The sequence below is a fragment of the Arthrobacter cavernae genome, from assembly GCF_017368795.1.
Lineage (GTDB): Bacteria > Actinomycetota > Actinomycetes > Actinomycetales > Micrococcaceae > Arthrobacter > Arthrobacter cavernae.
In genome coordinates, this window is sequence record NZ_JAFNLL010000014.1 from 1 (window position 1) to 56249 (window position 56249).

Annotated in this window: 53 protein-coding genes, 1 tRNA gene, 2 pseudogenes and 2 riboswitches (1 of these 58 running past the window's edge); of the genes and pseudogenes, 27 read left to right on the forward strand and 29 right to left on the reverse strand. The window is 67.6% G+C overall.

The window, feature by feature from the left end; genetic code table 11:
• Nucleotides 1-364 precede the first annotated feature (364 nt).
• The gene (locus J1902_RS19885; RefSeq protein ID WP_207615643.1) at nucleotides 365-631 is read left to right on the forward strand and encodes a transposase; all 267 of its coding nucleotides are present in this window, start codon (nucleotides 365-367) and stop codon (nucleotides 629-631) included.
• A gap of 141 nt (nucleotides 632-772) precedes the next feature.
• On the opposite strand, the gene J1902_RS07585 is transcribed toward J1902_RS19885, so the two are convergent.
• Complete coding sequence (locus tag J1902_RS07585) at nucleotides 773-1726, reverse strand: D-2-hydroxyacid dehydrogenase family protein (RefSeq protein ID WP_207615644.1); 954 nt, start codon at nucleotides 1724-1726, stop codon at nucleotides 773-775.
• A gap of 113 nt (nucleotides 1727-1839) precedes the next feature.
• Nucleotides 1840-2835, reverse strand: coding sequence for an ABC transporter substrate-binding protein (locus J1902_RS07590; protein WP_207615645.1), 996 nt, complete (start codon nucleotides 2833-2835; stop codon nucleotides 1840-1842).
• Nucleotides 2836-3109: 274 nt separating this feature from the next.
• Between J1902_RS07590 and J1902_RS07595 the strand changes: the two genes are divergently transcribed.
• Both J1902_RS07595 and J1902_RS07600 read left to right on the forward strand, forming a co-directional pair.
• On the forward strand, nucleotides 3110-4099 hold the full coding sequence (locus J1902_RS07595; protein WP_207615646.1) for an LLM class flavin-dependent oxidoreductase: 990 nt from the start codon (nucleotides 3110-3112) through the stop codon (nucleotides 4097-4099).
• Between the two features lie 143 nt (nucleotides 4100-4242).
• Nucleotides 4243-6882: a trehalase-like domain-containing protein gene (locus J1902_RS07600; RefSeq protein ID WP_207615647.1), complete on the forward strand. Its 2640-nt coding sequence runs from the start codon at nucleotides 4243-4245 to the stop codon at nucleotides 6880-6882.
• Nucleotides 6883-6886: 4 nt separating this feature from the next.
• On the opposite strand, the gene J1902_RS07605 is transcribed toward J1902_RS07600, so the two are convergent.
• The 4 genes from J1902_RS07605 to J1902_RS07620 form a co-directional block, all read right to left on the reverse strand.
• Entirely contained in the window at nucleotides 6887-7813 is a 927-nt protein-coding gene (locus J1902_RS07605) for an AEC family transporter (protein WP_207615648.1), read from the reverse strand.
• Nucleotides 7814-7992: 179 nt separating this feature from the next.
• On the reverse strand, nucleotides 7993-8730 hold the full coding sequence (locus J1902_RS07610) for a VOC family protein (RefSeq protein WP_207615649.1): 738 nt from the start codon (nucleotides 8728-8730) through the stop codon (nucleotides 7993-7995).
• 47 nt (nucleotides 8731-8777) lie between these two features.
• Nucleotides 8778-9203 (reverse strand): aspartate 1-decarboxylase, encoded by a 426-nt coding sequence (gene panD / locus J1902_RS07615; protein ID WP_207615650.1) that lies wholly within the window; start codon nucleotides 9201-9203, stop codon nucleotides 8778-8780.
• Between the two features lie 109 nt (nucleotides 9204-9312).
• Nucleotides 9313-10167 (reverse strand): LysR substrate-binding domain-containing protein, encoded by an 855-nt coding sequence (locus tag J1902_RS07620; protein WP_207615651.1) that lies wholly within the window; start codon nucleotides 10165-10167, stop codon nucleotides 9313-9315.
• Between the two features lie 132 nt (nucleotides 10168-10299).
• On the opposite strand from J1902_RS07620, the gene J1902_RS07625 reads away from it, so the two are divergent.
• Entirely contained in the window at nucleotides 10300-11703 is a 1404-nt protein-coding gene (locus J1902_RS07625; protein WP_207615652.1) for an MFS transporter, read from the forward strand.
• Nucleotides 11704-11730: 27 nt separating this feature from the next.
• Here J1902_RS07625 and J1902_RS07630 read toward each other — a convergent pair whose 3' ends face one another.
• Entirely contained in the window at nucleotides 11731-12195 is a 465-nt protein-coding gene (locus J1902_RS07630; protein ID WP_207615653.1) for a nuclear transport factor 2 family protein, read from the reverse strand.
• Between the two features lie 134 nt (nucleotides 12196-12329).
• Nucleotides 12330-12403, reverse strand: a tRNA-Gly gene (locus J1902_RS07635).
• Nucleotides 12404-12641: 238 nt separating this feature from the next.
• On the opposite strand from J1902_RS07635, the gene J1902_RS07640 reads away from it, so the two are divergent.
• On the forward strand, nucleotides 12642-13088 hold the full coding sequence (locus J1902_RS07640) for an SRPBCC family protein (RefSeq protein ID WP_207615654.1): 447 nt from the start codon (nucleotides 12642-12644) through the stop codon (nucleotides 13086-13088).
• Between the two features lie 66 nt (nucleotides 13089-13154).
• On the opposite strand, the gene J1902_RS07645 is transcribed toward J1902_RS07640, so the two are convergent.
• Nucleotides 13155-14849 carry a CAP domain-containing protein gene (locus tag J1902_RS07645; RefSeq protein WP_207615655.1) on the reverse strand — a complete coding sequence of 565 codons (1695 nt, stop codon included), beginning with the start codon at nucleotides 14847-14849 and terminating at the stop codon, nucleotides 13155-13157.
• Between the two features lie 148 nt (nucleotides 14850-14997).
• On the opposite strand from J1902_RS07645, the gene dcd reads away from it, so the two are divergent.
• Together dcd and J1902_RS07655 are read left to right on the forward strand one after the other, a co-directional pair.
• Complete coding sequence (gene dcd, locus J1902_RS07650) at nucleotides 14998-15573, forward strand: dCTP deaminase (protein ID WP_207615656.1); 576 nt, start codon at nucleotides 14998-15000, stop codon at nucleotides 15571-15573.
• A gap of 195 nt (nucleotides 15574-15768) precedes the next feature.
• Nucleotides 15769-16734 (forward strand): endonuclease domain-containing protein, encoded by a 966-nt coding sequence (locus J1902_RS07655; RefSeq protein ID WP_207615657.1) that lies wholly within the window; start codon nucleotides 15769-15771, stop codon nucleotides 16732-16734.
• A gap of 83 nt (nucleotides 16735-16817) precedes the next feature.
• Here the strand turns inward: J1902_RS07655 and J1902_RS07660 are convergent, their stop codons facing one another.
• Genes J1902_RS07660 through J1902_RS07670 form a run of 3 tightly spaced genes read right to left on the reverse strand, consistent with a single transcriptional unit; the run spans nucleotide 16818 to nucleotide 19930 of the window.
• Nucleotides 16818-18017: a cation:proton antiporter gene (locus J1902_RS07660; protein ID WP_207615658.1), complete on the reverse strand. Its 1200-nt coding sequence runs from the start codon at nucleotides 18015-18017 to the stop codon at nucleotides 16818-16820.
• 5 nt (nucleotides 18018-18022) lie between these two features.
• Nucleotides 18023-18505: a cation:proton antiporter regulatory subunit gene (locus J1902_RS07665; RefSeq protein ID WP_207615659.1), complete on the reverse strand. Its 483-nt coding sequence runs from the start codon at nucleotides 18503-18505 to the stop codon at nucleotides 18023-18025.
• A 21-nt stretch (nucleotides 18506-18526) separates the two neighbouring features.
• Nucleotides 18527-19930 carry an MFS transporter gene (locus J1902_RS07670; RefSeq protein WP_207615660.1) on the reverse strand — a complete coding sequence of 468 codons (1404 nt, stop codon included), beginning with the start codon at nucleotides 19928-19930 and terminating at the stop codon, nucleotides 18527-18529.
• Nucleotides 19931-20133: 203 nt separating this feature from the next.
• Here J1902_RS07670 and J1902_RS07675 point away from each other — a divergent pair, with 203 nt between their 5' ends.
• The 6 genes from J1902_RS07675 to mnhG are packed head-to-tail and all read left to right on the forward strand — an operon-like array spanning nucleotide 20134 to nucleotide 26511.
• The gene (locus tag J1902_RS07675) at nucleotides 20134-23166 is read left to right on the forward strand and encodes a Na+/H+ antiporter subunit A (protein WP_207615661.1); all 3033 of its coding nucleotides are present in this window, start codon (nucleotides 20134-20136) and stop codon (nucleotides 23164-23166) included.
• Nucleotides 23163-23645: a Na(+)/H(+) antiporter subunit C gene (locus J1902_RS07680; RefSeq protein ID WP_207615662.1), complete on the forward strand. Its 483-nt coding sequence runs from the start codon at nucleotides 23163-23165 to the stop codon at nucleotides 23643-23645. Before J1902_RS07675 ends, J1902_RS07680 begins: the two co-directional genes overlap by 4 nt.
• Nucleotides 23642-25264, forward strand: coding sequence for a Na+/H+ antiporter subunit D (locus J1902_RS07685; RefSeq protein ID WP_207615663.1), 1623 nt, complete (start codon nucleotides 23642-23644; stop codon nucleotides 25262-25264). Before J1902_RS07680 ends, J1902_RS07685 begins: the two co-directional genes overlap by 4 nt.
• Nucleotides 25261-25827: a Na+/H+ antiporter subunit E gene (locus J1902_RS07690; protein WP_207615664.1), complete on the forward strand. Its 567-nt coding sequence runs from the start codon at nucleotides 25261-25263 to the stop codon at nucleotides 25825-25827. Before J1902_RS07685 ends, J1902_RS07690 begins: the two co-directional genes overlap by 4 nt.
• Nucleotides 25824-26102 carry an MrpF/PhaF family protein gene (locus J1902_RS07695; protein WP_207615665.1) on the forward strand — a complete coding sequence of 93 codons (279 nt, stop codon included), beginning with the start codon at nucleotides 25824-25826 and terminating at the stop codon, nucleotides 26100-26102. Before J1902_RS07690 ends, J1902_RS07695 begins: the two co-directional genes overlap by 4 nt.
• On the forward strand, nucleotides 26092-26511 hold the full coding sequence (gene mnhG, locus J1902_RS07700) for a monovalent cation/H(+) antiporter subunit G (protein WP_207615666.1): 420 nt from the start codon (nucleotides 26092-26094) through the stop codon (nucleotides 26509-26511). The genes J1902_RS07695 and mnhG overlap by 11 nt, the downstream gene beginning before the upstream one ends.
• Here mnhG and J1902_RS07705 read toward each other — a convergent pair.
• Complete coding sequence (locus J1902_RS07705) at nucleotides 26508-26768, reverse strand: DUF4235 domain-containing protein (protein WP_207615667.1); 261 nt, start codon at nucleotides 26766-26768, stop codon at nucleotides 26508-26510. The two genes, mnhG and J1902_RS07705, sit on opposite strands and share 4 nt — an antisense overlap.
• A gap of 73 nt (nucleotides 26769-26841) precedes the next feature.
• Nucleotides 26842-27540, reverse strand: a complete 699-nt coding sequence (locus J1902_RS07710) for an NUDIX hydrolase (RefSeq protein ID WP_207615668.1) — start codon at nucleotides 27538-27540, stop codon at nucleotides 26842-26844.
• Nucleotides 27541-27763: 223 nt separating this feature from the next.
• Nucleotides 27764-27900: riboswitch (TPP riboswitch) on the forward strand.
• 74 nt (nucleotides 27901-27974) lie between these two features.
• On the opposite strand from J1902_RS07710, the gene J1902_RS07715 reads away from it, so the two are divergent.
• The 6 genes from J1902_RS07715 to J1902_RS07740 all read left to right on the forward strand — a co-directional run bounded on the left by J1902_RS07715 (nucleotide 27975) and on the right by J1902_RS07740 (nucleotide 34434).
• The gene (locus tag J1902_RS07715; protein ID WP_207615669.1) at nucleotides 27975-28595 is read left to right on the forward strand and encodes an ECF transporter S component; all 621 of its coding nucleotides are present in this window, start codon (nucleotides 27975-27977) and stop codon (nucleotides 28593-28595) included.
• Entirely contained in the window at nucleotides 28595-30181 is a 1587-nt protein-coding gene (locus J1902_RS07720) for an ABC transporter ATP-binding protein (RefSeq protein ID WP_207615670.1), read from the forward strand. The genes J1902_RS07715 and J1902_RS07720 overlap by 1 nt, the downstream gene beginning before the upstream one ends.
• The gene (locus J1902_RS07725) at nucleotides 30178-30969 is read left to right on the forward strand and encodes an energy-coupling factor transporter transmembrane component T family protein (RefSeq protein WP_207615671.1); all 792 of its coding nucleotides are present in this window, start codon (nucleotides 30178-30180) and stop codon (nucleotides 30967-30969) included. The genes J1902_RS07720 and J1902_RS07725 overlap by 4 nt, the downstream gene beginning before the upstream one ends.
• A gap of 108 nt (nucleotides 30970-31077) precedes the next feature.
• Entirely contained in the window at nucleotides 31078-31671 is a 594-nt protein-coding gene (locus J1902_RS07730) for an RNA polymerase sigma factor (protein WP_307794393.1), read from the forward strand.
• Complete coding sequence (locus J1902_RS07735) at nucleotides 31664-32683, forward strand: CU044_5270 family protein (RefSeq protein ID WP_278253609.1); 1020 nt, start codon at nucleotides 31664-31666, stop codon at nucleotides 32681-32683. The genes J1902_RS07730 and J1902_RS07735 overlap by 8 nt, the downstream gene beginning before the upstream one ends.
• 227 nt (nucleotides 32684-32910) lie before the next feature.
• On the forward strand, nucleotides 32911-34434 hold the full coding sequence (locus tag J1902_RS07740; protein ID WP_207615673.1) for a UDP-N-acetylglucosamine 1-carboxyvinyltransferase: 1524 nt from the start codon (nucleotides 32911-32913) through the stop codon (nucleotides 34432-34434).
• Between the two features lie 38 nt (nucleotides 34435-34472).
• Here J1902_RS07740 and J1902_RS19805 read toward each other — a convergent pair whose 3' ends face one another.
• Nucleotides 34473-35390, reverse strand: a complete 918-nt coding sequence (locus J1902_RS19805) for an endonuclease domain-containing protein (RefSeq protein WP_207615674.1) — start codon at nucleotides 35388-35390, stop codon at nucleotides 34473-34475.
• Nucleotides 35391-35700: 310 nt separating this feature from the next.
• Here J1902_RS19805 and J1902_RS07750 point away from each other — a divergent pair, with 310 nt between their 5' ends.
• Entirely contained in the window at nucleotides 35701-36912 is a 1212-nt protein-coding gene (locus J1902_RS07750) for a glutamate--cysteine ligase 2 (protein ID WP_207615675.1), read from the forward strand.
• A gap of 51 nt (nucleotides 36913-36963) precedes the next feature.
• Here J1902_RS07750 and J1902_RS07755 read toward each other — a convergent pair whose 3' ends face one another.
• The 4 genes from J1902_RS07755 to J1902_RS07770 all read right to left on the reverse strand — a co-directional run bounded on the left by J1902_RS07755 (nucleotide 36964) and on the right by J1902_RS07770 (nucleotide 40752).
• Nucleotides 36964-38172: an O-succinylhomoserine sulfhydrylase gene (locus tag J1902_RS07755; protein ID WP_207615676.1), complete on the reverse strand. Its 1209-nt coding sequence runs from the start codon at nucleotides 38170-38172 to the stop codon at nucleotides 36964-36966.
• Nucleotides 38173-38592, reverse strand: a complete 420-nt coding sequence (locus tag J1902_RS07760; protein WP_207615677.1) for a rhodanese-like domain-containing protein — start codon at nucleotides 38590-38592, stop codon at nucleotides 38173-38175.
• Nucleotides 38589-38858, reverse strand: a complete 270-nt coding sequence (locus J1902_RS07765) for a DUF1737 domain-containing protein (RefSeq protein WP_207615678.1) — start codon at nucleotides 38856-38858, stop codon at nucleotides 38589-38591. Before J1902_RS07765 ends, J1902_RS07760 begins: the two co-directional genes overlap by 4 nt.
• 13 nt (nucleotides 38859-38871) lie before the next feature.
• Nucleotides 38872-38984: riboswitch (SAM riboswitch) on the reverse strand.
• Between the two features lie 76 nt (nucleotides 38985-39060).
• Nucleotides 39061-40752, reverse strand: coding sequence for a SulP family inorganic anion transporter (locus J1902_RS07770; protein WP_207615679.1), 1692 nt, complete (start codon nucleotides 40750-40752; stop codon nucleotides 39061-39063).
• Between the two features lie 164 nt (nucleotides 40753-40916).
• Here J1902_RS07770 and J1902_RS07775 point away from each other — a divergent pair, with 164 nt between their 5' ends.
• The 4 genes from J1902_RS07775 to J1902_RS07790 all read left to right on the forward strand — a co-directional run bounded on the left by J1902_RS07775 (nucleotide 40917) and on the right by J1902_RS07790 (nucleotide 44603).
• A complete protein-coding gene (locus tag J1902_RS07775) occupies nucleotides 40917-42461 on the forward strand; it encodes an aromatic amino acid ammonia-lyase (protein WP_207615680.1) in 1545 nt (514 codons plus the stop codon).
• 5 nt (nucleotides 42462-42466) lie between these two features.
• Entirely contained in the window at nucleotides 42467-43507 is a 1041-nt protein-coding gene (locus J1902_RS07780) for a PLP-dependent cysteine synthase family protein (protein ID WP_207615744.1), read from the forward strand.
• 29 nt (nucleotides 43508-43536) lie between these two features.
• Complete coding sequence (locus J1902_RS07785) at nucleotides 43537-44025, forward strand: carboxymuconolactone decarboxylase family protein (RefSeq protein ID WP_207615681.1); 489 nt, start codon at nucleotides 43537-43539, stop codon at nucleotides 44023-44025.
• Between the two features lie 92 nt (nucleotides 44026-44117).
• Nucleotides 44118-44603: a hypothetical protein gene (locus J1902_RS07790; protein ID WP_242701749.1), complete on the forward strand. Its 486-nt coding sequence runs from the start codon at nucleotides 44118-44120 to the stop codon at nucleotides 44601-44603.
• 178 nt (nucleotides 44604-44781) lie between these two features.
• On the opposite strand, the gene J1902_RS07795 is transcribed toward J1902_RS07790, so the two are convergent.
• From J1902_RS07795 to J1902_RS07825, 7 genes and pseudogenes are all read right to left on the reverse strand, one after another.
• Nucleotides 44782-45174, reverse strand: coding sequence for a fluoride efflux transporter FluC (locus J1902_RS07795; protein ID WP_207615682.1), 393 nt, complete (start codon nucleotides 45172-45174; stop codon nucleotides 44782-44784).
• Between the two features lie 61 nt (nucleotides 45175-45235).
• Nucleotides 45236-45589: pseudogene (locus tag J1902_RS07800) on the reverse strand (FluC/FEX family fluoride channel); the annotation flags it as partial.
• A gap of 148 nt (nucleotides 45590-45737) precedes the next feature.
• Nucleotides 45738-45937: pseudogene (locus tag J1902_RS07805) on the reverse strand (ATP-binding protein); the annotation flags it as partial.
• 16 nt (nucleotides 45938-45953) lie between these two features.
• Nucleotides 45954-46277, reverse strand: coding sequence for a hypothetical protein (locus J1902_RS07810; protein WP_207615683.1), 324 nt, complete (start codon nucleotides 46275-46277; stop codon nucleotides 45954-45956).
• Nucleotides 46278-46396: 119 nt separating this feature from the next.
• Nucleotides 46397-46648 carry a type II toxin-antitoxin system RelE family toxin gene (locus J1902_RS07815; protein ID WP_372434419.1) on the reverse strand — a complete coding sequence of 84 codons (252 nt, stop codon included), beginning with the start codon at nucleotides 46646-46648 and terminating at the stop codon, nucleotides 46397-46399.
• The gene (locus J1902_RS19890; protein ID WP_372434408.1) at nucleotides 46540-46950 is read right to left on the reverse strand and encodes a type II toxin-antitoxin system Phd/YefM family antitoxin; all 411 of its coding nucleotides are present in this window, start codon (nucleotides 46948-46950) and stop codon (nucleotides 46540-46542) included. The genes J1902_RS07815 and J1902_RS19890 overlap by 109 nt, the downstream gene beginning before the upstream one ends.
• A gap of 62 nt (nucleotides 46951-47012) precedes the next feature.
• Nucleotides 47013-47957, reverse strand: a complete 945-nt coding sequence (locus tag J1902_RS07825; protein ID WP_207615685.1) for an aminodeoxychorismate lyase — start codon at nucleotides 47955-47957, stop codon at nucleotides 47013-47015.
• 210 nt (nucleotides 47958-48167) lie between these two features.
• On the opposite strand from J1902_RS07825, the gene cls reads away from it, so the two are divergent.
• The 3 genes from cls (at nucleotide 48168) to J1902_RS07840 (ending at nucleotide 52098) form a co-directional block, all read left to right on the forward strand.
• On the forward strand, nucleotides 48168-49640 hold the full coding sequence (gene cls, locus J1902_RS07830; RefSeq protein ID WP_207615686.1) for a cardiolipin synthase: 1473 nt from the start codon (nucleotides 48168-48170) through the stop codon (nucleotides 49638-49640).
• A 239-nt stretch (nucleotides 49641-49879) separates the two neighbouring features.
• Nucleotides 49880-50347 (forward strand): GatB/YqeY domain-containing protein, encoded by a 468-nt coding sequence (locus J1902_RS07835; RefSeq protein ID WP_207615687.1) that lies wholly within the window; start codon nucleotides 49880-49882, stop codon nucleotides 50345-50347.
• Nucleotides 50348-50520: 173 nt separating this feature from the next.
• Complete coding sequence (locus tag J1902_RS07840) at nucleotides 50521-52098, forward strand: NCS1 family nucleobase:cation symporter-1 (protein WP_207615688.1); 1578 nt, start codon at nucleotides 50521-50523, stop codon at nucleotides 52096-52098.
• A 63-nt stretch (nucleotides 52099-52161) separates the two neighbouring features.
• Here J1902_RS07840 and pabB read toward each other — a convergent pair whose 3' ends face one another.
• From pabB to J1902_RS07855, 3 genes are all read right to left on the reverse strand, one after another.
• Nucleotides 52162-54255 carry an aminodeoxychorismate synthase component I gene (gene pabB / locus J1902_RS07845; protein ID WP_207615689.1) on the reverse strand — a complete coding sequence of 698 codons (2094 nt, stop codon included), beginning with the start codon at nucleotides 54253-54255 and terminating at the stop codon, nucleotides 52162-52164.
• 89 nt (nucleotides 54256-54344) lie between these two features.
• Nucleotides 54345-54872 (reverse strand): low molecular weight protein-tyrosine-phosphatase, encoded by a 528-nt coding sequence (locus J1902_RS07850; RefSeq protein ID WP_207615746.1) that lies wholly within the window; start codon nucleotides 54870-54872, stop codon nucleotides 54345-54347.
• Nucleotides 54873-54990: 118 nt separating this feature from the next.
• Nucleotides 54991-56249 carry the 3' portion of an ABC transporter permease gene (locus J1902_RS07855; RefSeq protein ID WP_207615690.1) on the reverse strand. The gene runs 382 nt beyond the window's last position, so 1259 of the gene's 1641 nt are visible here — the last part of the coding sequence; its start codon lies beyond the right edge, outside the window; the stop codon is at nucleotides 54991-54993.

Sequence of the window (56249 nt, forward strand, 5' to 3'; positions counted from 1 at the left end):
GCAGCGGGGGCAGGAGTGGCGTTCGACATCGTCGGCGTCGGACGGGGTGGGGGCGGTGACCGGGTCGGGGCTCATGCCGGAATCTTCTCACAAACCACTCCCACAATCAGCCCGGGCCTTTTTCATGGGAGAAAGCGTTGTGGGAAGGATCCGGATTCGTGAGCATTTCGAAAAACGGGGTGTTTCGATTTTCGCAGAATGGGCCGTTTGTGATGGAGTGCGCTTGAGGTGGACCGGCTTACTCGTCCGGCCTGTGATTGTTAGCTGAGAATGGTTCTGGCACGAATTTCGTGAATCGGGGACGAGCGGGTCCGGCTCGAGGCCGTGCTGGCCAACTACCCGGAACTGGAGTCCGCCACCGCGCATGTACGCGGCTTCGCCGCCATGCTCACCGGCCTGCGCGGCGACCGGCTCCGGGACCGGCCTGGACAAGGCCTGCATCGACACCCTGCCGAGCCTGCACTCCTTCGCCAACGGCGGCGACCGGGACCTGGACGCGGTCATCGCAGGGCTGACCCTGCCCTACAGCTCCGGCCTCGTTGAAGGGCACATCAACCGGGCCAGGATGATCAAACGCCAGATGCTCGGCCGAGCCGGCTTCCATCTCCTCAGGCAGAGAGTGCTCTCATGACCGAACCACGCCCGATCCCCGATTCACTAAATTCATGCCAGAACCAATTAGCCCTGCGATTCACACCATGGATTGTTCCGTAACTGCCGTTTTGAAGGGTCAAAAGGGCAGTTACGAGCAATTGATGCTTAAGAAGGCACCCTAAAGCACCCGCACCGGCTTGCCCTGCGCCCAGGCCCGGACGTCCTCAAAAGCCCCACCGTAGAAACGGGTATAGCTTTCGGCGGTGACATACCCTAGGTGCGGCGTCAGCACGGTACGGGGCGCACTCAGGAGCGGATGTTCGGCGGGGAGGGGCTCGACGTCGTACACGTCCAGGGCCGCGCCGCCCAGCCAGCCCTCGTTGAGGCCGCGGAGCAGGGCGTCCCCGTCCACCAAGGGGCCCCGCGCGGTGTTGACTAGGATCCCGGCCGGGCCGAGCAACCGCAGTTCCTCCTCGCCCACCACCCCGTGGGAGCGTTCGGACAGCCGGACGTGCACGGAGACGACGTCGGCCTCCCGGAACAGCGTGTCTTTGCTGACCTTGCGGACGCCGGCGGCAGCGGCGGTTTCCTCGCGGAGGTTGGGGCTCCAGGCGATGACGTCCATGCCGAACGCCTGTGCGTAGCCGGCCACCTTCGTCCCGATCTTGCCCAGGCCCAGCACTCCGAGGGTCTTGCCGGACAGCTCGAAGCCCACAGTGCTTTGCAGGCGTCCGGCACGCATGGCATTGCCTTCGAACTGCAAGTTCCGGGCGGCCGCCAGCAGCAGTGCCCACGTCATTTCCGGAGCCGCGGCGGGGGAGCCACCCGTGCCGCAGACCGTGATTCCCAGTTCCCTTGCGGCCTTGATGTCGATCGAGGGGTTGGCCATCCCGGTGGTGACGAGCAGTTTCAGCTTGGGCAATTGGCGGAGCCGGGCGGCGTCGAAGGCCGTGCGTTCGCGCATGGCAACAACGATGCTGAAATCGCGGAGCGCCTGGATGAGGGCCTCTTCGTCCTGGAAGGGTTCGCTGAAGACGGTGACGTCGATGCCGTCGTCGGCGAGCTGGTCCCAGGGTGCGTAGTCGTAGGCGACACCCTGGTAGTCATCGAGGATGGCGAGGCGCTGGCTCATGGTTCCCTACTATGCCCCATTCGCCGGCGACGCGGAAATGCCCTGGCGACACTGGAATTCCGGTGTCGCCAGGGCATTTGCGCAGCGCCAGCCAAGCTGCGCAGTGCCGGTTCCTACTTTTTGGGCAGTCCTGCCGGGTTCAGTTCGGACGCCTGGATGGCCTCGGAGGTGAGTCCCCAGCGGTCCAGGATCTTGGTGTAAGTGCCATTCCCAATGAGCGTGTTCAGCGCTGCCTGGGCTGCAGCCGCCAGGCCGTTGCCCTTCTTGGTGGTGAACGCGATTTCGGCCTTCAGCGGCCAGCCGCCGTTGAGCGTGCCCACCTCCTTGGTCTTGCCGTCCTTGGCCGCCTTGTACGCAGCGGAGGCGTTGGGCCCGAACGTCAGGTCCGCACGTCCTGACTGGAGGGCGAGCTGGGAGGCGGAGTCGTCGTCGTAATACTGGAACTCAACCGGCTTCAAGCCGTTCTTCTTGTTCTCCTCGTCCCAGCGCACCAGGATGGCTTCCTGGTTGGTGCCCGAGCCGACAATGACGCGCTTGCCGGCCACGTCCTTGGCTTCCTTGACCTCGGTGATGTCCGAGCCGCTCTTCGCGTAGAAACCGAGGAGGTCGTTGCGGTAGGTGGCGAAGTCGAACTTCTCCTTACGGGCTTCCGTGACGGTGACGTTGGAGAGGACGGCCTCGTACTTGCCGGATTCGACGCCGAGCGGCCAGTCGGCCCATGCCACCGGAAGCACCTCGACCTGCAGGTCCAGGCTCTCGCCGATCGCGTAGGCGAGGTCCACTTCGTTGCCGATCAGGGTCTTGTTGTCCGTGGCGAACAGGCTCAGCGGAGGCGTTCCGCCGGTGGTCACGACCGTCAGCTTGCCGTCGGCCTTGATGGCCTCGGGCACCAAGGCGGCGGCCGAGGAGTCGACCGTCACCTTCACGCGGTCCTGCTCGGGAGACAGATTGAATTCTTTGGCGACTGCGCCTGAAGCCGCGCTGGAGGTAGAGCCCGACGACGGTGCTGTCGCCGCCGTCGCGCCCGGATCGGAGCAGGCGGCGAGCCCCAGCAGAGCGGTAGCGGCCAGCGCCGCAGTGATGCCGGTCTTGCCTGCAAATCGTGCCATGGTTTCCCCTTTGTGGAAGTCTGATGCGTGCTTGTGGCTGCAACTATCCGGCAGGCTTCGGGAGGCGGTCAAAGCACTCTGAAACGCTGGGATACAGGGGGTCATTGCGGTTAATCGGGCGTCTGCTGGGGTCACATTCGGCCCGGTTCCCAGGTGTGCGCCAGCCCACCGCAGCCCGATGAAATAAGCCGGGCACCGCCGTCGTTGTCGCCTACGTGCCCGGCCACCCTCCACGCCGGACCGTGACGCGAACCCGAAAGGCCGGTACCCCGACGTGACCGTACCCCTCTCCATCCTGGACCTGGCAACCATCGGCAAGGGCCAGACGGCGGCGGAAAGCCTCGCGGGCAGTGTGGCCATGGCGCAGAAGGCGGAACAGCTGGGCTACCGCCGTGTCTGGTACGCCGAGCACCACAACATGTCCTCCATCGCGTCCTCGGCCACGAGCGTGCTGATCGCCCACGTCGCCGCGCACACCAGCACCATCCGGCTCGGCGCCGGCGGCATCATGCTGCCCAACCACTCTCCGCTGACCATCGCCGAGCAGTTCGGCACGCTCGAGACACTGCACCCGGGCCGGATCGACCTCGGCCTGGGCCGCGCCCCGGGCAGCGACCAGAACACGATGCGCGCCCTGCGCCGCGACCCCATGTCCGCCGACACCTTCCCCCAGGACGTGCTGGAACTGCAGGGCTACCTGAGCGGACCCACCCGGATCCAGGGCGTGGAAGCGACGCCCGGCAAGGGCACCAACGTCCCGCTGTACATCCTGGGATCCTCCCTGTTCGGCGCGCGCCTGGCGGCCCAGCTGGGCCTGCCGTACGCCTTCGCCTCGCACTTTGCGCCCAACTCCTTGCAGGACGCCGTGGCCATCTACCGGCGCGAATTCAAGCCGTCCGCGCAGCTGGACGCGCCGCACGTGATCGCCGGCGTGAACGTGGTGGCTGCCGATTCGGCCTCCGAGGCCCAGCAGCTGTTCCTGGCGGTGAAGCGGGACAGGGTCTCGCGCTTCCTGGGCGGCGGCCGCGAGTTCACGGACGACGAGGCCGATCTCATCCTCGATACCCCGCAGGGCCAGCACCTGGCCGAGATGATGACGTACTCCGCCGTCGGCACGCCGGAGGTGGTCCGCGACTACCTGGAGGAATTCGCCCGGCACGCCGATGCCGACGAACTCATCGTGGCCCACCAGAGCACCGGAACCGACGCTCGGATCCGCTCGGTGGAGCTGCTGGCGGAGGTTGCCGGGCTGGTGGGGGTGTAACAGTCTCGGGCGGCAGTTATCCGGAAGGATGAGCGCCACCCGAGCCGGCGCAAAGACCCGTTACCCACCGGAAACGGACGGGCCACGCGGGCGAAACCGGCCGGGCGGAGACTGAAGACTTCCGCACCGGAAGGACAGTGTCCATGCCTACTCCGCTCAACCAGTCCGTGGCCGATTCGGCGCTGCTGACCAACTCCCTTCCGCTCGGCCTGTTGCGGGCGTTCGTCCAGTCGGACGCCGCGGACCATGGGATCACCCCGCAGCTGCTCGCCGAGCTGCGGATCCTCGCCCGCACCCCGGGACTCTTGGTGGCCTGCAACTACGGCGGCACTCTGTGCGAGGCCGAAGGGGTGTCCACCGAGACGCTCCCGCTGGGGAGCGCCGCCGTCGCGCTCCGGGCCCTTGCCGCGCTGCCGAACACGCACGCGGCCGTCATCTCGGGCCGCTCCCTGCGGGACCTGGCCGCCGTCTCCCGGCTCCCCGCCGAGGTCCATCTGGTGGGCTCGTACGGGGCCGAGTTCGACATGGCCTTCGCCTACGGCATCCCCCTGGCCACGGAGCTGCTTCTGCAGCAGGCGGCCATGGCCCTGAACGAGGCGGTCGGCTTCGAGAAGGGCATCAGCATCGAGCGCAAGCCGGTCGCCGTCGGGGTCCATACCCGGCCCGCGACGCCGGCCGTTGCCGCCAAAGTCACCCGGCAGGCGGAAGAGATCGCCCGGGAGCTGGGCCTCTTCTTCATGGTGGACGGTTCGGTGCTGGACCTGTCGGTGGTCGAACCGGCCAAGGACGCCGCGCTGGAGCAGCTGCGCACGCGGCTCGGTGCCAGCGCGGCGCTGTTCGCCGGCGATGCGGACAGCGATGAACACGCCATCGGCACCCTCCGCGGCCCGGACCTGGGCCTGCATGTGGGCCCGGGCGAGACCGTGGCGGACCATCGGCTCCCGCATCCGGAATCCTTCGCCAAGGTCCTGGCCATCCTGTTCGAACTGCGCCGGGCCTGGCTGTTCGGCGAGGACGCCGTGGGACTGGAGCGGCATTCGATGATCGGGAACGGGACGTCGACGGCGCTACTCACCCCCGAGGCCAAGATCTGCTGGATGAGCCACCCCCTCCCGGACTCGGGCTCCCTGTTCGCGCACATCCTGGGCGGCGACCCTGCCGGCCATTTCAGTGTGGAGCCGCTCAAGGCCTCGCAGGTCCTGGGCCAGCGCTACGTGGACAACACCATGATCGTGGAGACCCGCTGGGCCGACGTCGCCGTCACCGACTACCTCGAACCCGCGCCGGACGGCATCACCAGCCTGGTCCGGGTGCTGTCCGGCACCGGCATGGCCAGGATCGTGTTCGCGCCGCGGCCCGACTACGCCACCGCCCCGTTCAGCATGGAAATCCGCGGCGGGGAACTGCATGTGGTGGGCACCTCGGAACCCATCATCCTGTCCGCACCCGGCGTGGACTTCACTATCACGAGCGACGGCAAACACGGCACCGCCACCGCGGAAGTCAGCCTCGCCCACGGTGCCGTGGTCCTGAACCTCCGGTGCGGGGACACCGAGCCGGCGACGGCGGACCCCGCCGGAGAGCCCGGGCGGCGGGCCGCCGTCGCGCAGCACTCCCGCCAATGGGTCAGGGAACTTCAGCTGCCCGGCATGAAGCCCTCGCTGGTGCGGCGCTCGGCGCTGGTCCTCAAATCGCTGGTGCACGAACCCACCGGGGCTGTGCTTGCGGCGCCGACCACCTCGCTGCCGGAGGGAATCGGCGGGACCCGCAACTGGGACTACCGCTACTGCTGGCTGCGGGACGGCTCCATGACCGTCAACGCCCTGGTGGACCTGGGCTCCACGGACGAGGCCGACGGCTTCCTGCGCTGGCTCGGGCGCATCCTGGACAACGCCCCGGGCCCGGAATGGCTGCACCCGCTGTACTCGGTGACGGGTGCACCGCTGTCCACGGAGGCCATCATCGAGAGCCTGCCCGGCTATGCGGGATCGCGGCCGGTGCGGATCGGGAACGCCGCGGACCACCAGGTGCAGCTGGACGTCTTCGGTCCGATCGCCGAACTCATCCACGGTCTCGGCGAGCGGCGCGGTTCCCTGCCGGACGCGCACTGGAAGCTCATGGAGCAGATGGCCGCCGCGGTGCTGGCCCGCTGGCACGAGCCCGACCACGGCATCTGGGAGGCCCGCCGTGCACCTCGGCACCACGTCTACACCAAGGTGATGTGCTGGGTGACGCTGGACCGGGCTGTCCGGACGGCCGTCCGCCACGGCCGCCCTGCCGGTGCCGGCTGGGAGGACACGGCCAACACCATCCGCGCCGAGGTGCTCCGCGAAGGCTGGGACGACTCCGCAGCCTCCTACACGGTGGCTTACGACAACCCGGACCTGGACGCCGCCGTGCTGCACATCGGACTCTCCGGCCTCCTGGACGTACGGGACCAGCGTTTCGTGGACACCGTCACCGCCGTCGAGCGGGAACTCCGGGTGGGGCCGACCGTCTTCCGGTACCGGTACGACGACGGCCTGCCGGGCCTGGAGGGCGGCTTCCACATCTGCACCACGTGGCTGATCGAGGCCTACCTGGCCGTGGGGCGGCTGGACGATGCGCTGGAACTGTTCAACCAGCTCGTGGCCCTCTTCGGACCCACGGGATTGCTGCCGGAGGAGTACGACCCCGGCACGGAGACGCACCTGGGCAACCACCCGCAGGCCTACTCGCACCTGGGCTTCATCCGCTGCGCTCGGCTTCTGGACAGCTACCTGGCATCGGTTGAGGAAGAGTAGCGCTTTATGTCAGCAGCAGCGCGACGGCGATCATTGCCGGGACGGCCACCACGGTGGTGATCAGCACGGTGTCCTTGGCCACGGTGATGCCGGTCCGGTAGCGGCTGGCGGCCACGAAGACGTTCTGGGCTGTGGGCAGGGCGGAGGTCACCACCACGGCGAACAGGGCATGCCCGTCCATGCCCAGCGCGAAGCGCGCAAACAGGTACGCCAGCGCCGGGTGCACGATGAGCTTGAAACCGCTGGCCAGCAGGGTGTCCACGCGGCGCCCGGTGTCCTTCTGTAGCGGCCGCGAGCCGTTCAGGCTCATGCCGAAGGCCATCAGCATGGCGGGAATCGCGGCGCCGCCGATCAGGTGGATCGGTTCCATGATGAGCGCCGGCACCTGCCAGCCGGTCCCCGCCACCAGCAGGCCCAGCGCTGAGCCGACGATCATCGGGTTCCGCACGATCATCAGGAGGAAGCGCAGGGGAGTGGTGCGGTGGGTGCTGGTGCTGGCGTCGAGCGCCATCAGGTACAGGGGCGAGAAGAATGCCAGCTGGAAGATCAGCAGCGGGGCAACATAGCTGGCATCGCCGAGCACAAACACGGCGATGGGGATGCCCAGGTTCGCGGAGTTGGCCAGGGACGCGCTCATGGAGGAGATGAGCGATTCGGGCAGCGGGCGTTTGAGCCAGAACTTCACGATCACGAAGAACAACAGCCCCGTGGCGATGGCCCCCACAGCGGTGACCAGGAGCGGTGCCGCGAAGACCTCGTGCAGCTTCGCCTTGCCGAGGGTTTCGAACAGCAGGGCCGGGCTTGCGACGAAGAACGTCAGGCCGCTCAGCACGGAGCGGGCGTTCTCACCCAGGATCCCGCGCCTGCCGACGAACATGCCCACCAGGATGATGGCCCATACCACGAAGAACCCGGACAGGACCCCTAGCACGGCGGCATCCGCTCGGTGGCGGGTGCGGGGCGGCGTGGGTTCACAGTCCCAGCCTAAATCAGCTTTATTGCCGTGAAGGCCCGACGGCGGCATGTCTCGTCATGCGGACAGCGCCGGGCTGGCGCGGGGCTGCTGGAGCGCGGGGCACTGGACGCGCGTTGAGGAGCCGGGGCGCTACATCAGCCCGGGGTGAGGACGCAGAACTCATTGCCCTCCGGGTCGGCGAGGCACACCCATGGCACATCGCCCTGGCCGACGTCGGCGTCGGTGGCGCCCAGAGCCTTCAGCCGGTCCACCTCTGCCGCTTGATCGTCGCCGGGATACGGCATCAGGTCGAGATGGACACGGTTCCACACAGTCTCCATGCCGGACGTACGAAGCAATTCCAGATACGGCCCGACACCCTTGGCCGAACGCAGCCTCGCGTGATCGTCGTTCACCTCGTGCAGGGTCCAGTCCGTAGCCTCGCTCCAGAACCGGGCCATGGCCCGCGGATCCGCGCAGTTGACCACCACCGTGGCGATCGGCCCGGTGTCCCGGTAGATCTCCCGCGGCTCCAGCACACAGAACACATTGCCCTCCGGGTCGGCCAGGACCGTCCACGGCACATCCCCCTGGCCCACATCTGCGGGCGTTGCACCGAGCTCCAAGAGGCGCGCGAGCAGCTCGGCGTGATGGGCCGCGGAACTGGTGGCGAGATCGAGGTGCGCGCGGTACTTCACCGTCTCGGGGTCTGGGACTGTGACGACATCGACGCAGACGGCGGCGGGGTCCGGCCAGGTGAAGCCCACGGGCTCAACATTGGTCACGCCGGGTCCCTCGCTGGAAACACCCCAGCCGAGCGCCTCCGCCCAAAACCGGCCGAGCGCTGAGTCATCCCGAGCCTTGAAATTCACCTGAACAAGTCGCAGCGCCATACCGCCAGACCCTATACCCAGGTAATACCCGATATGGGAGGCGCGCCCTAGCTGAGGACGGAGCTGATGGCGTGCGGCGGGCGCATGAGGCCGGGCGTGTGGGCCTCGGCGGGATCGCTGCCCAGCTGCGTGATCTTGTTGTCCTTGCCCACGTGGACCACCTTGGGCTGGTAGGCGAGGGCCTCTTCCGTGGTCATCTCGGCGTAGGTGATCAGGATGACGACGTCGCCCACGTGGACCAGGTGGGCTGCGGCACCATTGATGCCGATGACGCCCGAACCGCGCTCGCCGGCGATGGTGTACGTCTCCAGGCGTGCGCCGTTGGTGACGTCCACAATGGAGACGAGCTCGCCGGGGAGGATGTCTGCAGCGTCCAGGAGGTCCAGGTCAACGGTGACCGAGCCGACGTAGTGGAGGTCGGCATGGGTGACAGTGGCCCGGTGGATCTTGGACTTGAACATTGTGCGGTTCATAATGCGATCAGTTTAGCGCGCGAACCAAGGGCGCGCTGTGACGGACTCTACAGCTCACAGGTGCTGGTAGGGAATACTTTCGGGGCAGTCTTGTCCGGGCTGGATGGCCTCAGGCCTGCTTGTTCAGCGTCCTGCCCATGATGGCCTGGGTCAGCGCGTCAATGACCTCGGCGTTGGCCAGCGGGTTGCGGATCAGGGTGAAGTCGACGTCGCCCACGGGCGGCAGTTCGAAGCGCCGGGTGATGACCTTCAGGTCCTCGGGAACCAGCGACGCCGGCATGACCGCGAAGCCGATGCCCGCCCGGACCGCTGCGAGCACCCCGCTGATCTGCTTGGTGCTGCACGTGATGCGCCAGGTCCGGCCCGCGGCCTCCAGGGCGTCGATGGCCAGCTTGCGGCTCAGGCTTGGTGCGGGATAGGCGATGAGCGGCACCGGCGCGCCCGGCTCCAGAGCCGTCTGCTCCAGCCCCACCCAGGCGAAGGAATCGTGCCGGACAACCGTGCCCTCCTTGGCCCCGGCCACCCACTTCACGAATACCAGGTCCAGCTGGCCGGCGTTGAGCCGCTTGTAGAGTTGGTCGCTCTGGCTGACCGTCAGTTCCAGGTTGATCTGCGGATATAGCTGGCGGAATTCGCGCAGGATCCGCGGCAGGCCGGTGATGGCGAGGTCGTCGGCCGTGCCGAAGCGCAGCCTGCCCCGCATGGCCGAGCCGGAGAAGTAGCGCGATGCGGAATCGTGCGCGGCCAGGATGCTGCGGGCGAAGCCTGCCATGGCGTCGCCGTTGTCCGTCAGCCGGACATCGCGGGTGTCCCGGGCCACGAGGACCCGTTTCGCCGCGGTTTCCAGCTTGCGGACATGCTGGCTTACGGTGGGCTGCGCCAGGCCGAGGCGCTCCGCGGCCTTGGTGAAACTCAGGGTCTCGGCGACCGCGAGGAAGGAGCGGAGCTGTACGGGTTCGAACACGGTACTCCTTGGGGCCGCCACTGCCATATTGCGTTTCGCGATGCTAGTTATAGGCGCAATACGCTTCCATGATTGATCGAGGCAACCATAGCGTTAAAGGCATCCCACCGAAACTCGATCTGAGGACTCCCTTTGGCACCCCCACCGCCTACCGCGGCACATGTCAGCCAGCCCGTCATCGATTCTTTCGCCGCTGCCGCCCAGGCACCGGACACCGCCACCCAGCCGATCGCCGTCGTGAGCGAACGCCTGCCCTGGCGGCACACCTTCATCTCGCTCAAGGTCCGCAACTTCCGCATCTTCGCGATCGGCCACTTCGTTGCCGTGATTGCCCTCTGGATGCAGCGCATCGCCCAGGACTGGCTGGTCCTCCAGCTCTCCGGTTCCGTCACTGCCGTCGGGATCACCGTGGCGCTGCAGTTCATGCCGTCGCTGTTCCTCGGCCCCTGGGGCGGGATGCTGGCGGACCGTTTTGCCAAGCGCAAGATCCTGATCCTGTGCCAGTCGGCGGCGGCGCTGCTCGCGGCGGCCCTCGCGGTGCTCGCGCTGAGCCAGCGGATCGAGGTGTGGCACGTGTACGCGATCGCCCTGGCCCTTGGCCTGGTCACCGTGGTGGACCAGCCCGCGCGCCAGGTCTTCGTCAACGAGCTCGTGGGCCCGCAGTACATGCGCAACGCCATCAGCGTGAACTCCACCACCTTCCAGCTGGGCGGCCTGATTGGCCCGGCACTGGCAGGCGTGCTCCTCACCGCCGTCGGCGCCGGCTGGGCCTTCGCCGCCAACGCCGTGGCCTGCTGCTCCACGGTCGCCACGCTGCTTCTCCTGCGCAAGAACGAGCTGCACCTCAGCGCGCCCGCGCCGCGCCGCAAGGGCATGCTCCGTGAAGGCTTCCGCTATGCCCTGGCCAAGCCCACCATCTACTGGCCGTGGCTTATGGCCGGGTTCGTGGCGGTTTTCGCGATGAGCCTGCCGGTGCTGCTGGCTGCCTTTGCGGACCACGTGTACGACGCCGGTGCCGGCGGCTACGGCCTGCTCAACGCCATGGTCGCCCTCGGTGCGCTGGCCGGGGCCATCGCTTCCGCCCGGCGCCGGAACCTGCAGCTGCGCTCGGTGGTCCTCGGCGCGGGCATGTACGGGCTGATGCTGTGCCTGTCCGCCTTGGCGCCGTCCATGGTGTGGTTCTCGGCAGCCATGGTGCTCTCCGGCTTCTGGTGCCTGATGTTCCTCACCGCGGCGAACCAGATGGTGCAGACCAGCTCCAACATGAGCATCCGCGGCCGGGTCATGAGCCTTTACCTGGTGGTGCTCATCGGCGGGCAGGCGATCGGCGGACCCATGATGGGCTGGCTCGCCGAGCACTTGAACCCGCACCTGGCGATCTTCATCTCCGGCGGGGTGCCGGCCCTCGCGGCCGTGACGGTCGCCGTCGTGCTGGCCCGCCGCGGCGAGCTGACGCTCAGGCTCAAGTTCACGCAGCGGAGCCGGTTCCCGCGGAAGGTCCTTAGCCTGTCCGTGAATTCGAAGGTTCAAAGCTAGGAAACGCGGACGGGCCCGGCCGCCTGGCTAGGTGACGGGCTGGGCGGCCGGCCGGCCGTGCGTGACGCGGTGCGTGACGCGCTCGGCGGCGTCGTCGACGCTTTCCATGGTCCGTTCCACGGGCTCGAGGTAGAAGCGGGCGTTGCTGATGATGCCCTCCTCCACCCGGAACACGATCACTCCGGTCACATCATGGGCGGTGCCGTCGCGGCGCGAGCCGGACAGGTGGAGCTCGGCCCAGACGTGGTCGCCCGTCACGCTGTGGGCCAGCATGCGCGCGGTGATGTTCGGGACCCCGGTAAACAGTTGTTCCCAGTTGCTGCGGACGGTCTCGCGGCCCGTGAAGCCGCGCAGGGGATGTGCCGGCGTCTCGTTGACGTAGCCCGGTGCGAAGCACCCGGCCAGCCCCTCAAGATCGTGTTTGTTGGTGGCTTCCAGCAGGCGGTTGATGGCGGCCAGCGGGCCGGCCTCAACATCGTCGGTGAGAGTCATCGCAAGGACCTCCCGGATAGGTGGACGTGTAACTCTGAGTGTAGGCGCCGGGGGCGCCGGGGTCACGGCCTCGGCGCCAAGAACAAAGGCAAGAACAAAGAAGCACCCGGGTCATGGACCCGGGTGCTTCTGCGTGGAGCGGGCGACGGGAATCGAACCCGCGTATCGAGCTTGGGAAGCTAGCGCTCTACCATTGAGCTACGCCCGCACTGCCCCGGATTTCGCCGGAGCGAGTCCAGCTTAGCGCAGTTGGCGGAGCTCCCGGACCAGACTCACCGGCGCGCCCCGGACACGGCAGGATTGCGGCGGCGCGGAGGGCGTAACTCTTCGGTAAAGGCTCGGCCCGGTTGCGTTTATGAGGGCCGGCGCTGGCTATTCTGAAATTGTTAGCTGCACGTGTGGGGACCCGGCTACGTTCATTGAGCCGTACGCGAAAAGAGGGTCCCGTGGCATTCGCCGAATATGAAGTGGTCATCAGCAGGGATGCCATGACCGTGTACGGCTTCCTCGCGGACGGCCTGAACAACCCCCTCTGGCGCACAGGGGTCCGCAGCATTTCGCTCAGTTCCGGGGCTCCCGGCGAGAAGGGCGCGCTGTACCAGCAGACCCTGGCGGGACCCGGCGGCAGGCCCATCGCCGCCGACTTCGAAATCACCGAGGCCCGGCCAGGGGCCGAGGTCCGCTTCGCCGTGGTGGCCGGCCCTGCCCGTCCCACCGGCGGCTACTACCTCAGTACCGAAGGCTCCTCCACGCGCCTGCGCTTCGCGCTGGAATACAACCCCAAGGGGCTGCAGAAGCTCATGAACGGCCTGATCCAGAAGACCATGGAAAGCGAAGTCGCCCAGCTTGAGCGGTTGAAGGCCGTGATCGAGGGCGAGCCGGCCGGCCTGTAGGGCCCCACGGCTGCACGTCACCGCCGTGCCGCCCGCACCTCCGGCTGCCGGAGCCTCCGGCTCGCGCTACTGCGCGAGCTTCCGCCCGGTCCACCCGGTGGCGACCGTCACCGGCGTCGTGAGCCCTCCGGTTCCCAGGTCCCAGTACTCAACCACACCGTTGGCGTCCAACCCGGCGATGGCCGTGGAGTTGAGGCCCTTGGCGCCACGCAAGGCGCGCAGGCCGGTGTAGTCCGTCCAGCCGATGCCCACTACGGGCCTGACTTCCGCCCGTGGTGCAGGGGTGCCGGCGCCGCGGTATAGCCGGAGTTTTCCGTCGCTCCCCACGGCGAGCAGGTCCTCGAAACCGTCGGCGTTGTAATCCACCATGCTGAGCCTGACGGCGGATACCCCGCTGCCCACCTCCGTGCGCCTGACGATCAGGGCCATGCCGGCGTTGTTGTAGAGCCAGAGCTTGCCGGCCGAGTCCGTGGCCAGGATCTGGGGCAGGCGGTTGTTGGCGCACCAGGTGCCCACGGTCATGGTCATGGCCTGCCAGCCGCCGCTGCCGAGGGTGAGCGGGGCCTTGAAGCTGCCGGCCTGGATCCCGGCGTGGAGGACCAGGGTCCCGTCCAGCTTCTGCGCCAGGATGTCGAACACGCCGTCGCGGTCCCAGTCCGTCACGAAGACTTCCTTGGTGCCGCCGAAGCCGGTGCCCGCGGTCCGGGCAGGGCCGAACTGGCCGTTGCCCAGTGCCGGGAAGTCCAGCAAGGCCCCGGCGGAGTCGACCGCAACGAGGTCGCCGGGGCCGCGGATGGCCGCCGAGCTGAGATCGAGGGTAGGGGGCTGGTGCTTCGCGATGAGGTCGCAGACGCTCGGCGCGGGCGGCGTCGGCGGAGTCACGGCGCCGCCCGGAGCGTCGGTGGTGCCTGCCGGCAGGGTGGTGTAGCCGAAGAAGTTGACCACGCCCCACATGGTGTAGCGGTTGGGGGTGGTCTGCCAGTTGCCATCCGTGTACGTGATGCCGGCGCCCATGACGTTGAAGCGGGGGTCCTTCAGCATGGCGTCGTGCCCGGGGGAGCTCTTCCACCACTCCACCAGCTGTGCCGCGTCGCGGTCCCAGCGGACGGCGATGACTTCGCCGGCGCCGTTGTTCGGGTTGAGCGCACGGGGGTCGGTCCAGAAGCTTGCCCGGTGCTCGATCACCTCGCGCGTGGCAATGTTGTCCGACCAGTCCTGTGCCAGCCCGGCCACCGTGGCGTGGTACTTCACCGGGGCCAGCCCCAGGGATGCGCGGTAGTTGTTGATCGCGTTGAAGACCGTGCGGATCGCGGCCGTGTTGTCGTCCGGGACCAGCCCCATGGCCGCGGCACCGCCCACGCCGGTGTCCTCCCGCTGGGTCGGTTCCGGTGCGGCTTCAGGGGCCGTCTCGGGAGCGGGCGCTGCGGGAAGCGGGTCGGGTCCGTAGAGGGGCCCGATTGTGGCCACGGGCGGCGGGCCGTCAGCTACAGCAGGCGCCGTGTTGGTGACGTCGGGCCCGACGGCGGTGCCGGCGTCGGGGGTTTTCGCCGCGCCTTCTGCGGGGGTGCTCTGCTGTGCGGTGCCCTGCTGTGGGGCGGGCGCCGGGGTGACGGCCGCCGTCGCCGGCTGTTCGATCGTGGCGGCCGGCGCGCTTGATGCTTCGCGTGCGGCCGCTGCGATCGGCGAGGTGGCGTCGGAGCCGCCGGAGGTGATGGCATTCCCGGAGGCCGGGACGGCGAAACTGAGGACGCAAGCCAACATGAAGACCGCCGGCGCCGCCATTCTTCGCACAATTACCCCGAGATCGCTGTCGTTGCCCCACAGGCAGTGGCCATGTCTTCGGGACAATACTGCCACGGGCTATTGCCACGGGGCGGGAGGGCACAATGCATACGGTATTTTTGATGCTGTGCTGATCTCTGACCGCGATATTCGTGCCGAAATAGACTCCCGACGGATTGTTCTTGAACCGTACGATCCTGCGATGGTTCAGCCGTCCTCTGTGGACGTGCGGATTGACCGGTTTTTCCGGCTGTTCGACAACCACAAGTACGCCCACATCGACCCCGCCGAGGAACAGCCTGAGCTGACCCGTCTGGTGGAAGTGGAAGGCGATGAGCCCTTCATCCTGCACCCGGGGGAGTTCGTGCTCGGCTCAACGTACGAGACCGTGAGCCTGCCGGACGACATCGCCGCCCGCCTCGAGGGCAAGTCCTCGCTGGGCCGGCTGGGCCTCCTGACCCACTCCACCGCGGGCTTCATCGACCCCGGTTTCTCCGGCCACGTGACGCTGGAGCTCTCCAACGTGGCCACGCTGCCCATCAAGCTGTGGCCCGGCATGAAGATCGGCCAGCTGTGCTTCTTCCGGCTGACCTCGGCGGCTGAGCACCCGTACGGTTCCGGCGAGCATGGCAGCCGCTACCAGGGGCAGCGCGGCCCCACGGCCAGCCGCAGCCACCAGAACTTCCACCGGACGGCCATCTAGGGTCCTTTCCCTCAGCGCCCCTTGGTGCACGCGGGCCTTGGTGCCCGTACACGCCCGTCCAGACGTGAGATCTCGACTCTTTGAAGCCTTCAAAGGGTCGAGATCTCATTTCTCGATCCGGCAAAGGGCCCTGACTGCTCCTCCCCACCGTGGATAACCCAGGCGGGGCGTCCTGCATGTGCCAAGAATGGGTGCATGCGCAACGCCAGTCCGCTTCCGGACACCTTCGAAGGCCGTTCCTTCACGCTGCTGGAACAGCGCGGCGCCGGGCTCCCGGACCACCGGGCATGGAACAAGGACCTGCGCGTCGCCAGCCGCGGAGTCCGCGTCCCCTGGAGTGCCGAGCAGGAACTGGCGCACACGGCGCGCCTGCTGACCGGGATCTCACCGGGCACCCTTTGCAGTGTCCCGACGGCGGCCGTCCTGTGGGGCTGTCCGCTCCCCTTTGATGTGCAGCGCCAGCCGCTGGTGCACCTGCTCAGGTGGGATGGCGGGAACCGTCCGGTCCGGAAGGGAGTCGCCGGGCACCGGGTGCCGCTGGATCCCGCCGACGTGGGTTCCGTTGACGGCATCCCGGTAACCGGTCCCGCCCGGACCTGGCTGGATCTGGCCCCGCTGCTTGCGCTGGACGATCTGGTGGCAGCGGCCGACTACTTCATCTGCAGGCAGTCACACAGCATCGGCCACCACCGGGCCGCACTGTGCTCGCTGGAGGATCTTCGACGGCAGGTGGCGGGGAACCCCGGCGCGCGCGGCATCAGGACGGCGCGGCTGGCACTGGATCTGGCCCGGGTGGGGGCCGACTCCGTCCCGGAAACCAAGCTCCGTCTGGCGCTCGGGCACCGGATGCTGCCTGAAGCCGAGCTCCGGTTTGTGGTGTGCGACCCGACTGGCTGGGAGCTCGCCTGGCCCGACCTGGCCTATCCCCGTTACAAAGTGGCCGTCAACTACGACGGCGCCCACCACCTCACGGCGGCCCAGAAGGAATCCGACATCCGGCGGGATGAATCCCTCGCCGCCCTCGGCTGGACCTCGGTGACCATCACGGCAGGCCATGTGAAAGCCGTCGGGTTCGACGGCGTCGTGCATCGGGTCCGGGATGCCCTGATCCGCGGCGGATGGCGCGAGGAAACAGGCGCAGGAGCAGGCGCCGAGACGTGAGATCTCGACTCTTTGGTGGGTTGAAAGGGTCGAGATCTCACGCCTCGAGGGATGGTTGGTGGACCGGCCCGCCCCGGGAAGGCTCAGACCGCCGTGGCCGGCTCCTTCGCCTTCGGCGTGCCCGGGGGCTTGCGGAACGCCTTAACCACGGGTTCCACGAAGCGTGCCGCGAGCGGGCCGATGATGGCCATGATGAGCACGTAGGCGGTGGCCAGTGCGGCCAGCTCCCGGGGGACTGCGCCGGAGGTCACCGCGAGGCCCGCGATGACGATCGAGAATTCGCCTCGGGCGATGAGTGCGGCGCCGGCGCGGAAGCGACCTGGCACCGCGATGCCCGCACGCTTGGCCGCCCAGACACCGGTCAGCATCTTGGTCGCTGCCGTGACGACGGCCAAGGCCAGTGCCCAGCCCAGCACCGGCGGAATGGAGCTCGGAACCGTGTTGAGGCCGAAGACCACGAAGAAAAGCGCGGCAAAGAGATCGCGCAGTGGTTCAAGGATCCGGGTGGCGCTGTGGGCTGTGGCGCCGGAAATTGCGATGCCGAGCATGAAGGCGCCGACGGCCGCGGAGACCTGCATCGCCGAGGCGAGGCCGGCCACGAGGAGAGCCGCACCCAGTACGTTCAGCAGGAAGACCTCGGAGTTCTCGCTGTGCACGGCCTGCGAGACGCGGTGGCCGTGCTTGAGCGCAACAACCAGGACCACGGTGACCACGGCCAGGGCAATCCCCACGGTCTGCAGCCCGCCGAGGAAGCCCACGCCGGCCAGGATGGCGGTAAGGATCGGCAGGTAGATTGCCATGGCCAGGTCCTCGAAGACCAGGATCGAGAGCACCACCGGCGTTTCGCGGTTGCCGATTCGGCCGAGGTCGGTGATCACCTTGGCGGCGATTCCGGAGGACGAGATATACGTGACGCCGCCCAGGACGATCGCCCCCACGAGTCCCCAGCCCAGCAGCAGGGCGATGCCGGCCCCCGGGATGAAATTCAGGACAAGGTCCATCACACCGGCCTGCCAGGACCTGCGCAGCCCGGTGACAAGCTCCGAGGCCGTATATTCCAATCCGAGCATAAGCAGGAGGAGGATGACGCCGATCTCGCCCGAAACATGGGCGAATTCGTGCATGCCGTCAAGCTTGACGACTCCGCCCGCGCCGAAGGCCAAGCCTCCTACCAGGTACAAGGGAATGGGTGACATTCCGATCCTGCCCGCCAACCGCGCCAGGAGACCCAGGCAGAAGACGACGGCCCCCAGTTCGATGAGGGTCAGCGCGAGCGGGTCCATTACCGTCAGCCGTTGCGCAGGATGTCGGCCGCGGAATCAAGACCTTCCTGGGTACCAACAGCAACAAGCAGATCACCAAGGTGCAGGATGATGTCCGGTGCCGGAGACGGGACCACCTCGCCCTCCCGCATGATGGCAACGATCGAGACACCGCTGCGCGTGCGGACCCGGGCCTTGCCCATGGGCTGGTTGACGAACGGGGAATCAGCGGTGATGGAGAACTGCCGGGTCACGATGCCCGGGATTTCCCTGTGAGCCTCGGCAAGGCGCATGGCAATGTGCTGGCCGCCCAGCAGATTGCCCAAGGTGGCCGCTTCATCGGCCGTCAAGGGAATGGAAGCCTGGCAGGTGTCCGGATCGTCCCAGGTGGAGACGAACAGCTCTGCGTCACCTTCCCGGTTCTCCACAACACCGATGCGGCGGCCTGAAGCAGTGATGAAGTCCTTGCGGACGCCAAGGCCCGGGAGTTCAGTTTCATCCACGTTCATAAGTCCACCTTAACGCTGTTCTCAGTGCTGCGGTACGACCGCTATTTGGGTCTTGCCCGGCGGCTTGACGGGCAGCATCACGAGCAGGCCGGCCAGGAGAACTACCATGATTCCGAGGATGCCCCAGCGCTGCGCTTCGCCCTCCGCCACCAGTGGCGTGACCACCGCGATGCACAGGGTGAAGAGCGCCGGCGCCAGGAAACTCACGGCCCGGCCTGTGGTGGCATAGAGGCCAAAGAGTTCACCGGATTCGCCGTCCGGGGCCAACCGGGCGAGATAGGCCCTGGAGGATGACTGGGCCGGTCCTACGAACAGGCACAGAAACAGGCCGAACACCCAGAACGTGGTGGATCCGGCCCACGCGCTTCCGAAGAAGGTGTAGTTTCCGTTGCCCAGGACGAGGATCGAGGTGCCGGCCACGAGCAGCCCGAGGAGCGAGCCGACGATGACGGCCTTGGGGCCGATCCTGTCATCGAGGAAACCGCCGATCACCGCCCCGATGGCGGCCACCACGTTGCCGAAGATGGCAAAGAAGATGACTTCCTTGAGCTCGAAACCGAAGGTGCCGGCCGCGATCACACCGCCGAAGGTGAACACGGCAGCCAGCCCGTCCCGGAAGATTGCACTGGCCAGCAGGAAGAAGATGGTGTGCGGGCTGGTGCGGTAGATGGCCTTGACGCGGCGGAACAGCAGTCCATAAGAGGCGACGAATCCCAGGCGGGACTGGTCCTTATTCACCGACAGCTCCGGCACGGTGAACAGCACCGGCAGCGCGAAAATGAAGAACCACAGGGCCGAGAACACCGCCACGAGACGGATGTTCAGCCCGTCCTGCGTGGCGGCCCCGAACCATTCGAAGCTCGGCTGGACGAACAGCTGCAGGACGGCCAGCAGGGCGATGATCCCGCCGAGGTAGCCCATGCCCCAGCCGAAACCGCTCACCTTGCCGATGTTCTTGGGCGTGGAGATCTGGGCCAGCATGGCGTTGTAGTTCACGCCCGCGAACTCGAAGAACACGTTACCCAGGGCGATCAGGGACACGCCCAGGAGCAGGAACTCCGGTTTGGGGAAGACGAAGAAGCACAGGGCCGTCAGGACCGCGACGGCGGCCGTGTTGACGCCCAGCCACAGCTTGCGCCGCCCGCCGGCGTCGGAACGCTGCCCGGTCACGGGGGCCAGGAGGGCGATTGCGATCCCCGCAATCGCCAGGGCTCCACCGAGGGCCGCCGAGGCCGCATCCGCCCCGCCGAAGGCGTTGGACGTGAGGTAGACCGTGAACACGAAGGTGGTCATGACAGCGTTGAAGGCCGCCGAGCCCCAGTCCCAGGCAGCCCAGGCCAGGATCTGTCCCTTGTTGGAGACGGCAGGCCCGGAAGCGAGCTCGGAGGCCGGAGGGGATGCTTGGGGAACTGCCATCGCGTTCATAGTCTGAATGCTATCCGGCCCCGGAAGGCACCGCCGGGGACCTCTACCGTATGTGGACAATTGATGGCGTCTCCATGCCCGGCCGCTGCCCGCCCCGGCCAAAAACTGTCACAGGCGCTTGCTAAACTGGGTCCACTGAACCCAACGTATGGCCGCCTGCTCCAACTTTTGACAACTTTTCCTGACTTTTTGCGGAGACAACAGTGATCACAGTTCTCGCCATGACCTTTGTAGCGGCAACTGTAGCGCCCTTGATCTTCCGCAAACTCGGCAGGAACGCCTTCTTTGTCCTGGCGGCCGTCCCCGCAGCGGCCTTCGTATGGCTGCTCCTCCAGCACGAAGCCATATATTCCAACGGTGGCATGCATGCCGTGACGGAAACCCTCCCCTGGATTCCCGATCTCAAGCTTGAGTTCGCCTTCCGGATGGACGCGCTGGCCTGGGTCATGTCGCTCCTGATCCTGGGCGTCGGCTCCCTCGTCCTGGTCTACTGCGCCCGGTACTTCAAGAACAAAGACCCCGACCTCGGCGGATTCGGCGCCCAGCTCCTGGCCTTCGCCGGAACCATGTTCGGCCTTGTGGCGGCCGATGACCTCCTGATGATGTTCATCTTCTGGGAGCTCACCACCGTCCTGTCCTATTTGCTGATCGGCTACGCCCGCACCCGCCTTTCCGCGCGCCGTTCGGCCCTGCAGGCCCTCATGGTGACCACCGCCGGCGGCCTGGCCATGCTCGTCGGGCTCGTCATCCTGGGGCAGGCCGCGGGCACCTACCGCATCTCGGCGATCCTGGAACAGGCCGGGGGCCAAGCCGGCCTCCTCACCACCGGTCCCGCGCAGGGAGCGGTGGCGGCCGCCGTCGTACTCATCCTGGTTGGTGCGGTCACCAAATCGGCGCTGGTCCCCTTCCACTTCTGGCTCCCCGGTGCCATGGCGGCCCCCACCCCCGTCAGCGCGTACCTGCACGCGGCGGCGATGGTGAAGGCCGGCATCTACATCGTGGCGCGGCTGGCCCCGGGCTTCTCCACCTCGGAATTCTGGCTGCCGCTGGTTCTGGGGCTTGGCCTGGCGACCATGCTGGTGGGCGGTTACCGCGCCCTGCGCCAGACCGATATCAAGCTCATCCTGGCCTACGGCACCGTCAGCCAGCTCGGCTTCCTGACCATGGTGGTGGGCCTCGGCCGGCCCGACGCCGCCCTCGCCGGGCTCGCCCTCCTGCTCGCACACGGCCTGTTCAAGGCGGCGCTGTTCCTGGTGGTGGGCATCATCGACCACCAGTCGGGCACGCGCGATATACGCAAACTGTCCGGCGTGTACCGCTCCTCGCGGGCGCTGGGGATCGTGGCCGGGATCGCCGCCGCGTCCATGGCCGGGCTGCCGCCGCTGGCCGGCTTTGTGGCCAAGGAATCCGTGTTCACGGCCTTCGTGGAGTTCGGCACCGGCGAGGACGCCCACCCATGGGGCCCGGCGGTGCTCGTTGGCCTGGTCCTGGGCTCCATCCTGACCTTCGCCTACAGCGCGCGCTTCATGTGGGGCGCCTTTGCCAGCAAGGCGGGCGTCGAACGCACGCCGTTCAAGGCGATCAAGCCCGCGTTCCTGGCCGCGCCCGCCGTCCTGAGCGTGCTCACCATCGTGTACGGTCTGTGGCCGGCCCCCGTGGACGGCTGGATCCAGCCGTATGCGGCCCTGTTCACGCCCGACGCCGGAGCCTCCGACGCCGGTGCAGGCCACCTCGCGCTGTGGCACGGTTTCACCCCCGCGCTGGGCCTCACCGCCATTGTGCTGGCGGCCGGCGCCGCCATGTTCTACGGCCGGAACGTCGTCTCGCGGGCCCAGAGCCTGGTGCCGGACTGGGTCGACGCCGACCGTGCCTACCAGCGCACCGTCGGCGCCCTGGACGACATCGCCGTCTGGGTCACCGGGCGCACACAGCGCGGTTCGCTGTACTTCTACCTCACAGTCATCCTGACGGTGGCCTTCGCCGTGCCGCTCACGGCGCTGATCGTGGCGAAGAAGCCGCTGCCCGGCGGGCTCTATTTCATTGACCCGAATTCGCCGCTCCAGCTGATCGCGGCCGTGGGCATCGTGGTGGGGGCACTCGCCGCGGTCCGCGCCAACAAACGCTTCCTGGCCGTGCTCATGGTGTCGGTGACCGGCTACGGCATCTCGCTCATGTTCGCGCTGCAGGGCGCCCCGGACCTCGCGCTCACGCAGATGCTTGTGGAAACGATCGTGCTGGTGGCCTTCGTCCTGGCGATGCGCAGCCTGCCTGCCGAACTGCGCGACCGCACCGGCGGACGGCTGCGGGTGGTCCGCGTGATGATCGGCGCCGCGTTCGGCATCACCATGATCTTCGTGGCCATCTACGCGATGGGGGCCCGCGTGGCCACCCCGGTATCGCTCGACTTCCCCAAACTGGCCTACGAAGGCGGCGGAGGGCTCAACGTGGTCAACGTGACGCTCGTGGACATCCGTGCTTGGGACACCTTCGGCGAAATCTCCGTCCTGGCCGTCGCGGCCACCGGCGTCGCCAGCCTGATCTTCGTCCGCGGCCGCGGCGACCGCCTGCGCCCTGCCGCCACGGTGCCCGCAGGCAGCGTGGGGCGCCGCACCGGCGTCGAGCGTGACTCCCGCGACGGCGCCGCGCTGGCCCTCGCGAAGAAGTTCGCCGATGTCGGCCGCGACGCCTGGCTGCTGGGCGGCCGGACGCTCGCCCCGGAGCGCCGCTCGATCATCTTCGAAGTGGTCACCCGGCTGATCTTCCACTCGATGATCATCTTCTCGGTCTACCTGCTGCTCGCCGGACACAACCTGCCCGGCGGCGGTTTCGCGGGAGGCCTGACGGCCGGACTCGCCCTGACCATCCGCTACCTGGCCGGCGGCCGCTTCGAACTCAGCGAGGCCGCCACCGTGAGTGCCGGAACCCTGCTCGGGACAGGACTCGCGACGGCGGCCGCATCCGGATTTGTGCCGCTGCTGCTCGGCGGACAGGTGTTCCAAAGCGCCATCATCGAAGTCTGGCTGCCCGTCTTCGGCGACATCAAGTTCGTCACGTCCACCATCTTCGACATCGGCGTGTACATCGTGGTGGTGGGGCTGGCCCTGGACGTGCTGCGCAGCCTCGGCGCCGAGATCGACGAACACTTCGAGGAAAAGGCAATCCCCGCCGGTGAGGCAGTCCACGCCGAGCCCGTGCCCGCTGGGAACATCGCAGCGCCCGGAAGGGGAACCCCATGAGCGTGAACCTGACACTGCTGATCGTCATGGGCGTCCTCTACGCCTGCGGGATCTACCTGATCCTGGAACGCAGCCTCACCCGGGTGCTCCTGGGCCTCATGCTGCTGGCCAACGCCACCAACCTGCTGATCCTGAGCACCGGCGGATACGCCGGCCTGGCGCCCTTCTTCAACAAGGACACGGACCCCGGCGCGTACAACGACCCCCTTCCCCAGGCGCTGATTCTGACGTCGATCGTGATTTCCTTCGCCGTCACCGCGTTCATGCTCGGCATCATCTACCGCACCTGGGTGCTGGCCCGCCAGGACGAGATCCAGGACGACATGGAAGACCGCCGCGTGGCCAAGACCCCGAGCTTCGACGCCGAGGACGACGCCGTGGTGCCCCTGGAGACTTCGGAGTTCGCGCTGACGCCTGCCGGCCCCGAAGCCACCACCGACTCCCCGGCAACCGACCCCACGGAAAGAGGCACCGCGTGAACCTCGCCAATCTGGCGCCGCTCGCCGTCGTCCTCCCCATCCTGGGCGCCGCACTGACCTTCCTGCTGATCCGGCACTCGGCAGCCCAGCGCGCCGTCAGCATCGGCCTGCTGTCCGCGGCCCTGCTGCTCGAATGCATCCTGCTGGCCTCTGTCTGGGACGGCGGCACCACGTCTGTCACGATCGGCGGCTGGATGCCGCCGTGGGGCGTGGTGATGGTGGTGGACCAGTTCTCCTCGCTCATGCTGGTGGTCTCGTCCGTGGTGAGCCTCGCGGTGCTCATCTACGCCACAGGGCAGGGCATGGCCGACGGCGACCAGGAGGCGCCGGTCTCGATCTTCCACCCCACCTACCTGATCCTGGTGGCCGGGGTGTCCAATGCCTTCCTCACCGGCGACCTCTTCAACCTGTACGTGGGCTTCGAGATCCTGCTGACGGCAAGCTACGTGCTCATGACACTCGGCGGAACGGGGCCGCGCATCCGCGCCGGAGTCACCTACGTGGTGGTGTCCGTGGTGTCCTCGGTGCTGTTCCTCATCGCGATCGCCATGATCTACGGGGCCACCGGAACCATCACCATGGCCGACCTCGCGATCAAACTGGCCGAACTGGACCAGGGCACGCAGAACCTGCTCCATGTCATGCTGCTGGTGGCTTTCGGAATCAAGGCGGCCGTGTTCCCGCTGTCCTTCTGGCTGCCTGACTCCTACCCGACCGCCCCCGCCCCGGTCACCGCCGTGTTCGCCGGTCTTTTGACCAAGGTGGGCGTCTATGCCATGGTCCGGACCGAGACGCTCCTGTTCCCCGGGGACACCCTGAACGTGCCATTGATGGTGCTGGCTTTGCTGACCATGGTGGTGGGCATCCTGGGCGCGCTCGCCCAGAGCGACATTAAGCGTCTGCTCTCCTTCACCCTAGTCAGCCATATCGGCTACATGGTGTTCGGCCTGGCGATGTCGTCCGCTGCGGGGCTTGGCGCCGCCGTGTTCTACGTGGCCCACCACATCACCGTGCAGACCAGCCTGTTCCTGGTGGCGGGCCTGATTGAACGCCGTGGAGGCAGCTCCTCGATCGACCGGCTCGGCGGGCTGGCCAAGCTCTCGCCGCTGCTGGCGCTGCTGTTCTTCATCCCGGCCATGAACCTGGCCGGCATCCCGCCCTTCTCCGGGTTCCTCGGCAAGCTCGGCCTCCTGCAGGCAGGCGTCGAGCTGGGCACCCCGCTGGCCCTGGTGCTGGTGGTGGGCGGCGTGGCCACCAGCCTGCTGACGCTCCTGGCGATCGCCCGCGTGTGGAACCGTGCCTTCTGGCGCAAGCCCGAGGACGCCGAGTACCCGGATCCCGTGCTGCTGGCCCCCGTTCCGGCGGGCCGCGGCACTGTTGGGCTGCTGCCGCGGACCATGGTGGGGCCGACGGCGGCGCTGGTGGCCTTTGGCGTCGCGCTCACCGTCTTCGCCGGGCCGCTCTTCAAGGTGTCCGGCCACTCCGCGGAAGTCATGCTGGACCGTTCCGCATATATCCACTCCGTCCTCGGCGACGGCGCCGTGGTGCCGCCGCTGCCCCGCCGGGGTTCCCAGGCGGTCCAGCCAGATAGTGCAGCCCAATCGGGGGGTGGCAAATGAGCCGCAAACCCATCTCGTTCAAGACCGAGCTGCCCCTGCTGGTCTGGCTGGTGATCGTCTGGGGTGCCCTGTGGCAGGACTTCAGCCCCGGCAATCTGTTGTTCGGGGCATTGATCGCCATCCTGGTGGCCAAACTGTTCTACCTGCCGCCCGTGGAACTGAGCGGCCGCTTCAGCATCCTGCGCGCCATCCCGTTTGCGCTGGGGTTCCTCGCCAAGGTGGCCGCCGCAAGCTTCCAGGTCATGTACTTGGCGGTGGTTTCCGGCCCCAAGGTGCGCAACGCCGTCGTCGCTGTCCCACTGCGGAGCCATTCCGATCTCATGGTGACGGCCACCGGCCACGTCATCTCGCTGATCCCGGGCTCACTGGTGGTGGAGGTGGACCGCTCCACGTCCACGCTCTACATCCATGCCCTCAACATCAGCACTCCGGCGGACATCGCCAGGATCCGCCGCGAGGTCCAGGACATCGAAGCCGGCCTGATCCGCATCATGGGCACGCGGGAAGAACGCGACGCACACGGGGCCGAAGGCCGGCCCGCCACGGAAGGGGCAGCGCTGTGAAGGACCTCGTTCTCATTATCACGGCGGTGATCCTCAGCCTCGCCGCCGCTGGCGCGATCATCCGCATCGCCGTCGGGCCGTCCCTGCTGGACCGCGTACTTGCCTCGGACGTGCTGCTGGCCATCCTGGGCGCCGCGCTCGCGATCGACATGGCCGTGAACCGGCACCTCAACAACCTCATGCTGCTGGTGGCGCTCACGGTGATCGGCTTCATCGGTTCAGTGACCGTGGCCCGTTTCGTGGCCGACCGGAGGGAACAGCCCCATGACTCCTGATGCCTCGGGCGCGGACGCCGTGATCGACGCCGTCACCGCCGTTTTCCTTGTGGCGGGGGCGCTCATGTCCCTGGCTGCGGCAGTAGGCCTGCTGCGTTTCCCGGACCTCATGAGCCGCATGCACGCCGCCACCAAGCCGCAAGTGCTGGGCCTGTTTCTGCTGCTGGCCGCCATCGGGCTGCAGATGCGGAGCTGGTGGGTGTGGCCAGTGCTGGTGGTGGCCTGGATCTTCCAGTTGCTGACCGTTCCAGTGTCCGCGCACATGGTGGGCCGCTCGGGGTACCGCACCAAGCACGGTCACCGGGAACTACTGGCTGCCGACGAGCTTGAAGCCGTGGTTCTGAAGGCCGCGGGGGAACGGGCAGAGGAAAAGGCTGCCGGGCTTCGGACTAATAGGAGCCCTGGCTAGACGATGTCCTGCGACTTGGCGAAGCGGGCGATGGCGCGCTGGGTGCCGCGGCTGGCGAGGACCTGGATGAGCGTGCTGACGGTGCCCGAAATGAGAGCGAAAACCAGGGCCGAACGCAGGCTGGTTTCCATGTCGTCATGGCCCTTGGGCGGCTTGTTGCCGGTGGACTTTTCCCATGCCGCATTGACGAGCTTGCTGCCGACGATTCCCGCGCCGATGCTCACTCCGGTGCCAAGAAGCTTGAAGAAGAAGTTCATGACCCCCAGCCTAGCGCCACATCATCGAGTGCTGAGCAGTGCACCCGATGGGGCGGGTGGTGGACCCGGCGGCTTAACGGCGCCCCTTGCGGCCCTTGAGGAATTCGGCCATGGCGCCGGGGGCGGGAAGCACGGGAACGATCGGGTGCTCGGCGGACCAGACGGCCTGCACGCTTTCCAGCGCGCCTACCTCGTTCAGCAGGAACAGCGTGGGCGGCATGAGCTTCAGGGTTCCGGCCTCTTCGGCAGCCAGGATTTCACGGATCGGCATCCAGAGCGACGACGACGCCTCCGTGGTCTGGTGCCGTGGCTCGGCCCCCGGTGCGGGCCGGGCCACGTAGAAGTAGGTGTCGAAGCGCTTGGGCATGTCCGGCGGGGTGACCCAGTTGGCCCAGGGGCGAAGGTCTGCGGGGTCAAGGCTGAGCCCGGCTTCCTCGAACACTTCGCGTTGCGCCGCGGCCAGCACCATGCCGGCGTTGGCCCGGGCCTGTGCGGAGGCTGCGTCTGTGCCGATTGAAGCCAGCTTCCAGGCCTGGGTGTGGGCATCCAGCAGCTCGTCCGGGTACTCCCAGCCGGCCTTGTCCGCGGCGTCCACGCGTCCGCCGGGGAACACCACCATGTCGGCGGCGAAGTCCATGGTGGACACACGGTGCTGGACGAAGGTTTCGAGGCCGCCCGGGGCATCGCGCAGGAGGATGACGCTCGCGGCGAGCCTCGGTTCGGGCGCGATCTTTTCAGGCACGGGGACGCTGGTTCCGTCGGTGCTGGTCATGTAGGCCCCTTCGCTGCGTCGGATTCTGCTCAATCATTCTTGCAGGCCGGCCCTGCGCCCGCGCCAGGACCGGCCACATCTGCGGCGGGAGGCGAATAATTGAGCAGAATCCGACAGGCACCGACTCCAGCCCCACCCACCCCGTCCCGCCCCCAATATGACCCGCCCCAAAAGCCCGGAACGACCCCGAGGTGTAAGCTGGGTAACGCCCATCAGGGCAGATTTATCACGACAGGGGAGCGCCGCCGTCGGGCACTGCAGCGATGCAGCCGGTGGAAGGGCGCTGAGAGTGCGGACAGCCGCAGACCCTCGAACCTGATCCGGTTAGTACCGGCGTAAGGGAGTCGAGTTCTCAGAGTGTCCGGATGCGCGGGCGGCACAGGCCGTCCGGAAACCGGGGAACACTTTCCCCTCCTGTACCTCAGGAGGCAGAAATGACAACAGCAAGCTTGAAGAAAGCCAGCTACAACTGGCGCGTGGTGGACATCGTGGTGGCGGCGTTGATCGCCATCGCCGGCGGCGTGATTTTCTGGGCCTGGTCCCAGGGCGCGGCCCTCGTCTCCGCACCGATGAACGCCACGTACCCGCCCCTCACCGGCCTGATCGCCGGCGGCTGGATGATTCCGGCCGTGCTTGGCATGCTTATCATCCGCAAGCCGGGCGCGGCCCTGTTCTGCGAAGCCGTCGCCGCCACGGGCGAGCTCATCATGGGTTCCCAGTACGGCACCACCGTGCTGATTTCCGGGCTGCTGCAGGGCCTCGGCGCGGAACTCGTGTTCGCCGCATTCGCCTACAAGAAGTTCAACCTGCCGGTGTCCCTGCTGGCCGGCGCCGGTGCGGGCCTGTTCTGCGGCCTGAACGACTCCTTCGCCCCGTGGGGCTGGAACATCGCGTACGAAGCCGGCGACAAAGCCGTGTACATCGTGTTCTGCGCGATCTCCGGCGCCATCATCGCAGGTGCGCTTTCCTGGATCGCCACCCGCGGACTGGCCAGGACCGGCGTGCTGAGCTCGTTCGCCTCCCGCAAGGCCTTCTCGGAGCCCGTCTTCTCCTGATGCCCGCTTCCGACGCCGCTTCTTCCGCTGCGGGCCGGCCTGCCGCAGTCTCCGCCCGGGGGTGGGGCTGGCGGCATGCCGGCCGCTCCACTCCTGCCGTCCAGGGGCTCGATCTTGAGATCAGTCCCGGTGAGCGTGTGCTGCTGCTGGGGCCGTCGGGCGCCGGCAAATCCACGCTGCTGCATGCCCTGGCCGGCGTGCTGGGCGGGGATGACGACGACGCCGACGAGAGCGGCACCTTGCTGATCGACGGCGCCGCGCCCCGCGGGCAGCGCGGCCGCGCCGGGCTCATGCAGCAGGACCCGGAAACGCAGGTGGTCCTCTCGCGCCTGGGCGACGACGTCGCGTTCGGCGCCGAGAACCTCGCCGTTCCCCGCGAGGAGATCTGGAAGCGCGTCCATGAAGCGCTCGACGACGTCGGGCTGCGCAGCCTTGCCGGCGTCGGTTTGGCGCTGGACCACCCGACGTCGGCCCTGTCCGGCGGGCAGAAGCAGCGCCTTGCGCTGGCGGGCATCTTGGCGATGCGGCCCGGTCTGATCCTGCTGGATGAGCCGACCGCCAACCTGGATCCGGCCGGTGTGCTGGAAGTCCGTGACGCGGTGGCTCGCTGCCTCGACAAGACCGGCGCCACGCTGGTGGTGGTGGAACACCGGGTGTCCGTCTGGAAAGACCTCGTGGACCGGATCGTGGTGCTGCAGCCGGGCTCGGCTGCAGGTTCCGCGGGCGGGACCGGCACCCCCGGCGTGCTCCTCGACGGCCCGCCCGACCAGGTCCTGGAGCAGGCCCGCGGCATGCTCATGGCTGCGGGCGTCTGGGTGCCGGGCTACGTGCCGGCCACGCGCGTCCGCACCCGCGCGGAAGAACCGGCAGAGCTGCTCCTTGCCGCCCAGGACCTCGCCGTGTCGCGGGAACGCGCACGCCGCCGCGGCTTCAAAACCATCCCGCCCGTCCCGGTGCAGTCCGGCATCACCGCCCAGGTCCGCGCCGGCCAGGCACTGACCATCACAGGCCCCAACGGTGCCGGAAAGTCGACCTTCGCGCTCACCCTTGCCGGGCTTCTGGCGCCCGTGGACGGCAAGGTGTCGGCCGCCGTCGGGCTCTCTGACGGCGCCGGAATCGACCCCTTCGCGTGGAAGGCCGAGCAGTTGATTTCACGCATCGGCACCGTTTTCCAGGAGCCCGAGCACCAGTTCGTCACCGGCCGCGTGCTCGACGAGCTCATGTTCGGTCCCCGCCACCTTGGCCACGGCGAGGAACGTGTGGACGAACTCCTGGAACGGCTGCGCCTGACCCACCTGGTGGACGCCAACCCCTACACGCTCTCCGGCGGGGAGAAGCGGCGGCTGTCCGTGGCCACCGTGCTCGCCGCCCACCCCAAGGTCCTGGTCCTCGACGAACCGACGTTCGGCCAGGATGCCAACACCTGGGCCGAGCTCGCGTCCTTCCTCTCCGAACTGCTCGACGCCGGAACCTCCGTGGTCTCCGTGACCCACGACGAGGAATTCAGCGCGGTCCTGGGCGGCACGGAACTGCGCCTGGACCCCGCCTCGCGGAGCGGCAGCCGACAGGAAGCCGGTGCAGCATGAGGGATGCATTGGTCCTCCGCGGCAACCATGCCCTGCTGACGCGCGCCAACCCGCTGGCCAAGTTCGTCGCCGTTTTCCTCATCACCCTGGTGCTGGCGCTCTCCATCGACTGGGTGTCCGCCTCCACCGCGCTCGTGGCCGAGCTGGCGCTCTTCCCGCTGGCCGGGCTGACCCTGCGCCTGCTGTGGCAGCGCGGCTGGCCGCTCATCATCGCGGCCGCCCTGGGCGGCTGGAGCACGGCGATCGTCGCGGCGGACAGCGGCGCCGTACTGCTCGACGTCGGAATCTGGTCCATCAGCGAAGGTTCCCTTGAGCTGGGGCTGGGCTTCATGCTGCGCGGCCTGGCGATCGCCCTGCCGGCGATCCTGCTGATGAGCTGCACCGACCCCACCGACCTCGCCGACGCCCTGGCGCAGAAGGCCCGGCTGCCGCACCGCTTCGTGCTGGGCACGCTCGCGGCCATGCGGCTGGTGGGGCTCATGGCCGAGGAATGGCAGACCATCGGCATGGCCCGGCGGGCCCGCGGCGTCGGCTCCCATGGCAGTCCGATGCAGCGGCTGCGTGCCACCCTGGGGCAGAGCTTCGGGCTGCTGGTCCAGGCGATCCGGCGCGCTTCCCGCCTTGCGGTGACCATGGAAGCCCGGGGCTTCGGCGGCCGGCGCCGCACGTGGGCGCGGGAATCCACCTACTCGCTGCTGGATGTGTGGGTGCTCCTGGGTGGCGTGGCCATCGCCGCTGCCGCGGTCCTGGCGGCGGGCTGGGCCGGGACCTGGAGCTTCGTTTTCTAGACGCGTTCGTCGTGGTGGGCGCCCAGGCTGGCACCGGATTGCGCTCCGCCGTCCGGCCCGCAAGGCTGGGCCCGTGAACCTTTTCTCCGGCTGCGGGCAATACACAGTGTGAGTACAGACAACGAGATCATCAGGCGGTCCCGCGACAGCCCCGCGGAGTTCGCGGCGCTGTATGACCGGCACGCCTCGGTCATTTACCGCTATGCGGCCCGGCGGGCCGGCGATTTTGTGGCTGACGACGTCATGTCGGAGACCTTCCTGGTCGCCTTCGAACGCCGAGAAACCTTCGACCCAGGCCGTGAGGACGCCAGGCCATGGCTGTTCGGCATCGCAACCAACTTGCTCCGGCGGCACCACCGTGCCGAAGCCAGGATGCTCAGCGCCCTCGCGAAATCGGCGCCCCGCGAAGCCACTGCGGACAGTTCGGACTCGATAGCCGCGCAGCTTGATGCCGCGGCTGCGACGGCCCGGATTGCCGGCGTGCTGAAAGGCATGCCGGGGATCGACCGCGAAACCCTGCTGCTCTACGCCTGGGCGGACCTGAGCTACGAGCAAATCGCCGACGCCATGGACGTTCCCGTCGGCACCGTGCGCTCCCGCCTGAACCGCGCGCGCAAAACCCTCCGGACCGGGCTGGGTACACAACTTGAAGAATCGGAGAACGAACATGGACGACTTGCAGTTGCTCCGCGAGATGCGTAACGAAACAGGGACCCCAGCCCCCGCGACCCTTGCGCGGGGACGCCGGGAACTCCTGTCCCGCATCGGCGGTGAAACAGCCATGCTGCCCGACGGCGGCACGCTCCGGCGGCGGAAAGTGACCCGGCGGTTGCTCCTCGCCTCGGCCGCAGCGGCAGTCTTGGTGGGGGCCTTGGTGGCCGCCGACGTCGTGATTCCCGGCGCCAAACCGGGTGCCACGGCAGAAGCCGCCGAAGTCCTTTCCAAGGCGGCGGCCGCCGCGATCAAGACCTCCGATCCCGTGGTGGGGCCGGGGCAGTATTTGAAGGTGGAGACGAAGGCGGTTTACGGGGCCACGGTTTCCCGTGCCAATGGCACTATGGTCTCTTGGCTGGAAACACAGGATGGCCAACTTTACGTCCCAGCGGATACGTCCGGTGAATGGGTGTGGAACCGTGAGCGCCGAGTGCCTACGACGTTCTTTGGAGAGGAATCCAAGGCTGAAGCCCAACGGCATGTGTCTTCACTGAATGGGGGTGCCGGTCCGCAGCTCGAGGGCATCATCCGCGGCCCTGGTGGAGCCTTCTACGGCAGCGCGCAGCAGATCCTTGGGATGCCGCTGTTGGAAGCGGTCAAGACCCTGCCACGCGAACCGCGCAGGCTGTTGGACCTGATTTACGAAAAGACCAAGGGCCAAGGCCCATCGCCGGAGAGCCAAGCGTTGATGACCATCGCGGATTCGCTCCGCATCGGAGTCGTTCCCGCCGACTTGCGGGCGGCAATGTACAAGGCGGCAGCCCTGATTCCCGGTGTGGTGGTGGCGGACGAGCAGGCGACTCTTGATGGACGTAAAGGAGTGGCATTGGGTGTCTACTGGGCCGAGGGCAAGCTCCGGCAGGACATCATCGTTGATCCGGTAACCGGCTTCATGATCGGTGAGCGAACAATGCATCTTGTGGCAATGGGCGGGATTCCGGCGAACACCGCCTCCGGCTGGACCTCAGTCAAGACCTCGGTGGTGGACTCGGCGCCGTAAGGATGCTTGCAAGGGCTTCCTCAGCCGGTGCTAACCGCGCCAGTTGAGGAAGCCTTTGTGGCCTCCCGTCGGGGAGGGCTGCCCGCCGGGCGGTCCGCTGGGAGTTGGCTCGCGCCGTCGTCGGACATGCTCGCCAAACTATCGCACGAAGCGGGTACCGTGTGAGCTTCGACGCGCAACGGGGAATTACGCCACCGAAATTAGATCATCTGTGATATTTTCTTGCCATGACTCAAGCTGCCGCCGAACACGTAGGCCTCCTTCTCCGCGACGCCCGCGGTGAAAAAGGCTGGACACAGGGCCAGCTGGCCGCCGAGCTGGGCACCAGCCAAAGTGCCATCGCACGCATGGAGCAGGGCAAACAGAACCTGAGCCTCAAGATGATCGAGCGCCTTGAGACCATTTTCGGCCGAACCATCGTCAAGGTGGGCAAGCCGCAGATGACACACCTTCGTGTCGAGGGCGGACGTACGCTCTCCGGCGCGGTGGACGTCAACAGCAGCAAGAATGCAGGCGTCGCGCTGCTCTGCGCGAGCCTCATCAACCGGGGCACCACCACGCTCCGCCGGCTCGCCCGGATCGAAGAGGTCAACAGGATCGTGGAGGTCCTGATGTCCATCGGCGTCGAGTGCACCTGGCTCAACGGCAACGATCTGCGCATCCGCCGGCCCGAAACCCTGGACCTCGCCTCCATGGACGAGGAGGCCGCGCGCCGCACCCGCAGCGTCATCATGCTGCTTGGCCCGCTCCTGGACGAATCCGAGGAATACCACCTGCCCTACGCCGGAGGCTGCGACCTCGGCACCCGCACGGTGGAGCCGCACATGCAGGCCCTGCGCCAGTTCGGCCTGTCGGTGGAGGCCAAGTCCGGTTTCTACGCCGTCACCGCACCGTCCGCCGACAGCCACGACCGCTCCTTCGTCCTGACCGAGCGTGGCGACACCGTTACCGAGAACGCCATCATGGCCGCAGCCCACCGCGAGGGCACCACGGTGATCCGCAACGCGAGCCCCAACTACATGGTCCAGGACCTCTGCTTCTATCTGCAGGGGCTCGGCGTCGAGATCGACGGCGTCGGCACCACCACGCTGAAGATCACCGGCCGCCCGGCCATCGACGTCGAGATCGAGTACTTCCCGTCCGAGGACCCCATCGAGGCCATGAGCCTGATCACCGCCGGCATCGTGACCAATTCCGAGGTCACCATCCGCCGCGTGCCCATCGAGTTCATGGAAATCGAACTCGCCATGCTGGAGCAGATGGGCCAGCAGCTGGACGTGTCCGGGGAATACACGGCCCGCAACGGCCGCACCCGCCTGGTGGACGTCACCACCAAGCCCTCCACGCTGACGGCGGCCAAGGACAAGATCCACCCGATGCCGTTCCCGGGCCTGAACATCGACAACCTGCCGTTCTTCGCCGTCATCGCCGGCAACGCCGAGGGCCAGACGATGATCCACGACTGGGTCTACGAGAACCGCGCCATCTACCTCACGGAACTCAACAAGCTCGGCGGCCAGGTGCAGTTGCTGGACCCGCACCGCATCTACGTCAACGGCCCCACCAAGTGGCGTGCCGCGGAGATCGGCTGCCCGCCGGCCCTCCGTCCCGCGGCCTGCCTCCTGCTGGCCATGCTCGCGGCCCGCGGGACCTCCGAGCTGCGCAACATCTACGTGATCGAGCGCGGCTACGAGGACCTGGCCGAACGGCTGAACACCATCGGCGCCAAGGTGGAGTACTTCCAGGACTGACGGCTCCGGTACCAGGGCTGGGGTCTGGCTGGCTTGGGTCATGCCGGCTCGGGCGTCGGATTCTGCACGATCATTCGCCGCGGCCGGATTCCAGACCCCGGAATTTCGGACTCCGGCGGTTTGTCCATCGGAATGATTGAGCAGAATCCGTCACCCCGAGGGCCGCGACGATCCAGCACAGCCCGGATTTCCGCCAGAACCCCGTCCGGGCTGTTCCAGATCTGTTCAGGCGCGTAGCTCAACACGGCGTGGCCGTGGGTCTGTGCGATGTTGGACCGGCCCATGTCCTTGCGCCAGGCTGCGCGCGAACTGTGGAACTGGAAGCCGTTGATTTCAACAATGAGCCAGCCGTCGATCAGGAAGTCCACCCGCCCCACGTCTGGAACCTGCACCTGCCTGCGGAAGGTGAGTCCCGCTGATTCGAACAGCAGGCGGGCGCTGATCTCAGGTACGGACTCGGACAGGCCGTCTGCCTTCGCCAAGCGCTTCCGGGCCATTCCGTAGTATTTCGCTGTCACCTCGGCTTCGAGGAGCGACCTGGGTACTCCATGGTGCTGCATGGCGGACTGCGCCATGGCCACGGCGTCCACTTCGTTCAGGCATGTCAGCCCGTGAATGACGGTGTCCTCGAGGCTTGCGATTGGCAGGTGTTGATCCGGCTCAAAACGGAGACGGCCGTGCCTGGGGCTGTGCTGGCCACGTCTGTGCCTGCTGGCCAGATGAAGGCGGCCGGGCCTGTCCTTGAGCCACAGCTGGTAGCGGGAGGCACTGGACGCGCACGTCAGGAGCGAATCGTCGATGATGGCGCGCAGGAATTCCGGGTCGGCGTCCGGCAACGCCCAGACTCCCTTCCGGGGCTGGACGGCTCCGGCAGCTGCAAGGCCACGTACGGCGCGTTCGGAATAGCCTTCTCGACGGAGCAGGCCGACGCGGGCCACGCCGCCTACAGATTTCACAAAGTCCAAGGGATCCATGGAACGAGCTAGCCACGATTCCGGGCCTCCGTGGACTGGAAAATGGCACTATGTGGACAATTTGGCGGTGGTGGAGCCGTTCCGTCGGGTCCTGCGACGGATTCTGCACGATCATTCGCCTCGGCCCGGCCGGCAGGCCGCGGAATCCCGGGCCCCGCAGATTTGTCCAACGGAATGAATGAGCAGAATCCGACGGCACGCCCCCGGCTCGTGCCGGACCGTAGCGCGAAGTATGAACAACCACGCCGCCGGGCCCCTGTTTCGGTCCAGCGCCGGGGCGCACAATGGATTCGTGCGCACTTTTGGTGTGGAAGAGGAACTGCTGATTGTCGATCCTGTGACCGGCGAGCCGCTGGCCCTTGCCGAGGCGCTCCTGGCGGGCCACGCAGCCAGGACCTTGGATAGGGACAGGAAGCGCCGCGCGCCCGAAGGCCCCGAAACCGGGCTCAGCCACGAACTCAAGCTCGAACAGATCGAAACCCAGACACGGCCGTGCCACAGCCATGCCGAACTCCTCCACCAGATCCGCCGCGGGCGCGGCATGGCCAGCAGTGCCGCGCGGAAACACGGTGCCAGGATCGCCGCGCTAGCCACCTCGCCCGTGGACACCGCCACGCACACCACCCCGGACCCGCGCTATGCGGCCATGCTGGAGCGCTTCGGCATCACTGTCCACGAACAACTCACCTGCGGCTTCCACGTGCACACCTTGATCAATTCTCCGGAGGAAGGCGTGGTGGTCCTGGACCACATGCGGGACAAGCTCGCGGTCCTCACTGCGATCAGCGCCAATTCCCCGTATTGGCGGGGCCTGGCCACCGGTTTTGAAAGCTACCGCACCCAGGCATGGAACCGTTGGCCGTCGTCGGGACCTGCCGGTCCGTTCGGTTCCCTGGCGTCCTACCGGCGCGTGGTGCACAGGCTCCTGGAAACGGGGGTGCTGCTGGATGAGGGGATGATCTACTTCGACGCCCGGCTCTCCCGCCACCACCCCACCGTGGAAGTCCGGGTGGCGGACGTTTGCCTGCGCGCTGAGGACGCTGCCCTGATCGCGGTGCTGGTCCGGGCACTGGTGGAGATCTCGGTGCGGGAGTTCCATGACGGCGTGGAACCGGCCGCCGTGCCGACGGTCCTGCTGCGGATGGCGTCGTGGCAGGCCAGCAATTTCGGCCTGCGCGGTGAGCTGCTCGATTTCGGGACGTTCCGGCCGGAGCCGGCGTCCGATGTCGTTTGGTCCCTCGTGGAGTACTTGGAACCGGTCCTGGCCGAGCAGGGCGAGCTCGGACTCGTGAAGTCCGGAGTAGCCGCCATCCTGGACCGCGGTAACGGCGCGATCGAGCAGCGCAGCGTCGTGGAGCACTCAAACAGTCACGACGGCGGCCAGCCCGACGCCGCCGGACTGGCCGCCGTGGTGAAGCACGCCGTGCGGATCACCACGCGGGCCGGGGACGCCGAGACGGACACCAAACCGCTGCCGGTGCTCACATGGGCGCGCCAGGACTAGCGCGAAGCCTGACGGCCCAGACCCGGGGCGGTGACCGGCGCGGCGCCGGACTCAGACCTGCTTGAGCGCCCGTTCGAGGTCGAGGACGAGGTCGTCCGGGTCCTCAAGTCCGACGGACAGGCGGATCACGCCGTCGCTGAGCCCGATCGCGGCTCGGCCTTCCGGGCCCATGGCGCGGTGGGTGGTGGTGGCCGGGTGGGTGATGAGGGACTTGGAGTCGCCCAGGTTGTTGGAGATGTCGATGATGCCCAGACCGTCCAGGAGCGCGAAGGCCGCTTCCTTGGCCGTGCGCCCCGCGGAGGGGAGCAGCTCGAACGTCAGCACGGTGCCGCCGGCCTTCATCTGCTTCGCGGCGAGCTCGTACTGCGGGTGCGATTTCAGCAGCGGGTACTTGACCCAGCTGACGGCCGGCTGCTGCTCGAGCCATTCGGCGATCCGCAGGGCCGTGGCCGAGGAGTGGTTGACGCGCAGGCCGATGGTCTCCAGGCCCTTGGTCAGCACCCAGGCGTTGAACGCCGAGAGAGCCGGGCCGGTGTGCCGCATGAGCTGCTTGACGGGGCCGTCGATGAATTCCTTGGTGCCCAGGATCGCACCGCCCAGCACGCGGCCCTGGCCGTCGATGTGCTTGGTTCCCGAGTAGACGATCACGTCGGCGCCGAGCTCGCCGCAGCGCTGGAGCAGGGGGGTGGCAAAGACATTGTCGACGACGACGGTGGCCCCGGCTGCGTGGGCCAGCTCGCTCACCGCGGCGATGTCCACGATTTCCTGCATGGGGTTGGACGGCGACTCGAAGAACACAGCGGTGGTGGGCTCGGACAAGGCGGCGCGCCACTGCTCCAGGTCCGGGCCGTCGACGAAGACCGTCTCCACGCCCCAGCGCGGCAGGATCTCGTTCAGGATCACAAAGCAGGAGCCGAACAGCGAGCGGGCGGCTACCACGCGGTCGCCGGCGGCCAGCAGGGCACCCAGCGCCGTGAACACGGCGGACATGCCCGACGCCGTCGCGAAGCACGCTTCGGTGCCCTCGAGCAGGCGGAGGCGTTCCTGGAAGGTGGCGACGGACGGGTTGCCGTAGCGGGAGTAGACGAAGCGCTCGTCCTCGCCCGTGAAGGCGCGCTCGGCGGCGGCGGCGGACTCGTAGACGAAGCCGGAGTTCAGGAAGACGGCCTCGGAGGTCTCCTGGAAATTGCTACGGTCAAGGCCGCCGCGGACTGCCTGGGTGTCAGGGCTCCAGCCGGCGGCGTCGGGATTGAAAGTCACTTAGTTTTTCCCCAGGTTGGTCGGAAGTCCGCGGTTTTTCCAGCCGTTCACGGTGCGCTCGCCGTAGCGGTCCGGTTCGCCCTCAAAACCCTCCAGCACGTTGTAGGAGGTGTAGCCTGCCTGCGTTGCGGCGATGGCGGCGGCGATGGAGCGCTGGCCCGAGCGGCACAGGAAGACCAGCTCGGTGCCGTCGGCCTCCGGGGCCTGGCGCAGCAGTTCGTCCAGGAACCGGGAGTTGGGGACGCCTCCGGCCAGGTTCCACTGGATGAACAGCGGATCGTTTGCTGTTGCTATGCGTGCCGCGGGGTCCGGGATGCCGATGTGGGCCCATTCGCCCTCGGTGCGGACGTCCACCAGGATGGCGCCTTCTTCAAGCTTGGCCCACGCCTCCTGCGGGCTCAGGTCTCCGGCGTAGCTCACGCGTGGCCCTCGAATGCTTCTTCGTCCTCGTCGTAGCCCTCAAGCTGGTCAACAGCGCTGGCGACGGCGGCATCCGCGCTGGCGATGGCCGCGGGCAGGATCACGGCCTGGGCCACGATCACATCGGTGCCGTTGAACGTGGCGGAGGGGCTGCCGTGGAGCACGTAGCCCTCGGCGAGTGCGGCGGTGATCCGTTCGCAGAAGTCACGGGTGTCCGGGCCGGTGATCAGCCGGTAGGCGAGTTTTTCTTCGGTGGGTTCAGTCATTGCTGGTGCTCCTCAGTCACGCTTGCAGTTCGAAAGTGTCGATACGCCGAGTAGTCACCTGAGGCACCCCGCCGGAGAGAGGGTTGCCGACCAGCAAGTCAGGGCTTTGCGCTGGTACTCATTACTCAAGAAAAAAGTAACATCCACGACGGCGGCCCGCACCGCCGCCGTCGTCATGTTGCGTAACGGGCGGCGGCTTGAGTCAGGCACGCCTGAGTGCGCGCACTGCGGCGCCGATGGTGGGGAAGAAATGCTCGGGTGTGAAGCGGGCTGCGGCACCGAGGTGGAGCAGTTTGTCCTTGACGGGTCCCTTGAGCTCGGCGAACACCAGGTCCACTCCTGTCTGTCCGAGCCATTCGTCCAGGGTGACCAGGTCCTCAAGGGCCGTAGTGTCGATCCCGGTGATCGGCTCAGCAGCGAGGACCACATGGGTGATGTCGTCGGGAGCCTCGTCCACTTGTTCCCGGACAAACGAGGCCAGGACGTGCCCGTTGCCGAAGAACAGCGGGGCATCGAAGCGCAGGATCAGGAGCCCGGGAATCCGTGCGCCTTCGGGGTGACGGGCGAGGTCGTGGTAGCCGGGCAGTCCTTCCTCGGAGCCGAGCTCGGCCCGGTAGGGGTCCCATGCCCTGCGGACGAAGTCCAGGAGCGCGAGGGCTATGGCCACCACGATGCCCTGGAGGACGCCTACCGTGAGGACGCCCAGGAAGGCCGCCAGCATCACCACTGATTCGCTGCGGCTCAGCTTCAGGAGCCGCCGGACGCCGGCTGGATCTGCGAGGGCAATTGCGGCGGCAATCACGACGGCGGCAAGTGTTGCGGAGGGCAGGTACTCGGTCACGCCGGGTGCCAGGAGCATGAACGCCAGCACAAGGACTGCGCCCACGATGCCGGTCATCTGCGATTTGGCGCCTGCCTCCACGGCTACAGGAGTCCGCGAGGTGCTTCCGGAAATGGGGAAGCCGCCTAGCAGCCCCGTGGCGGCGTTGGCTGCCCCGAGTGCAGCCATCTCCCTGTTCCCGGAGACCCTCTTTCCTTCTTTGGCTGCCAACGTCTGGGACAAGACGCCGGTGTCCGCGAAGGCCATGAGGGCAATGCCGGCGGCTGCAGGCAGCAAGGTCAGTGCATCGGCCCATCCAATGCCGCCAAGAGCGGGCACGGGCAGGCCCTGAGGCAAGACCCCGGTGACTTTTACGTCGTCGTTAAGGCCCCAGACCGCCGTCGCAATACACGTGCCAACCACCGCGAGAAGGACGCCGGGCACCTTCCATTTGAGGAGCCGCGGGATCCAGATGAGCGCCAGCGAACCCACGCCCAGCAGCAGGGCCGCGACGTTGACGCCGCCGTTCAGCACCCCGGCGGTGACCTTGGCGAGCTTCTGCCAGATGTCGCCGTCGGCCTCGATCCCCAGGAACGCAGGCAACTGGGACAGGGCCACGAGCAGCGCGATCCCGTTCAGGTAACCGAGCCGGATGGGTTTGGACAGCAGGCCGGTGATGCTCCCCAGGCGGAGCGCGGAGCCCGCCAGCATGATCACGCCGATCAGCACGGCGAGCAGGCCCGCCAGTGCCACCGACTTTTCGCTGCTCCCTGCGGCCAGCGGCACGATCGCCGCGGCGATCATCGGGGCGAGGGCGGAGTCGGGTCCAAGGACCAGAATGCGGGAAGGACCGACGACGGCGTACACCAGCAACGGGACCACCGTTGCGTAGAGCCCGGTGACAGGCGGCAGTCCGGCGGCCTGCGCATACGCCATGCCCGCGGGCACCAGCAGGGCGAACAACGCCGCACCGGCCACGATGTCGTGCCGCAGCCATTCGCGCTTGTAGCCTTTGAGCGCCCAGACGTTGGACAGCCGATCCATGGCGGATCGAAGGACGGTGGGGGCGCTCATACAGAGATCATTCCGGACACGGACTCATTGTGGAACCCGCCCCTTCAATCCTCGCCCCTTCACATGTGACGCCCCGGGAGCATAATTGACGCAGTACGAACCCCGGTAACGTCCGATGAAATCAGGTCGCGGTGAACGGATCGAACAGTTCCAGAGGAAGACCCATGCTGCAGCCCACATTCCTCATCGGCCACGCGCCGGTCCACGCCCGCCAGCTGGCCGCCGCAGCCGCAGATCCCGCAACGCGGATCGAACTCAGCGCGGACGCGCTGGGGCTGATCGGCCTCTCCCGGGAGGTGGTGGACGAGACCATCCTGTCCGGCCGGCAGGTCCACGGGATCAACACGCTCCTGGGTTCGGGCCGGGAAACCGACGTGGAGGAGGCCGCGGTCCTCGCCTACCAGGTGCAGGTGGTCCGCTACCACCACAGCGGTGTGGGCGACTATCTCGACCGCGCCTCCGTCCGCGCCCTCATCCTGGCCCGGCTGATCGGCTTCAGCCGCGGCGGCTCCGGCGTGCGCACGCAAACGGCGATTTTCTACCAGGAGCTGCTGAACCGGGGCGTCTACCCGGCGGTTCCGCGGGAGGGCTCGGTGGGTTCCTCGGACCTCACCCAGCTGGCCGCCGTCGCCGCCGTCGCGATCGGCGAGGGGCACGCCATCGGCGCGGACGGCACCCTGGTGCCCGGCGCGCGGGCGCTGGCCGACGCTGGCCTGGAACCCCTGAAGCTCGACGCCGGCGAAGCCCTCGCGCTGCTCAGCGCCAACTCGTACTCCATCGGCTCGGGGGCGCTGGTGCTGGGGCGCCTGCTCCGCCTTGCGGAGCTCGCGGACCTTGCGCTCGCCTTGTCGCTCGAGGTGATTGCCAGGTACGACGACGGCGGGAATCTGAGTCCCTTTTCGCCCCTCATCCAGGCGGCCAAGGCCGTCGACGGGCAGCGGCAATCCGCCGAGGCCGTCCGGCGGCTGTTGGGCGGCGGATGGCTGGAGGACGTCCGGCCGGGCGTCTCCGTGCAGGATCCGCTGTCCTTCCGGGCCGCACCGCAGACCCACGGCGCCTTCCGTCACGTGGTGGCGCAGCTGGAGGCGGCGATCGAGGTGGAGCTCAACGGGCGCGGGGACAACCCGCTCTGCGACGTCGACTCCGCGCTCATGGTGTCCGGCGGGAACTTCCAACCGGTGCAGCTGGCCCTGGCCTTCGAGGCCACGCGGCTGGCCCTGGCACACCTCGGCATCGCCAGCGAGCGCCGGATCGCCAAGCTGTATCCGCCGCAGCGGGACATCCGGCAGCGGCACCTGGACGCGGCCCGCGGCGGCGCCGCCCTGGCCGCCGAGGAACTGCCGGGCCTGATCTGGTACTCGGCGGCGGCCCTGCTGGCGGAGCTGAAGGTCCTGGCCGCCCCGGCCACGCTGGGTGCGCCCACGCTGTCCGCCGACGTCGAGGACCACTCCACCCTGGCGCCGTTGGCGCTGCAGCAGCTCGAGAAATCGCACGAGGCCGCGGAGAAGCTGCTGAGCATCGAGGCGCTGACGGCTGCCTACCTGCTGGGCGAAGCAGAACGGCAGGAGGCGCGGCCCCTCGGAAAGGGGACAGGCGCCGTCGTCGGGCAGCTTGCGGAACTGCTGGCTCTACGGCTGCCGCCACCGGAACTGGTGGCGCGGGCGCGGCAGGCTCTGCTGGCAGCGCTGGAGAGGGAAGGACAACGGTGAGCATCATGGTGGGCAGGCACAGGGCTCATGCGGCGGAGGTTCCGGACGGGCTGGACGAGTCCGTCCTGGCAAGGGTGGGCAACACGCCGCTCGTGGCGCTGGAGACCCTGAGCCGCGGGCTGGGCAGCATGGTCCACGTCAAGCTCGAGTCGGAGAACCCCGGCGGCTCCATCAAGGACCGCACGGCGTTGAGCATGGTGCGGGCCGCCGAACGCTCCGGGGAGCTGCGGCCGGGAGCGACGATCGTGGAGAGCACCTCCGGCAACACCGGGATCGGGCTCGCGCTGATCGGGCACCTGACGGGGCATCCCGTGGTGGTGGTCACCGGCGACACCATCTCGGAGGGAAAACTCGCCGCCCTGCACAACTACGGGGCCCGCGTGGTGCTGACGGACTGGAGCGCGCCGTCGGAATCGCTCGAGAACGCCCGGGCCGTGGCGGCCCGGATCACTGCCGAGATTCCCGGCGCCTGGCGGCCCATGCAGTTCGACAACCCGGCCAACCCCGCGGCGCACTATGAGGGCACCGGGCCCGAGATCTGGCGCCAGAGCGGCGGGACGGTGACGCACTTCGTGGCAGGCATCGGCACCGGCGGCACCATCAGTGGCAACGGCCGCTACCTCAAGGAACGCGTGGCGGCGGAGCGGCCCGGCGGGCACCTGGAAGTGGTGGGCGCCGACCCCTATGGTTCCGCATACAGCGGCGGGCATCCCGGGGAAATCCTGGTGGACGGCGTGGGGAATTCCTGGCCCGAGGTCCAGTGGCCCAAGGTCTTCGACCGCGCGCTGGTGGACCGTTTCCTGCGCATCCCCAACGACGAGGTCTACACCACGGTGCACCTTTTGCTCGACAAGGAGGGGCTGGCGCTGGGGCCGTCGTCCGGGCTCGCGGTGGCGGCCGCCCTTCGTGTGGCGCGTGCGGCGCCGCACGGTTCCGTGGTGGTGGCCATAGCCCCCGACGCCGGGACGAACTACCTGAGCAAGGCCTTCAACCCGGTGTGGCTGGCGGAGAACGGGATCCGTCTGGCGGCCGACGCGGGGGAGTGAGGGCGGGGCCGGTGCGTTAGGCTCCAGACATGCCCGAACAGGATTCGCCACCGCGGCTTGCCGGCTATCTGGACAAGCAACAGCCGGAGCTCTACCAGGCCCTCACCGCCTACGCCCAGCAGGTCACCCGCGAGGCGGACAAAGCCGGGATTCCGCGGCGGACGCTGGAGCTGGTGAACTACTTGGCCTCGCAGATCAACGGCTGTGCCTTCTGCCTGGACCTGCACCGCCGCCGCGCCACCGGCTACGGCGAGACCGAGCAGCGGCTGGCACTCATCCGCCTGTATGGCGAGGTGGAGCTGTTCAGCGAAGCCGAGCGCGTGGCCCTGGAACTCACCGAGCAGGTGACGCGCATGAGCTCCGCCAGGCCCACCGCCGAGCTTTTCGCCCGGGCCCGGCTCGTGTACACGGAGGAGCAGATCAGCGTGCTGTGCATGGCCGCGATCGGCATCAACGCCTTCAACCGCCTGTCCATCCTCAGCGAGCATCCGGTGCGCCGGGCCGCCGTCGAAGGCTAGTCGCGGGCGGCACGGGCGCCTGCCTGCAACGATCCGGGAACGAATGCCATCGCCACCGCTCTGCCATGCGCCTGTGCGGCCACAATGAATGCATGGTGTCCGGAATCCGGAAGCGCAACGACGTCCGGCTGGCCGGTGTGCTGGCCCTTGCGCTGTTCTTCACAGCCGCCGTCGCCGCCTGTTCGGGTGGGACGTCCTGGGGTGCGCCGCCCTGCATGCCGCCTCACTACTCCGTCACCCCGGCGTCGGCGAAGCCCGGCGACACTGTCACAGTCAGCGCCCCGGACGCCACGTGCAACCCGCGCTATGGGGCCAACGCGAAGGTGGCAGTGACCGTGACCGACTCCGCCGGCGCCGTGGTGCTGGAGGAACTGGCGCCAATGAACGACGCCGGCGGGTTCCGTTTCGAGTTCGACGTCCCGGCAGCGTCCGCGGCGGGAGCTGCGGTGGTCACCGCCATGCCGCACGGGGTCGACTGGTGCGACGACACGGGCAGGAACAACCGCTTGGCCCGCAGCGGCGATTTTGACCGGGCGTCCTGTGCCATGCCGATGCAGATGCTGACGATCACCAAGTAGGCCTGAGCCTGGATAAGTCGCGTGGAGACATCAGGGTGCCGAGGGGGGTGTCCGCAATCTGCGGACGCCCCTCCCTTGGCCCTTTGAATGGGCCCCTCGTGACTGTGTCAACTATTTCTGGCCCCGGTAGGGCGGGTATTTCTGGCCCCGGGGGAAGACCTGCAGGGCTCGACGGGGTTCAGAGGAGCAGGCCCAGTCCATAGCCGGCCAGGGCAAGAGTGAAACCCGTGAGCAGGTTTACTGCCATGCTGCTGATGGCTGTCCGGTAGCGCTTGCGCATGAGGAGCTGGATCGTTTCGACGCTGAGGGTGCTGAATGTTGTGAGGCCGCCGGCAACGCCGGTGACGAGGATGATGTGCAGCTCTGGCGGGATCATTCCGTGGGCGGTTGCGCCTGTTGCGGTGCCCGCGATTATGGAACCTATCGCGTTGACGACGAGGACTGGGTAAGGGAAGCCTGCGACCAGGGAGTTGTGACCTGATCGCACGGCATACACGGTGACGAGGTACCTGACCGTTGCCGCTACGGCTCCGGATAGAAGCACCGTGGCAGTCAGGAGCACGCTGGTCATTCGCCATCTCCGGCCATACTGGTGCTCCGTGGAGGTGGTTGCCCAGTGCGAAGCCGGCCACGGCGGCACCGAGACCCAGGACCACGGAGGCGGTGAGGTAGAGAACCGCAACGATCCATTGTCCGGCCATGCTGAGGGTGACTAGTGCCACCGCCACCGCGGAGAAGGTGGTGAATGTTCCCAGGACGCCGGCGCCTATTCCGGCCTGAAACCACGGCGGCAGCGGCCGGTGCCACATCCGTGCGATCAGGTAGGCCAGGGTGAAGGACCCGGCGATGTTGATCAGAAGGGTGCTCCAGGGCCATTGATCGGAACCGTGAGGAATGAGGGTGTCCAGCCCCCACCGCATGCCGGTACCGATGAGCCCGCCAACGAAAACCGCAGGAACATGGGTCGAGGGCCAGGAGTTCACCACTCCACGGTACCCGGCGGCGAGATGATCGCGGCCTACCCGGCATCAGGGTTTCCAGGTGTCAGTGACTGTCGGGCTTCCATGACCACGTGCTGCATCGCTTTGGGTGCCTGCCGGAGCCTTGCTGGCAGAATTGCCCTCATCGGCCGGTCTATCTAGCGGCCTGCTGGGCTTTGGTATGAGAGAGGCGGTAGGAGTCGGTGCCGGTCTCGATGATGCTGCCGTTGAAGGTGAGCCGGTCCACGATGGCGGCGCAGAGGCGCGGGTCGGTGAGGGTCTTGTCCAGCCGGAGAACGATTCATTGGAGGCGATGGCGACGGAGTTTTTCTCTTCCCGTTCGGTGAGGACCTGGCAACTTACTTTCGTATCAGGTGCTGAGGCCCCAGTGAACACGGATGGCCTCGGCAACCGGCCCCGCGGTGACATCGACCCGGAAAGCAACCGGCGCGGTCCCTGTCTCTTCGATGACCGTGTCACGATACGTGCGGCCGCACGAGGGACAAAGGGTGTAGAGCTCCCCGTCCTCAGGCCACTTGGCCAGTCCGGCGGGTACGGGGGTGTCGCCCCTAATGTGGATGGGGATGCCTTCCGAATTGGCCTGAATCAGCCCTTCGTCGCCGACGGTGTTGCCGCAGACGCAGGTGATGGTGGTGACATCATGACCGGTGACAGCGGCGAATTCAATGCTCATGGCGTGCTCCCGAGCGTTGGAAGAAAACTACTTACCTTAGCCTATGCCTGCAGGTCGGCCAGAGCCCCTCATCGGGCCCCAGATGGCATCAGCGGCCGTGCAGTCGGCTTCTGTTCAGGTCAGCGGGGCCTGTAGACGTCGGCACGGTGGTCGACTCTGAGAAGTTCGACGACGATCTTCTCGTCATCGATGGAATACAGGACACGATACGGGCCGCGCCTGGCGGAGAAATATCCCGTGAGTTCACGCTCGAGTGGCTTGCCTACCCGCTGCGGGTTCCTGGACAGCTCGCCATAGACGAATTCGATGATGGCCGGAACGATGCGAGGCGGTACGCGCTGCATGTCCCGACGGGCACCGGGCGAGAAAATGACCTCACGCGCCACCCGCTATCAGCCTTGGGGCTTGGGGACGCCGAACTCAGCCCGGATCTGCTCCTCCGAGAGTCCGCGGCCCTCTGCAATGTCCTTCTGGCCCTGGGCAGGTCTTCACGGATATTCGGCTGGGACAGCCAGAACAGGGTTTCCTGCAGCGCTTCCCATTCATCGGTCCCGATGATCACGGCGGCGGGGACGCCGTTCTTGGTGATGACCGCTTGGTCATGGGTCACCGATGCGGCGTCGACGAGCTCGGAGAGCCTGGCCTTCACGGTGGAAAGAGGCAAGGTTTGCATGCGTTAATCGCAGGTCGGAATTGTGGTCACCACAAGACCTGAATAAAGACAAGCGGTCGCGACTACTCGATCCCGGCGAACAGCTCGTTGAGCTCGGCCGTCAGCTGCTTGCGCACGGCCACCGTGCCGATTTCCTGGCCGTTGATGTGGTTCACCGGGGCGATCAGGCGGATGCTCGAGATCAGCCAGACGGCGTCGGCGTCGAACAGGTCCTGCGGGACCAGCGGGCCGTAGCCCAGCTCCCAGCCGGCGGCCTTGGCCGCGGCGAACAGCGCCCCCTGGGAGGTGCCCGGCAGGATGCCGCTGTCCAGCTGAGGCGTGATGAGACGCCGGACGGTCTTGCTCCCGGTGCCAGTGCCGTCGTCGGCGGTTTCAAGGTGCGCCAAAAGCACGGTCGACGTCGGCCCCTCCAGGACGCGGCCGTCTGTGGAGGTGAAGATGGCGTCGTCCGCGCCCTGCTTGTGCGCATACCGCAGGGCGGCCATGTTCACGGCATAGGAGAGCGTCTTGGCGCCGAGGAGCAGCCAGGGGGCGCGCTCGCCGGCGTCGGTGTCGAAACCGCGGTCCAGGAGCACGACGTCGATGCCCGTCTCGCGCTGCCGGCGGCTGCCCGCAGGCGACGGCGAAGCCTGCACCCAGCAGGTGCTGCCGGCAGCACCTTCCACGCCGCGGGTCACGAGCAGCTTGACGACAACCTCGTCCTCCTCCGGCGTCGGGGCTGGGTGGGTGCTGCGGAACTCTGCGATGGCGGTATCGATGGCCCGGCGCCAGGCGTCCTGGGCCGGGATGACCAGGTCCAGTGCCTCGGCGGAGGTGCCCAGGCGGTTCAGGTGTGCCTGCACCTTGCGGGCACGGCCTTCGACGGCCAGAAGCGACTCGAACACACCGTCGCCGCGCGTGGCACCGAGATCGGTGGCCATGAGCTGCGGCTGGCTGGAGTCGGCGATGCGGCCGTTTTCGAAGGCGGGGTCCAGGAAGACGAGGACCGTGGGGGCAGGAGAAGTCATGCTTCCAGCTTAGTGCGGCCCGGCTCAGCGAGTTTATGTACAGCTCATGCCCTTTTGGACGCGTCTTAAGGGCGTCAGCTGTACATAAACTCCAGGGGCGGTGCTGCGGTTAGCGCCTAACTTGCTCCCCAACCTCGCTGCGCTCGGCCGGGGCCCCTCGCAAGTTAGGCTGGGGCTCACCGTTAGTTCTTGGACCATGGGGGTTGTCGAGTGCTGTTGCCGTTTCCGCTGGGGCTGGAGTGGACCTGGCTGCTGGGCGTCTGGGCCATCGGGGAAATCATCCTGCGCATCGTGCTGCTGGGCGTCATTCCCGGGAACCGTCGGCCCACCACGGCCATGGCCTGGCTGCTGGCCGTCTTCCTGATCCCCTCGGTGGGGTTCATCCTCTTCCTGCTCTTCGGCAACTACCGGCTCTCCCGCCGTCGCCGGGAACAGCAGGAGGAAGTCAACCAGAGGGTGCGGGTCGGCACCTCGGCGCTGGCCGCCGTCGCAAGCGGCTATGACGGCCCCGAATGGGTGGTCTCTGCAGGTGAGCTGAACCGCCGGCTCGGCTCGCTGCCCATGGTGGACGGCAACACGGTGGAGCTGATCCCCGGCTACGAGGAATCCATCAAGGCCATGACCGAGGCCGTTCGCGGCGCCAAGGAGTACGTCAACGCCGAGTTCTACATCATGAGCAGCGACGCCGTCACCGACGAACTCCTTACCGAACTGGAGAAAGCTGCCGTCCGCGGAGTCGCCGTCCGGCTGCTCTTCGACCACATCGGCACCTTGCGCATCAGGGGCTACCGCCGGCTGGTCCGGCGGCTCAGGCGCAGCCGCATCCAGTGGCGGCGGATGCTGCCGCTGCTGCCGATCCACGGCCAGTGGCGCCGCCCGGATCTGCGCAACCACCGCAAGATTCTGGTGATCGACGGCCAGGTGGCCTTCACCGGCTCACAGAACCTGATCGAACCCTCCTACAACAACCCCGCGCACCGCCGGGCGGGACGCAAATGGGTGGAGCTCATGGCTCGGCTCGAGGGTCCGATCGTGGCCACCCTCAACGTGGTCTTCGCCACCGATTGGCTGAGCGAAACCGACGAATCACTCGAATACCAGCTGCGCCTGCCCGCCAGCGCCGCGCCGGGGCGCGTGACCGCCCAGGTGGTCCCCAGCGGCCCGGGGTTCGTCACGGAAAACAACCTGAGGCTCTTCAACACCCTGATCTACTCGGCGCAGCACCGGATCTCGGTCTGCAGCCCCTACTTTGTGCCCGACGATTCCCTTCTCTATGCGATCACGACGGCGGCGCAGCGCGGGGTCGACGTGGAGCTGTTCGTCTCGGAGAAGGGCGACCAGTTCCTGGTCCACCATGCCCAGCGCTCCTACTACGAGGCACTGCTTGAGGCCGGCGTCCGGATCTACCTCTACCGGGCGCCGTTTGTGCTGCACGCGAAGCATTTCACCATCGACGACGAAGTGGCCGTTCTGGGCTCCAGCAACATGGACATGCGCTCGTTCTCGCTGAACATGGAGGTCTCGGTGATGCTGCTGGGCGCCGAGACCGTTGACCTGATGCGCTCCGTGGAATCCGGCTATCGCGAGGTGTCCCTGGAGTTGACGCTGGACGACTGGCTGCGCCGGCCCATGATCGCCAAATACGTGGACAACGTGGCGCGGCTGACGGCGACGCTGCAGTAGGCAACAGCACCCGACGGCGGCAGTTGCCGGCCGCCGTCGGGCACCTGTTCGATGCTGCCACGACGCCGGGCGCACCGGGCTGTTCGGCCCTATGGTTGTGCCGGCCTAATGGGTGCAAACTGGAAGCCCAGCGCTCCGACAGAAGTCCCGTACCGCGCCAGGTGCCGGGCAGGCTGCCGGTCCCGCCGCACATATGGACGGAGTACCTCGATGAGGTACCTAATGAACCGAGGAGAACCATGACCACTTTGAAGGAACGCCTGCACTCCGACGTCGTCGCCCACATAAAGGACGGTAACCGGATCGCACTCACCACGGTGCGCACTGTCCTGGGCGAGATCGAAACCCGCGAGAAGTCCGGCCAAACGCCGGTCGAGCTGGACGACACCGAGGTGACAGCACTGCTGCAGAAGGAAGCCGCCAATCGCCGCCACACCGCCCACACCTACACGGAGGCGGGAGAGACCGACCGCGCCGCCGCGGAAATTGCCGAAGCCGAGATCATCGAGGCGTACCTGCCGGAGCCGTTGACCGCAGCTGAGGTGGAGACCATCGTCGACGAGACTATCGCGGCGCTGAAGGCCGACGGTGTCGAGTTGTCCATCCGGCAGCTTGGCGAAGTGATGAAACCAGTCACCGCCAAGGTCGCCGGCCGCTTCGACGGCAAGGCTGTCAGCGAGGTCGTGCGCCAACGCATCGCACAGTGACGCGAGCTGGCTCGTCGGGAACGCATGTTTATCGTCAACGTCGTGATCCTCGTCGGGGGCTATGAGCCCCCGACGGCGGTGCTGCCGCCGTCGGGGCTTTCCATCCCGCCGGGATAGGGCGATTCTGTAATCACGAGCGTGATTCGGAACCGTTGTTCGGAGGCATGATGGGAATGAAGGACGAAACTCCAGCTGCTCCGGTGCCGTCCGGGCAGGCCGAGGAAATCCACCCCGAACGGATCCAGATCGTGGCCGAGGGCCGCACTGTCAGCGAGCGCCTCTGGAACGAGGACCTTGCCCCGGCCCGGCACCGCAACTGGGGCGTCTTGAGCCTTTTCGCCCTGTGGATGTGCGACGTCCACAGCATTGCCGGCTACACCTTCGCAGCGGGCCTCTTCATCACCGGGCTGGTGGGCTGGCAGGTGTTCCTGGCCCTCGTCGTCGGCATCACGGTGGTCTTTTTTCTCATGAACTTCGCCGGAACCGCGGGACAGAAAACCGGGGTCCCGTACCCCGTTCTGGCCAGGATTTCCTTCGGGCTCTTCGGCGCCAACCTCGCGGCGCTTATCAGGGCGGCCATCGCCATCGCGTGGTACGGGATCCAGACGTGGCTGGCCTCGGAAGCGGTGCTGGTACTGCTCTTCTCCATCTGGCCGGAGACGGCTCAATACGACGCCCCGGGCACCGGTGAATTCCTGGGGCTGACGCCGATCGCCTGGGCGGCGTTCCTGGTGCTGTGGGCCGTGCAGCTGCTGGTCATCCGCCGCGGCATGGAGACGGTACGGCGGTTCCAGGACTGGGCCGGTCCGGCCATCTGGGTGGCCATGTTCGCGCTCGCCATCTACATCGTGGTCCAGGCGGGCGACAAGTTCAGTCTGGCGATTCCCGGCGTCGCACCGCTGGACGGTGCCGCGGCCGTCAGCCAGTTCTTCGCCGCCATTGCCTTGACAGTCACCTACTTCGCGGCCCTGCTGCTGAACTTCTGCGACTTCTCGAGGTTCTCACCCGACCGCAAGACGATCCTGCGCGGCAACTTCTGGGGACTGCCGGTGAACTTCATCGCGTTCGCCCTGGTCACGGTGGTGGTGACGGCCGGTGCCGCCTCCTACTTCACCCAGGAGCAGTACCAAGGCCAGGACATCTTCAAGGTCATCACCGATCCCGTGAACATTGTCAAGGCCATCGACAACCCCTGGATCACAGGCATCGCCGCGGTGACGTTCGTTGTGGCCACGATCGGCATCAATGTGGTGGCCAACTTCGTCTCGGCTTCGTACGACCTCGCCAACGTGGCGCCGCACCGGATCAACTTCCGGCGCGGTGGGCTCATCAGCGCTGTCCTGGCGATCGTGATCCTGCCGTGGAACCTCTTCAGCAGCCCGGTGGTGATCGTGTACTTCCTCGGCGGCCTGGGCGCCCTCCTCGGCCCGTTGTTCGGCGTCATCTTCACCGACTTCTTCCGGCTCCGGAAGCAGCGCTTCAAGCTTTCGGACCTCTACCACGAGGATAAGGAGGGCCACTACTACTACAGCAAGGGCTGGAACCCCAAGGCGCTCGCCGCCCTTGTTCCGGCCGCCCTCGTCGCCGGCATTATCGCGCTGGTTCCGGCCCTGCAGAACATCCTGCCCGGAGGCGCCGGCCTGGGCCCGTATTCCTGGTTCGTGGGCGCCGCGCTGGCGGCCGGAATCTACTACTACCTCACCCGCAATGACCCCGCGCTCCGGAAGGCCGTGGCCGAAGCCGACGATTAGGCCGCTCCGCCTGCCTGTCTTTCTGGCCGCACAGTCTTTCTGCCCGCACTGTCTCCTGGAGGGTCAGCCCGCGGGGAATTCCGCACCGAGCGCTGACAGCACGCCGAAGGCTTTGGTCCGGATTTCCTCGTATTCGTCCTCCATGGAGGAATCGGCCGTGATGGCACCGCCGACGCCGAGGCTGAGCGTGCGCCGCCCGTCGCCGTCGGCGGCCATCACCAGGGTCCGGATCACGACGGCGAGGTCCGTGGCCGCATTCAGTGAGAAGTAGCCGATCGCCCCCGAGTAGACGCCCCGCGGGCCGGCTTCCAGGCGGTCCAGGATGGCCATGGTGCTGATCTTCGGCGCCCCGGTCATGGACCCGGCCGGGAAGGCGGCCGCGACGGCCTCGGCCCGCGGCGCCCCCGGGCGCAGGTGCGCGTCGATGGTGCTGACCATCTGGTGCACCGTGGCGTAGCTTTCGATCGCGCACAGCCTGCTCACGGTCACCGAGCCGGGGATGGCGAAGTGGCTCAGGTCGTTGCGGAGCAGGTCCACGATCATGATGTTCTCGGCCCGGTCCTTGAGCGAAGTGGCCAGGTCCTCGCGCAGCGCGGCGTCCGCCGCGGCATCCTCGGACCGACGGCGGGTGCCCTTGATCGGCTCGGCCCGCATGCCGCCGTCGGAGGCGATCCGCAGGAAACGCTCCGGCGAGGTGCTGGCGACGGCCAGGCCGCCGAAGCGCAGGTAGCTGGCGAACGGGGCGGGGTTGCGCCGTCGCATGGCCAGGTAGCTCTGCCACGGGTCCAGCCCGGGGTCCGCCGCCTCCAGGGTGGTGGTCAGGCAGACCTCGTAGCTGTTGCCCTCGTCGATCTCGTGCTGGGCATCGGCGATCTTGCCCTTGTACCCGGTGGCGGTGTCGCGGCTGCTGAACTCGAGCGGGAAAGCGGGGCTCCCGACGGCGGCCGTCGCCTCCGTGGGGGCGGCTTTGGCAGCGCGCGGGGCGGAGCTAGCCCGGACGGCCTCGCCCGCCAGCCGGAACCAGTCATCGGCGTCGGGGGCGTCCAGGGCGAGCAGCCAGACGGCCTGTTCGCGGTGGTCGATCACCACGGCCCGGCCCGCGAAAAGCAGGGCGGCGTCCGGCGTTGCGGAGCGGACGTCGCTCCCGCCGGTTTCGCGCTTGAGCTCGTAGCCGAGGTAGCCCAGCCAGCCGAGGGTGAACTGGCCCTCGTAGCCGCGCGGGGCGCGCACGGCGCGGCGCCCCCACACGGAGTCCAGCCAGCGGAAGAACGGCCCGCTGGTCTCCACGGTGGCGCAGCCGGCTGTCAGCCGGGTGGTACCCGAACTGTGCAGGACCGATTGGCCGAACGTCCCGGCGTCGTCGGCGAGGATGCTGAAGCGGCTGCGCTCGGCGGCCGGGCTGTGTGCCTCCGCAGCGGGGGCCCCGGCCGAGGCCGCGCCATGCACCGTGGCGGCGTTGGAGGAATCCAGCCACACGGCGTTGTCCGATGCCCCGTACAGGGCGTCGAAGAGGGCGGCGGCGTCCGGGACGGCGTCGATCTTCTCGGACCGCAGCTGCAGTCCGCGGCGCGCGTTGAGTTCGGGGGCCAGAACGGATGCCAGGGACGGCAGGTAGTTCAGGGCCTGCAGGATGTTGCCTGGAGCCTCGCCGTCGGCGTGGTTGAGCACGCGGATATCGGCGCTGCTCTGCACAGGATCCGAGTCCAGCCACTCCTGCTCTTGTGCGGCCCAGTCATCCCAGTACGGCTCATATGTGCTGCCATCGCGGTCCAGCGCCCGGCGGCGGCGTTCCTCGCCGGGGGCGTCCACCCATACGACGGCGTCCAGCATGGTCCGGGCGGCCTCCGCGGCGGCGCCCACACCTTCCACGATCACGATTTCGGCCGGCAGCGTCACACGCTGGGTGCCGTCGTAGTGCTTTTCCCAGTCCCAGCTGACCCACTCCGCGGCGGCGCCCTGGCTCAGGGGCGTCAGGACGGTGGTGATATAGCGTTCGATGCCCGCGGCCAGGCCGTTCCAGCCGGGGTAGATGTCCTCCAGGTGGAACAGCGACACCTTGTGATGCGCGCGGAGGCGGGTGGCCAGCTCAACGGCCAGGGTGGTCTTTCCTGCGCCGGACCGTCCATCGACGGCGATGATCACAGGTGCGGGGGTCATGAAATAGAGGTTACCTGCTTATGGTGGCGGCCACGGGCGTGCAGAAACTCACAAGACTCACATGAACTCACAAGGAATGCACCTGTACCTCAGGTCGAGACCCGTAACCTGGTGATGGCCGCGCTGGCGTGCTCCACAATGCCGGGAATGGCGGCCTGGATGAGGGTCCACGTGGAGTCGAAATCCTGGTGCCCGCCGTACCAGGGGTCCTCGATGCCCAGGTCCAGGGTGCTCCGGCCTGCCATGGCGGGATCGAAGCTGCGCAGCATGCGGATCTTGGCGACAGATTCCCGGTCCGGGGCCGTCTCGTGGAGCCAGCCGTAGTGGTCCACGTCGAGGGCCAGGATGAGCTCGCGCTCGCCGAACCATTCCTGCCGCCACGCGCGGGCAATATGGTGGGCCGAGGGAATGTGGTGCGCGTCGAGTTTCCGGGCCGCGCGGGGATCTATGGGGTGTCCGGCCTCGTACGCGGTGGTCCCCGCGGAGTCGACCTGCACCTGCCCTCCCAGCCCTTGCGACTTCAGGGCCTCGGCCAGCATGAGCTCCGCCATGGGGGAGCGGCAGATGTTGCCGGTGCAGACAGTAATGATGCGGTATGGGCTCGACGCTGAGTACATGGTGCAAGCATCGTCCATGCGGCCCGGTCTTGGCTAGACCCCGGGGGCCCCGGCAGTGGAATTCGTACAATCGATGGTGCGCGATCGCCGGGCGGTCCGGAATTTCGAAATCTCAGAGTCACGTACAGACCAGATCCCGACGACGGTAGCCCGCCAACGCCGAGACAAGCAGCACCGCGGCAATCGCCAGCGTCCACCACACCGGCGACCAATCGGCGTCGGGCGCTGACACATTGGGCACCACATGGAACGGGCTCGTGTTCAGCAGCCAGTCCGGGAGCTTCAGCACCGGGCCGAACATGGTCAGCAGGAGCCAGTACACCAGCAGCAGCCAGGCCAGCCCCCCGAGGCGGGGAGCCAGGCCCACCAGGGCCAGCGCGACGGCGGTGGCCAGCCACAGCGCCGGCAACTGGGCGAGGGCCTGCAGCAGGACCGTGCCCGTGTCCGCCGCGGAACCCGTCGCCTTCGCCCCGGCCGCCAGGGCCAGGGCGCCCGCCATCAGGCCCACCGCCGGCGCCAGGATGGCGAGGACCACCGTCGGCGTAAAGTATCCAAGGCGGGACAATGGCGCGGACAGCACCCACTCCGCCCGGCGTTCTTCCTCCTCCGCGTAGAAATGCAGGGCAAGGTGGATGCCGAAGGCCCCGCTGATCAGCGTCAGCACGAGCAGCAGCACGCCCACGAAAGCCATGAGCAGCTGCTCCTCGGTGGCCACCCGGAAGGCAATCATCTGCTTGATGAAGGGGTTGTCCGCGAAGATGGTGGCCATGGTGCTGGTGACCAGTCCGTATACGGATCCCAGCGCCACCAGGCTCACGCCCCACGTCCAGAAGGCCCCGCGGTCCAGCCGCGAGGTGAGGCCCCAGATTCCGGCCCGGCCCTGCGCAGGGCCTGGCCGCCCTGGGATGAAACCCAGGCCGAAGTCCCGCCGGGAGCGCAGCCAGGCCGCCACCACCGTGAGGAGCGCGCCGGCCGCGGCGAGGAGGGCGAGGGGCCAGAAGTTGTTGTCCGTGGCTGGCCGGATCCGCTCCGCCCACCCCATGGGGTTGGTCCAGAGCAGCCAGCCGGCGTCAGCGAGGGTGTCGCCGAGCCCGCGCAGCAGGTAGCTGATGCCGAGCACGGACACGGCGAGCGTGTTGGCCGTCCGGGCCGCCGAGCCAAGCTGCGCCGTCACCGCGGCGACCCCGGCGAAGGCCACGCCCATCCCCGCCAACAAGGCGCCGAGGGCGAAGGCGCCCGACGGCGGGGCTCCCGCGGACGCAAGCGTCCCGCCCACCAGCAGTCCGACCGCGGCGGAGGCGAGCCAGGCCAGGAGGACGGCGGAGGCCAGCCTCGCGTGCTGGCCCACCACGCCGGAGTCCACAAGCTCGGCCTGCC

Coding starts and splice junctions, on each gene's coding strand:
- J1902_RS07585 (WP_207615644.1), bottom strand. CDS start 1,726: ATGAGCCAGCGCCTCGCCATCCTCGATGACTACCAGGGTGTCGCCTAC.
- J1902_RS07715 (WP_207615669.1), top strand. CDS start 27,975: ATGACAACAGCAAGCTTGAAGAAAGCCAGCTACAACTGGCGCGTGGTG.
- J1902_RS07795 (WP_207615682.1), bottom strand. CDS start 45,174: ATGACCAGCGTGCTCCTGACTGCCACGGTGCTTCTATCCGGAGCCGTA.
- J1902_RS19885 (WP_207615643.1), top strand. CDS start 365: ATGTACGCGGCTTCGCCGCCATGCTCACCGGCCTGCGCGGCGACCGGC.
- J1902_RS07725 (WP_207615671.1), top strand. CDS start 30,178: ATGAGGGATGCATTGGTCCTCCGCGGCAACCATGCCCTGCTGACGCGC.
- J1902_RS07810 (WP_207615683.1), bottom strand. CDS start 46,277: ATGAGCATTGAATTCGCCGCTGTCACCGGTCATGATGTCACCACCATC.
- J1902_RS07740 (WP_207615673.1), top strand. CDS start 32,911: ATGACTCAAGCTGCCGCCGAACACGTAGGCCTCCTTCTCCGCGACGCC.
- J1902_RS07680 (WP_207615662.1), top strand. CDS start 23,163: ATGAGCGTGAACCTGACACTGCTGATCGTCATGGGCGTCCTCTACGCC.
- J1902_RS07840 (WP_207615688.1), top strand. CDS start 50,521: ATGAAGGACGAAACTCCAGCTGCTCCGGTGCCGTCCGGGCAGGCCGAG.
- J1902_RS07780 (WP_207615744.1), top strand. CDS start 42,467: ATGGTGGGCAGGCACAGGGCTCATGCGGCGGAGGTTCCGGACGGGCTG.
- J1902_RS07710 (WP_207615668.1), bottom strand. CDS start 27,540: ATGACCAGCACCGACGGAACCAGCGTCCCCGTGCCTGAAAAGATCGCG.
- J1902_RS07790 (WP_242701749.1), top strand. CDS start 44,118: ATGGTGTCCGGAATCCGGAAGCGCAACGACGTCCGGCTGGCCGGTGTG.
- J1902_RS07665 (WP_207615659.1), bottom strand. CDS start 18,505: ATGAACGTGGATGAAACTGAACTCCCGGGCCTTGGCGTCCGCAAGGAC.
- mnhG (WP_207615666.1), top strand. CDS start 26,092: ATGACTCCTGATGCCTCGGGCGCGGACGCCGTGATCGACGCCGTCACC.
- J1902_RS07720 (WP_207615670.1), top strand. CDS start 28,595: ATGCCCGCTTCCGACGCCGCTTCTTCCGCTGCGGGCCGGCCTGCCGCA.
- J1902_RS07645 (WP_207615655.1), bottom strand. CDS start 14,849: ATGTTGGCTTGCGTCCTCAGTTTCGCCGTCCCGGCCTCCGGGAATGCC.
- J1902_RS07600 (WP_207615647.1), top strand. CDS start 4,243: ATGCCTACTCCGCTCAACCAGTCCGTGGCCGATTCGGCGCTGCTGACC.
- J1902_RS07705 (WP_207615667.1), bottom strand. CDS start 26,768: ATGAACTTCTTCTTCAAGCTTCTTGGCACCGGAGTGAGCATCGGCGCG.
- J1902_RS07825 (WP_207615685.1), bottom strand. CDS start 47,957: ATGACTTCTCCTGCCCCCACGGTCCTCGTCTTCCTGGACCCCGCCTTC.
- J1902_RS07610 (WP_207615649.1), bottom strand. CDS start 8,730: ATGGCGCTGCGACTTGTTCAGGTGAATTTCAAGGCTCGGGATGACTCA.
- J1902_RS07835 (WP_207615687.1), top strand. CDS start 49,880: ATGACCACTTTGAAGGAACGCCTGCACTCCGACGTCGTCGCCCACATA.
- J1902_RS07660 (WP_207615658.1), bottom strand. CDS start 18,017: ATGGACCCGCTCGCGCTGACCCTCATCGAACTGGGGGCCGTCGTCTTC.
- J1902_RS07850 (WP_207615746.1), bottom strand. CDS start 54,872: ATGTACTCAGCGTCGAGCCCATACCGCATCATTACTGTCTGCACCGGC.
- pabB (WP_207615689.1), bottom strand. CDS start 54,255: ATGACCCCCGCACCTGTGATCATCGCCGTCGATGGACGGTCCGGCGCA.
- J1902_RS07590 (WP_207615645.1), bottom strand. CDS start 2,835: ATGGCACGATTTGCAGGCAAGACCGGCATCACTGCGGCGCTGGCCGCT.
- J1902_RS07775 (WP_207615680.1), top strand. CDS start 40,917: ATGCTGCAGCCCACATTCCTCATCGGCCACGCGCCGGTCCACGCCCGC.
- J1902_RS07735 (WP_278253609.1), top strand. CDS start 31,664: ATGCGTAACGAAACAGGGACCCCAGCCCCCGCGACCCTTGCGCGGGGA.
- J1902_RS07690 (WP_207615664.1), top strand. CDS start 25,261: ATGAGCCGCAAACCCATCTCGTTCAAGACCGAGCTGCCCCTGCTGGTC.
- J1902_RS07765 (WP_207615678.1), bottom strand. CDS start 38,858: ATGACTGAACCCACCGAAGAAAAACTCGCCTACCGGCTGATCACCGGC.
- panD (WP_207615650.1), bottom strand. CDS start 9,203: ATGAACCGCACAATGTTCAAGTCCAAGATCCACCGGGCCACTGTCACC.
- J1902_RS07655 (WP_207615657.1), top strand. CDS start 15,769: ATGCGCAACGCCAGTCCGCTTCCGGACACCTTCGAAGGCCGTTCCTTC.
- J1902_RS19890 (WP_372434408.1), bottom strand. CDS start 46,950: ATGCAAACCTTGCCTCTTTCCACCGTGAAGGCCAGGCTCTCCGAGCTC.
- J1902_RS07670 (WP_207615660.1), bottom strand. CDS start 19,930: ATGAACGCGATGGCAGTTCCCCAAGCATCCCCTCCGGCCTCCGAGCTC.
- J1902_RS07630 (WP_207615653.1), bottom strand. CDS start 12,195: ATGACTCTCACCGACGATGTTGAGGCCGGCCCGCTGGCCGCCATCAAC.
- J1902_RS07785 (WP_207615681.1), top strand. CDS start 43,537: ATGCCCGAACAGGATTCGCCACCGCGGCTTGCCGGCTATCTGGACAAG.
- J1902_RS07770 (WP_207615679.1), bottom strand. CDS start 40,752: ATGAGCGCCCCCACCGTCCTTCGATCCGCCATGGATCGGCTGTCCAAC.